Consider the following 48,379-nt stretch of genomic DNA (forward strand, 5'->3'; position numbering starts at 1 on the left):
TCATCCTCGGCTCCCGCCGCGCTCGTCCAGCCCGGACGGCGCGGCGTCGTGGGGCGCGGGCGGGTCGCGTCTCTCGAATCGCCCCACGTAAAAGAACACCGCCGCGCTGACCAGCAGGATCAGATGCGTGACCCCAAGGATCAGAAGCTGCGCGGGATCGGTCTGCTCTCCCGAAAGCACCTCGTGGACGAGGTGGATCCCGGTGATGATCACCAGCGTCGCGGCGATGCGCGATTTCACGGGCTGGAATTCGTCACTGTAGGAAAACAGCCGGTCGCGGCGCAGCCCTCGGGTGATCGCCGAGAAATAGGCGTTGTATCCCGACACCATCACCATGACGACGAGGTTGGCGATGAACACCATGTCCAGAAGGTCGAGCACCAGCAGGATCGCGCGATCACGGTGGAGAAAATCGAGGCTGATCACCGCCTCGGCCAGCGCGTAGAAGAAACTGGCGGTCAGCACCAAAAGGGCCAGCATCAGCCCGAACAGAAGCGGTATCTGCAGGACGTGGATGCTGACCACGCCGCGGCGCAACAGCCGTCCGGCGCGGTGGCGGGCATCGCGGCGGCCGGTGGCCGTTGTGTCGGTTTCACCGGTCCCGTCGGTCATGCGGATCCTCCGGCGATGGCGCGTTCGATCCGGGCGCGGGTGGCGGCGCCGTCGGCCTGGTACTTGACCAGGTGCTTGTCGCCCGCGGCGGTCACCACCTGCACGGCGCTGCCCAGGCGCCGTACGGTCGCGATCTCGGACAGGCGCACGGCGCGGGTCTGCGGACCCAGAAGCCGCCGGTCGGTCAGATCCCAGCGGGCGTGCAACTCGTCCGACGCCACGTAGAGGGCCCGCACGACGATCGCCGCAAGCCCCCCCACGGCGCCGGTCCAGACATGCGGGTTGCCCATGGCCCACAGGATCGCCATCCCGAGCCCCATCGCACCGGCGGCCAGCCACGCGTGATCGCGCCAGTAGGTGGCGCGGTCGGGGTGAAAGCACGCGATCACGCGCTCGCCCTCCTGCAGCGCGGTGCCGGGCGTCATCGCATGTGACGGCGCATCGGTCATGATCCCCCCACGAGGACCAGAACCAGACCCGCCACCGCAACGAGCAGCGCAAGCAGCACGAGCGCGGCGCGGCGCATGCCCGGCTGGGATCCTCCGGCGGGCGACGTGCCGGACCCGCGCGCGCCCTCGGACGGAAGCGTGTCGAACTGCGCGGGTGGCACGTCCTCCTCGAAGCGGCCGACAACGCGCAGCGGTGCGCCCACCCGCAGGGTCATCGCCTCGCCGCCAAAGGCGCGCGACGGCAGGATCAGCACCCGCCCCGTCAGCCCGTCAAGCCGGCCGCGCATCGGCGAAAGCTCGGCCTCGGCGATGCCGTGGCCCTCGGCGAGGTAGGTCGACATCGGCATGTCGCCGAGATCCGCGATGTCGAATAGTTCGATCTCGTCGCTGCGCAGATCGCCCTCGGCACCAAGTGCCGCCAGAACGTCCGCGTGGGCGATCGGGGCATCCGGGTCGTCCGCCACGTCGAGGACGCGCACGACATGCACCTCGCGCGCCGGGATATCGATCCGTTCCGTCATGCCGCGCGCCGCGCCCGCAGGCCCTGCGCCAGAAGATCCATCGCCGCCATGCGCACCGCCACGCCCATCTCGACCTGATCCTGGATGACCGACCGGTTGATGTCGTCGGCGATCTCGCCGTCGATCTCGACGCCGCGATTCATCGGCCCGGGATGCATCACGATGGCGTCGTCGCGCGCATAGGCGAGCTTTTCGGCATCGAGCCCGAAGCGGTGGTAATATTCCCGCTCGCTGGGGATAAATCCGCCATCCATCCGCTCGCGCTGCAAGCGCAGCATCATTACCACGTCGACCCCGTCGAGACCGGCGCGCATGTCGTCATAGACCTCGACCCCGAACTGCTCGATCCCCGCGGGCATCAGGGTGGGCGGGCCGATCAGCCGCAACCGGTTCTCCATCTTGCCCAGCAGATGGATGTTCGAGCGCGCCACGCGGCTATGCGCGATATCCCCGCAGATCGCGATATTGAGACGGTGCAGCCGCCCCTTGGCGCGCCGGATCGTCAGCGCGTCCAGCAGCGCCTGGGTGGGGTGCTCGTGCCGCCCGTCGCCAGCATTGAGCACCGCGCAGCGCACCTTCTGGGCCAGCAGATCCACCGCGCCGGACTGCGGGTGCCGCACGACCAGAAGATCGGGATGCATTGCGTTGAGGGTCATCGCCGTGTCGATCAGCGTCTCGCCCTTCTTGATCGAACTGGCCTCCATCGCCATGCTCATCACATCCGCCCCCAGCCGCTTGCCCGCCAGTTCGAAACTGGCCTGCGTCCGGGTGGAGGTCTCGAAGAACATGTTGACCTGCGTGAGCCCCGCCAGCACGTCGCCATGTTTGGCATCGCTGCGGTTGAGCGCGACGTAGTCATCGGCCAGATCGAGGATCGCGGTGATATCCGGCGCCGAAAGCGGCTCGATCCCCAAAAGATGCGCGTGCGAAAAACTCATGCCGCCCCCTGCCGGTTTTCCTGTCTTGTAAGCCCCTGACCGCACATGGGCAAGCCGGGCGCGCACCCTGCTCTTTCATCTTGCCAAAAATACTCGAAATCCGCGGCCGGCCCAAGGACCCTTGCATCGGCCCTTTCACGAACCCCGGCCGGGGGCTATCGTCAAGACGATGGAATCGAAACTCACCCCCGAGGCCGCGCTGGCCAGCCTGGGCTGGCAGATCGAGCTTGGCGCGACAGAGGCTGTGGGCGACGCGCCCGTGGACCGCTACACCCTGCCCGAGAAGGCCCCGAAACCGGCAGCAAAGCCGGCCCACGCACCGCCCCTGGCGGCCCCGGCGAAGGCACCGCCCGCCGACCCGGTCGCGGCGGCCGAGGCGGCCGCAGGCGCCGCGCCAACGCTGGAGGCGCTGCGATCGGCGCTCGACGTCTACCCGCATTGCGACCTCAGGCGCGGCGCGCGCAACCTCGTGTTCTGCGACGGCGATCCCGGCGCGAGGTTGATGATCATCGGCGAGGCGCCGGGCCGCGACGAGGATCTGCAGGGCAAGCCCTTCGTCGGCCGTGCCGGGCAGCTTCTCGACCGGATGTTTGACGCGATCGGGCTGGCGCGGACCGGCCAAACGCCCGAAGCGGCGCTCTACATCACCAATATCCTGCCTTGGCGCCCGCCGCAGAACCGCGACCCCGAGCCTGCGGAAATCGCCATGATGCGCCCCTTCATGGCCCGCCATGTGCAATTGGCCGACCCCGAGCTGATCGTGCTGATGGGCAATATCAGCTGCGAGGCGGGGCTGGGGCGGCGCGGCGTGACCCGCCTGCGCGGCCAGTGGACCGAGGCTTACGGCCGGCCCGCCCTGCCGATGCTTCACCCCGCCTACCTGCTGCGCAACCCCGCCGCCAAGCGCGACAGCTGGGCCGATCTGCTGGCGCTCAAGGCGCGGCTGTCCACATCGTCGCGAAGGTAATCCCGCCCATGTCCCGCATCGACACGACCCGCGATTTCATCCCCGTCCGCATCGCCGTTCTCACGGTCTCCGACAGCCGCGAGGCCGGCGACGACCGATCGGGCGATACCATCGTGGAGCGGCTCGTGGCCGCCGGCCATATCCTCGCCGACCGGATGATCCTGCGCGACGAGCGCGCCGAGATCGCAAGCCGGCTGCGCGCGTGGGTGGCCTCGCCCGAGATCGACGTGGTGATTTCCACCGGCGGTACGGGGCTGACCGGGCGCGACGTGACGGTCGAAGCGCATCGCGATGTCTACGAGAAGGAAATCGACGCCTTCGGCACGGTCTTCACCATGGTCTCGATGCAGAAGATCGGCACCTCGGCCGTCCAGAGCCGCGCGACGGGCGGCGTCGCCGGGGGGACCTACCTGTTTGCCCTGCCCGGCAGCCCCGGCGCCTGCCGCGACGCCTGGGACGAGATCCTGAGTCTCCAGCTCGATTATCGCCACCTGCCCTGCAACTTCGTCGAGATCATGCCACGCCTCGACGAGCATCGGCGACGGAAATGAGACGCCCCGGCGTTTGACTGCTAGCGCTTGGTTTTCGGCCAAGCGCCGTTACATGTAGCACATCCGCCAGCCAGCCAGGCCGGTCAGTCAAAAGTGGCACGCCATGCGGTTTCTTCGTCAGGGGCTTTTCGGCCTCTTCCTCGTCTCCTTGACCATCGGTCTGCTGGCCTATGCCGGGCACACCGTCGTGGGCGCGGTGCAGGAGCGCATGGCCGACGAGCCGCGCGCGCCTGAGCGGCAGGAACGCGTCTTTGCCGTGCGCACCGTCACGGCAGCGGCAAAAACGATAACCCCCACCATCGCCGCCTATGGCCAGATCGAAAGCCGCCGCACGCTGGAAATCCGCACGCAGGCGGGCGGCATCCTGATCGACCTCGCGCCCGGCTTCGTCGAGGGCGGCGAGGTGCGCGCGGGGCAGTTCCTGGCGCGGATCGATCCCGCCGATGCCGAGGCTACCCTCAGCCGCGCGCGCACCGATCTCGAGGATGCGCGCGCCGAAAAGCGCGAGGCGCAGCGCGCGCTGGATCTCGCCCGCGACGAACTGGCCGCACGCCGCGACCAAGCAGAGCTCCAGCAGCGCGCACTGGACCGGCAGCGCGACCTCGCCGACCGCGGCGCCGGCACCACCGCCGCCGTGGAAACCGCGGAACTGAGCGCGGTGCAGGCACGCCAGGCGGTGCTTGCCAGCCGGCAGGCCGTCGCCGCCGCCGAGGCGCGCGTCGATCAGGCCGCGACCGCCATCGCGCGCGCCGAACTTGCCGTCTCGGATGCCGAGCGGCGGCTGGCCGAGACCCGCATCACCGCCGGGTTTTCAGGCACGCTGCGCGATGTCACGGTGATCGCGGGGCGGCTGGTGACCGCCAACGAACGGCTGGCGACGCTGATCGACGGCGCAGCACTCGAGGTGGCGTTCCGCGTCTCGACCGCGCAATTCGCCCGACTGCTGGACGAGGCCGGCGCGCTGCTGGAGGCGCCGGTCACCGTCACGCTCGCCAGCGGCGACCGGGAGATCACCGCGACGGGGCGGATCACCAGGCAATCGGCCTCGGTGGCCGAGGGCGAAAGCGGGCGCATGGTCTACGCCGTGCTCGACGATGCGCCGGCGATGAAGCCCGGCGATTTCGTCTCGGTCTCGGTCCAAGAGCCGCCGCTCGACGCCGTCACGCGGCTGCCCGCCACCGCGCTCGGGCCCAAGGGCGCGGTGCTGGTGCTGGATGCCGAAGCCCGGCTGGAACGTCAGCCGGTCACGCTGCTGCGGCGTCAGGGCAACGACATCCTCGTGCGCGCCCCCGGTCTGCCGGGTCGCGACGTCGTGGTAGAGCGCAGCCCGGTCCTCGGCCCCGGCGTCAAGGTACGCCGCCTCGCGCCCGAGGCCGTGGCGGGCGAGGCCCGCACCCTGACGCTCAGCCCCGACCGGCGCGCGCGCCTCAAGGCCTACGTGACCCGCGACGACGCGCTGCCCGAGGCCGAACGCAACCGGCTGCTGTCGGATCTCGACCGCGCGCAGGTGCCGGCGCGCACCGTGGAACGCCTCGAACGCCGGATGGGGGGCTGAGCGCCGTGGCCGGCGTCATCTCGTGGTTCACGCGGCACCGTACCGCGGCCAACCTGCTGCTGGTGTTTTTGATCGCGCTTGGCCTGATGGCCATGCCGCGCATGCGGGCGCAGTTCTTCCCCGATATCGTCATCGACAACGTCACCGTCTCGGTCGTCTGGGAAGGCGCCAGCGCCGAGGACATGGACAACGCCGTCGTGCAGGTCCTCGAACCGGTGCTGCTGGGCGTCGAGGGCGTCGATACCGCGACCGCGTCGAGCCGTGAAACCCGCGCCAGCATCGTGCTGGAATTCGAGCCGGGCTGGGACATGGGCCGCGCCACCAACGAGGTGCAGGCGGCGCTCGACCAGGTGACCGAGTTGCCCGACGAGGCCGAGGAACCCGTGGTCCGGCGCGGCGCGTGGCGCGACAGAGTGACCGACGTGGTGATCACCGGCCCGGTGGGGACAGAGCAACTGGGCGGCATCGCCGACGAATTCGTCGCGCGGCTGTTCGAGGCGGGCGTGACGCGGACCACGATCGAAGGCGTCGCAGCGCCCGAGACCGTCATCGAGGTGCCGGGCGTCAATCTCATGGCGCACCGCGTCACCATGCGCGAAATCGCCACCGCCATCGCCGCCGAGATTGACACCGATCCCGCCGGTGACGTTGAGGGCGCCAATACCCGCGTTCGAACGGGGCGCGAAAAGCGCAGCGCGGACGAGATCGCCGGCATCCGCCTGCGGATGCAGCCCGACGGCACGGCGTTGACCATCGGCGACGTGGCCCGCATCCGGGTGTCGGGCGCGGCCCGCGACACCGCCTATTTCGTCGGCGACAGCCCCGCGATCTCGGTGCGCGTCGACCGCTCGTCGCAGGGCGACGCGCTGGATGTCGAGGCGCAGGTGCGCGAGGTGGCGCAAAGTCTTGAACGCACCGCGCCCGAGGGCGTGACGCTCGACCTCATCCGCACCCGGTCCGAAGCGATCTCGGGGCGGATCAGCATGCTGCTGGACAATGCGCTGACCGGGTTGGCGCTGGTGGTGGGGCTTTTGTTCCTGTTTCTCAACGCGCGCACGGCGTTCTGGGTGGCGGCGGGAATTCCCGTGGCGATGCTGGGGGCCATCGCGATCATGCATGCCGCCGGGCTGACGCTGAACATGATTTCGCTTTTCGCGATCATCATCACGCTCGGTATCGTCGTGGACGACGCCATCGTTGTGGGCGAACATGCCGACGCCCGCCACCGCCGCTACGGCGAGCCGCCCCCCGTCGCCGCCGAGCGCGCCGCGACGCGCATGGCGTTGCCGGTGTTTTCCGCTACGCTGACCACGCTGATCGCGTTCTTCGGGCTGGCCTATATCGGCGGCCGGTTCGGTGACCTGATCTACGACATCCCCTTCACGGTGATCGCGGTGCTGACCGCGAGCCTTGTCGAATGCTTCCTGATCCTGCCGCATCACATGAACCACGCGCTGGCCCATTCGGGGCGCGCGCACTGGTACGATCTGCCCAGCCGGGTGGTGAATACCGGCTTCACCGCGTTCCGCGAGCGGGCGTTCCGCCCCCTGCTGGGGCTGCTCATCCGCGCGCGCTACGTGGTGCTGGCCTGCGTCGTGCTGCTGCTGGCCACGCAGGTCGCCAGTTTCATGCGCGGCGATGTGACATGGCGGTTCTTCAACGCACCCGAACAGGGCACCGTGTCTGGCAATTTCGCCATGGCGCCGGGGGCCGAGCGCGCCGATACGCTGGCGCAGATGCGCGAGATGCAGCGCGCCACGGAAGAGCTGGGGCAGGAATACGAAGAGCGTCACGGCACCAACCCGCTGGCGTACGTGATTGCGCAGGTCGGCGGCACGGCCGGGCGCGGGCTGGCGGGGTCCGACACCAAGGACGTCGACCTGCTGGGCGGCATCACCATCGAGCTGATCGATGCCGATCTGCGTCCCTATTCCAGCTTCGCCTTCGTCGCCGACCTGCAGGAGCGGGTGACGCAACTGCCATTGACCGAGACGCTCAGCTTTCGCGGCGGGCGGTCCGGGCCCGGCGGCGACGCGCTCGACATCCAGCTTTACGGGGCCAGCGCCGACGGGCTGAAAGAGGCCGCCGAGGCGCTGAAGACGGCCCTCGGGCGCTACCCCGAAGTGTCGGCGCTGGAAGACAACCTTGCCTATGACAAGACCGAACTGATCCTCGACCTGACCCCGCAGGGCGCCGCGATGGGGTTCACCGTCGACGCGCTCGGGCAGGCCCTGCGCGACAGGATCAACGGGATCGAGGCCGCGACCTATCCCGAAGGGCCGCGCTCTGCCGAGGTGCGGGTCGAACTGCCCGAGGACGAGCTGACCGCCGATTTCCTGCAGACCATGCAATTGCGCGCGCCCTCTGGGCAATACGTGCCGGTGGCGGACGTGGTCAGCGTGACGCAGCGCACCGGCTTTGCCACCGTGCGGCGCGAGAACGGGCTGCGCCTGATCAGCGTGACCGGCGACATCTCCGAGGACGATCCCGCCCGCGCCGCCGAGATCACCGCGGCGCTCGAGACCCAGATCCTGCCCGAGATCGCCGCGACGCATCAGGTCGAATACCGCCTGTCGGGCCTCAGCGAACAGGAGGACGAATTCATGGCCGATGCCCGGACCGGGCTGATCGGCACGCTGCTGGGGATCTACCTCGTGCTGGCGCTGGTCTTTGCCAGCTGGACCCGGCCCGCGGTGGTGATGGCGATCATCCCCTTCGGCCTTGTCGGCACGATCTGGGGGCATGCGCAATGGGACGTGCCGCTGTCGATGTTCACCGTCGTGGGGCTGTTGGGGATGACCGGCATCATCATCAACGACTCCATCGTGCTGGTCACCTCGATCGACGAGCATGCCGAAAAACGCGGCCTGATCCCGGCGATCATCGACGGCACCTGCGACCGCCTGCGCGCGGTGCTGCTGACCACGCTGACCACCGTTCTGGGGCTGACGCCGCTGCTGTTCGAGCAATCCACGCAGGCGCAGTTCCTCAAGCCCACGGTGATCACGCTGGTCTACGGGCTGGGCTTCGGGATGGTGCTGGTACTGCTCGTCGTGCCAGCGCTGCTGGCCATCGGGCGCGACCTCGCGCAGCCGATCACCGCCCTGCGCCGCGGCCTGCGGGTGCGCGCCCTGCGCCCGAGCCTCGGGGCGGGGGGCGCGCTGGTGCTGGGCTGGTTCGCCGCGACGATGGGCTGGGTGATGGTCGCGGGCCGCCTGCCCGCGCCGCTGGCCGCTCTCGCGCCCGCGCAGTCCCTCGCGGCAGCGCTCGGGCTGTTTGTCGCGGGCGCGGCGGTGTTGCTCGGGCTGGTCTGGCTGGTGGCCGTGCTGACGCGCCGGCGGCCCGCCTGATCGCCCTTGCGCCGTTTACAATCCAAGGCTAACCCACGCGCATGCGTATCATACGGGATCACACCTATGTCGATGACGCCGATCGCGGGGCCTCTGCCGCGATCGGGAATTTCGACGGGGTGCATCTGGGCCACCTGTCGGTGATCGAGCAGGCCCGGACAGCCGGCGAGGCCATCGGCGCCCCCTTGGGCATCCTGACATTCGAGCCGCATCCGCGCGAATATTTCGCCCCCGAGGCGCCGCCTTTCCGGCTAATGAACCGCGAGGCCCGCGCCCACCGGCTGGAAAAGCTGGGGGTGGAGAGGCTTTACGAGATCAACTTCAACGCTGCCCTCGCCGCGCTCAGCCCGCGAGACTTCGCCAAGACCGTGATTCGCGACGGGCTGGGCCTCGCGCATGTCGTCGTCGGGGCGGATTTCTGCTTTGGCAAGGGCCGCGCGGGCACTGCCGAGATGCTGCAGGAGTTCGCCACCGAAATGGGGTTCGGCGTGACCATCGCGCGGATCCTCGAGGGCGAGAGCGGTCAGGTCTCGTCCACCGCGATCCGCCGCGCGCTGACCGACGGCGACCCGCGTGGCGCCGCCGCCATGCTGGGCCACTGGCACCGCATCGACGGGCCGGTGATCGGCGGCGAGCAGCGCGGGCGCACCTTGGGCTACCCCACCGCCAACATGTCGATCGCGGGGCTGCATCCGCCGAAATTCGGCGTCTACGCGGTGCTGGTCGACGTGCTCGACGGGCCGCATGCGGGCCACTACCACGGCGCGGCCTCGGTCGGCGTGCGGCCGATGTTCCAGGGCGAGTTGCCCAATATCGAGACCTTCCTCTTCGACTTCTCCGGCGATCTCTACGACGCGCATCTGTCGGTGGCGCTGGTCGAATACCTGCGCCCCGAGGAAAGCTTCGACAGCCTCGAGGCGTTCATCGCGCAGATGGATGCCGATTGCGTCCGGGCGCGGGACGTATTGGGGGCATTATGACCGACGCTGCGGACCCCATCGACCGCACCGGCCTGCGCCCGCGCTTCTGGGAGACCACGCCGCTCAACCGGATGACGGTGCGCGAATGGGAGGCGCTGTGCGACGGCTGCGGCAAATGCTGCCTCAACAAGCTGGAGGACGAGGACACCGGCGAGGTCGCGCTGACCCGCGTCGCCTGCCGGCTTTTCGACGACACCACCTGCCGCTGCGGGCAGTACGAGACCCGCCACCGCTTCGTGCCGGAATGCATCAGCCTGAAACCGCACACGATCGAGCGTCACGCCTACTGGCTGCCCTCGACCTGCGCCTACAAGCTGCTGCACGAGGGCAAACCGCTATACGACTGGCACCCGCTGATCTCGGGCACGGCCGACAGCGTGCACGAGGCCGGCGTGTCGATGCAGCACCGCACCCTGCCGGAATTCGAGATCGCCGAAGAGGACTGGGAAGGCCACATCATAGAGGAGCCCACCTGATGCAGTTCGCCTCCGACAATTCCGGCCCCGCCCTGCCGGCGGTGATGCAGGCGATGAGCGAGGCCAACGAGGGGCACGCGCCCTCCTACGGGGCCGACGCCCTGATGGACGAGGTGCGCGACCGGCTGCGCGACCTGTTCGAGGCGCCGCAGGCCAGCGTCTACCTGGTGGCGACTGGCACCGCGGCCAACGCGCTGGCGCTCGCGACGCTGTCGCAGCCGTGGCAGACGGTGTTCTGCACACCGCTGGCGCATATCCATACCGACGAATGCAACGCGCCCGAGTTCTTCACCGGCGGCGCCAAGCTGAGCCTCGTCGGCGAGCACGACAAGATGACGCCCGATCAGTTGCGGGACGCGCTGGCGGCATGGCCCGCCGGCGACGTGCACAATCCGCAACACGGGCCGTTGGCGCTGACCCAGGCGACAGAGCGCGGACGCGTGCATGATTGCGACGAGATCGCCGCACTGTGCGAGGTGGCCCGCGCGCACCGGATCCCCGCCTACATGGACGGCGCACGCTTTGCCAACGCGGTGGCAAGCCTTGGCTGCAGCCCCGCCGAGATGACGTGGAAGGCGGGCATCGACGCGGTCAGCATGGGCGGCACCAAGAATGGCTGCCTCGGGGTCGAGGCGGTGATCTTCTTCTCCCCCGAAAACGCGTGGGAGTTCGAGCTGCGACGCAAGCGGGCAGCGCATCTGGTGTCCAAGCATCGGTATCTCTCGGCGCAGATGCTGGGCTATCTGAGGGACGATCTGTGGCTGACCTCGGCGCAGACCGCCAACGCGCAGGCGGCAAGGCTGGCCGACGGGCTGCGCGCCCTGCCCGGCGCCGAGATGATGTTCGAGCGCGACGTGAACATGATCTTCGCCCGACTGCCGCGCGCCACACATCAGCGCCTGCGCGCCGCCGGGGCGCGCTACGCCATGTATGAAGGACCAGTAGATGATGGTCCGGACCACGAGCCGCTGATGATGCGGCTGGTCTGCGACTGGTCGATCACCGATGCCGAGATCGCCCGATTTCTCGAGATCGCGAGCGGCTGACGGGTTCAGTCGCCCGCGTACTCGGCGTCGCTCACCTGCTCCAGCCAGTCGGCCGTGCGCCCGTCCTGCCCCTCCTGAATGGCCAGGTGGCACATCATCTGGTCGGGGGCCGCGCCGTGCCAGTGCTCCTCGCCCGGTGGAATCCACACCGTCTCGCCGGCGCGGATCGCCTGCACCTTGCCGCCGCGGGTGGCGATGCGCCCGACCCCCGAAAGCACGTGCAGCGTCTGGCCCAGCGGATGCGTGTGCCACGCGGTGCGCGCGCCCGGCTCGAACGTTACCCGCAGGGCGCGGACGCGCGCGGGCTCCGGCGCCTCGATCACCGGCTCCTGCCAGACGGTGCCGGTGAAATAGGCGGCATCGGCGCGCCGATGCGGGCGGGTCTCCGGTCTGATGATTTCCATGCCGTCTCTCCTTGTCGTTGCGAGGGGCCGCGCAACGGCGGCCCGCATCCCGATTTCCGGGGCGACACCCTTGACGCGCCTCGGGTTTATGCCTATCCGCCTTACATCGAATTCCGGGGGCTGCCTAGGGCGGCACCCGCCCATGTGTCAGACGGGGTATCCACACGCCCCCAACCCGAAACGAGGATGATCCCATGTCGCGCCGCTGCGAACTGACCGGAACAGGCCCGATGGTCGGCTGGAACTCCAGCCACGCCAACAACAAGACCAAGCGCCGGTATCTGCCGAACCTTCACGACGTGACCCTGCAATCCGAGGCCCTCGGGCGCGGGATCAAGCTGCGAATCACCACCCATGCGCTGCGCAGCGTCGATCACCGCGGCGGTCTGGACGTGTTCCTCGCCAAGGCCAAGGACGAGAAGCTCTCACCGACGGCCCTTAAGATCAAGAAAGAGATCGCCAAGGTGCAGGCCGCAAGCGCCTGACGCCCCGATTCGATCGTGTAATTCGCAGCCTTGCCAGTCCGGCGGGGCTGTTTGCATTTGCGGAGGCGTGCAGCACTTTGTCGCTTGTCAGCCGCGCGCCGCGGCGCCTATCCTTCCCGTCCATGGAGCCTCTGCGCGCGATCACGGCCTGCGGGCTTTGCCTTTTCCTGGCGCTGACCAGCGTCACGCTGGCGGTGGCCCGCGCGGCTCCGCTGCCGGCAGGCGAGATTGTGATTTGCGGCGGCGACGGCTCGCGCAGCGTGCCCGTGGATGCAAGCGGGGCCCCGATTGACCCGCCGCATGCCTGCCCCGACTGCCTGCTGGCCTTCTACGCCACCGAGCCGCGCGATCCCCTCCCCGTGCCGCGCATGGCCGTTGCGACGGCACGGCACCCCTTCGCCGACGCGACCCATCCCATCCCGCTTTCGCGGCCCGCGATGCTGGCCCGCGCGCCGCCCGCCCCGGTCTGATCCCGTCATTGATACATTCAGACCGAAAGGAGAGACGCGATGTCCCTCAAATCCAGCCTGCTCGGCGTCTGCGCCAGCCTCGCCCTCGCGACCCCCGCCCTCGCGCAGCAGATCGAGATCCACCATCCCTATGCCCGCAGCGCCAGCCCGATGGCGAAAACCGGCGCCGCCTTCATGGTGATCTACAACCATGGCGACGCGGCCGACCGCCTGATCGGTGTCACCTCGCCCGCCGCTGAGAAGGTGCAACTGCACACGCACCGCGAAGACGACGGCGTGATGCGCATGATCCATGTCGAGGAGGGGTTCGAGTTACCCGCCGGTGATGGCCGGCTCGTGATGAAACGGGGCGGCGATCACGTCATGTTCATGGGCCTGACCGCACCCTTCGAGCAGGGCGACACGATACCGCTGACCCTGACCTTCGAGACGTCGGGCGAGATGACGCTCGACGTCCCCGTCGATCTCGAGCGTGACCCGGATCAGGGGCACGGGCACCAGGACGGCCACCAGCACGGGCAGGATCACGGGCACGAGAACACCAAAGATCACTAGCCGCCCAGCACCTCCGCGACCCAGGCAGGCACCATCTCCGAGGCGCGGCCCTGCCGCGCTTCGTCGAAATCGCGCGATACCGCGCTTGCCTCGAGGTTGATCTCGACGCAATGGGCCCCGTGACCGGCGGCCTCTTGGGCGAAACCGGCGGCGGGATAGACCTCTCCCGACGTGCCGATGGCGGCGAAGATCTCCGCGCCCTGCAGATGGTTCAGGATCTCGTCCATCCGGTAGGGGATTTCGCCGAACCAGACGACGTCGGGGCGACAGGCCCGCGCCGCGCAGGCGGGGCAAGCCTCGGCGGGCGATATGTCGCCGGTGACCGGCCATCTTTCGCCGCAAGCGGCACACAGCGCGCGCGCCAGTTCGCCGTGCATGTGAATGACGTCACGGGCGCCTGCCGCCTCGTGCAGCGCATCCACGTTCTGCGTCACGATCACCACCTCGCCGGAATGCTCGGCCTGAAGGCGCGCCAGCGCCTGGTGCGCGGCATTGGGCTGCACCTCGTCGGCCTGCGCGCGCCTTGCATTGTAGAACGCGTGCACCCGCTCGGGATCGCGCGCGAAGGCGTCGGGGGTCGCGACATCCTCGATCCGGTGCTGCGCCCAGAGCCCGCCCGCGTCGCGGAACGTGGCCAGCCCGCTTTCCGCCGAAATCCCGGCGCCGGTGAGTATGACGATCTTTTGCATCGCGCCCTCCTGATCTATAACGTTGCGGCAAAGGAGCCCGCATGACCCACCGCATCCTCTTCGTCTGCCTCGGTAATATCTGCCGCTCGCCCAGTGCCGAGGGGGTGTTTCGCACACTGGTCCCTGCGGCAACCACCGACAGCGCCGGCACAGGCGACTGGCACGTGGGCGATCCGCCCTATGGCCCGATGCAGGACGCCGCCAGCGCCCGCGGCTACGACCTGTCGGATCTGCGCGCCCGCCGGATCACCGCGCGCGATTTCGACCGCTTCGACCTGATCGTCGCGATGGATGCCGCCAACCTGCGGGCCATCGAGGCAGTGCGCCCGGCGGGTGCCGCGACGCCCGTGCGGCTTTTCACCGATTACGCGCCCGATCGCGGCATGGACCACGTGCCAGATCCCTATATGACGCGCGATTTCGACGGCACGCTCGACCTCATCGAGGACTGCGCGCGCGGTCTCGCCGCGAGGCTCTGACGTCTCCGCACGGTCACTCGCGTGCGTCGCGCATCTGCTCGGCGATCTGCGCGGCCCAGTCGCCGATGATCGGCAGGAACTCGATCTGGCTGAGCGCCCAGACGAGCAGCGACAGCAGCACCGTCGCTCCCAGAAGCGTGCCCAATCCGACCGCGAGCCCGCGCGCGAAATTGAACGCCAGCAGGCGCGGCATGTTGTTGTGGATCCGCACGAAGCGGTGGCTGTTGAGCAGCTCCAGTTCGGCCCGAAGCGCGCGGATCTCTCGTGTCAGCGCGTCGGTCTGCTGGGGGTCGTCCTGCATCAGAAACACCCCGCGACGTCGTACATCACCGGCTCGAAATTGCGGCAGAGCGCGTTGATCTCGCGATTGCGCGCGCGCATCTCGTCGCTGCGCAGCATCGCCTGGAAATCCTCGCGGGTCCGCCATTGCGAATAGATCGCGATCCGGGTCTGCGCGTCGTTGACATGCAGTGCCGCGGCGATGAAGCCGTCGCGATCCGCGATCACGTCGCGATAGGCCGCGTTCAGAAGATCGATCAGGTCCTGGCAGGTGCCCGGCGTCACCTCGAAGGTGGTGATCACGGCCTGCTGGCCTGCAGTCTCGGTGATATGCGGCATGGCACGCTCCTCGTTTTGGACGCGTTCCTAGCATGCGCGGACGCCGCGGTAAATTCCGCGGCCGCGTTAACCATCCCTTTACCCTTTGTTAAGCAATGTTGTCCGAGGGGTAACCATGGTGCGATGCCTGACGCTTGCGGTCGTTCTTCTGCTCTGGCTCGCACCGGTGGCGGAGGCCGGCGCATGGCTGCGCGAGAAGGGCACGGCGTTCGTCGAACTCTCTGGCCGGGTGACCGAGCCAGACGAATACGGCTTTTACGGGCTGGATGCCGGGCTTTACGCCGAATACGGTCTGGCCGAGCGGCTGACCCTCGGCTTAGATGCGGGCCATGACACGCTGCGCGTCTCGAAAGCCGTCGTGTTCATGCGCCTGCCGCTGGGACGCGAGACGCGCCAGACCAAACTGGCCGTGGAACTGGGCGCGGGCGAGGTCGGGGAAGAGACCGCCCTGCGCCCCGGCCTGTCCGTCGGGCGGGGCATAACCCTGTGGGATAGGGGCGGCTGGCTGAATGCCGACGGGCGCATGGTGCTGGCCGGCAGCGGCGCCATGACGCTGGAAACCGATCTGACCTTCGGCCTGTCGATCACGAAGCGGGCCAAGATCATCCTGCAGCTTCAGGCCGGTCAACCCGATACCGGGGACGGCTATGCCAAGTTCGCACCGTCGTTCGTCTACGAGACGAAGCCCGGCACGCATCTGGAGATCGGCCTGACGCAGCCGCTGACGGGCAGCGACAGGCGGGGGCTTTCGCTGGATCTCTGGCGCATGTTCTGAAGGCGCCAGAGATCGCGACCGGGAAACAGGACCGCGTCAGTCGGCGGCGTCTATGCCAACCCGCAGGATGACCTTGCCGGACACAGGGACCGGCCAGCGCAGGTGGATGCGGTCCTTTTCGGGGCCTTGCGCGGCCTCGAAATAGGGCGCGTGATGGACGATCCCGTTCACGCCGTCGCGCAATGGCCCCTCGGGCAGCACCGACACCACGGTTTGCGCCCAGGCCCCGAAGGGCAGTCGCGGCGCCGGCTCGACGATCCAGGTGGCGCTTGCGCTGGCCTCGACATGCGCCATCACCAGCGGGCTTGCCGCCTGTACGGTCACGTTGTGAAAGCTGTTCTCGGCGAAAGTGATGTTGCGTATCCGGTCGTAATCGAGATCGGCAAAGCTGGTATCGACGGTCTCGACCCGGTCGATCGTGCCGATGCCGCGGAAGGTGTTGCCGGTGACGATCATCCCGTCGAGGAAATGCCCCGGACCATAAGGCTTGACGGTGATGTAGGTGAACCAAGGCGCCATGTCGCTGGCCAGAAACACGTTGCCGGTGATGCTGAGCGCACTGAACGAGAACTCGGCGGCAAAATCCGGGGCCGCGTCGTGTTCGTTGCCCCATTCGATGAAGCAGTTGTCGATGTAGTTGCCGCTCAGCGTGCCGCGATTGTTGGTGCGGGTCAGCACGAAGCCGGCGCTGCGGATGCCGTTCGACGCCGCGTCGCCCTGGAACACGTGATTGCCCGAGATCAGCGAGCTCGACCCGGCCATCACCGCGAAATGCCGGAAGAACGGCGCACGGTTGTCGCGGATCTTGAGATCGTTGGCATTGGCGTTGAAGCCGATCGTCTTGCGGTCGCCCACCAGAAGCGGGCCCTCGTCGGACAGGAACTGGCAGCGGTCGATCATCATGCCCTGGTCGCCCTCGCCATGGCTGGTGATGCCGCGATCCTTGGGGCGGGTGAAGAAACAGTCGCGGAAATGGTTGGCCGAACCCTGCGGCGGCAACAGGACGCCGCTGCAACTGGCGCCGCACTGGAAATCCACCTCGGAGAACACCATCCGCGACACGTCCTGAAAGCCGCTGAAGTCGAGGATGTACTTGAACCGCCGGAAGGTGAAGACCTGGGTTCCGGACGCGTCGTAAAGCTGCTGGCTGAGGGTGATCCGCCCGGTCGCGACGTTGCGCGCGCTGACATAGACCTCGCGTCCCACGCCATTGCCCTCGACCAGCGCGCCGACCGGCACGTTGGCCACGTTCACGACGCCGGTCAGCTCCTTGGCGTTGCTTTCAGGAGTGTAGGTCGCCTGCGAGGTGACGACCTCGGTGTCAAAATCAGGCGTCGGAAAGACCGAGAACTGGCCGTTCCGGATCACGTGGCGCTGGTTGTAGGTGGTACGGTTGCCGACCGCCGCGGCCATGTCGACGGGTGCCCGCAGGGCGATCTTGCGCCCGGCCAGATCCAGCGTGACATGCCCGGCATTGTTCAAAAGCGCCTGATACGCCTTGATGAAGGCCAACTCGCTGTCGCCGAAGGCGTCGATATAGGCCGGCAGGTGGTAATTCGCGGTCAATGCGAGGATCGCGTCATCGGGCATCACAAGCGTGCCCTCGAAGCGGATGCGGCTCTGGATCGTGGTGCTTTGCCCAAGGTAATAGGTGCCCGCCGGCACGATGATCTCACGCCCGCCCGCGGCGGTGTCGGCGGCCTCGAACGCGGCGTGATCGTCGGTCACCCCGTCACCGATGGCCCCATAGTCGCGCACGTCCACGGTGGCGATCACGTCGCGCAGGAAGAACCGGCTGACATCCTCGATCTCGATATCGTCGATGCGCACCACGCCGCCCGAGGGCCCGGTGAGGTCGATCCCGAAATGGCCGAACACGGCCTCGGGTCCCCAGACCATGTCGACGCCCTGCCGCTGCCCGGTGCCGACGATGGCGCTGACCTCGACCACCTCGCCATAAGTGGTCAGAGGGACCGCGGGCCCGCTCAGCGTCACCCCCGGCAGCGCAGCGCCGGCACCGTCCCCGGCGAAGGCGGCGATGCGCACGTCCGGCAGGTTGCCCGCCAGCGCCTTGATGCGCACACGCACCCGCAGGTAGCAGCCGGGCAGGATCGGGGTCTCGTCCATGTAGCGCAGGCGCTGCACGCTGTCGGTCTTCTGGATCTCCAGCGCGCCACCGAAATCCTGATCGGCCGGAACGAAGGCCGCGTTGGCGGCCATGTCGTAGGTGTCAGTGCCGGGCCTGCCATCGCCGCTCGACCATGTGTCGAGGCCGGCCGAAAATGGCCGGGGCATGAAGACGATGCCTTGGGTGATTGCCTTGTTCATGTCAGTCCCTTTCCTTGTCCCGCGCCGCGCGTGATCGGGGAAAGGGGATAGACTGATCCTGTTAACCGTGTGTCAGACCACCGTGACGGTGCCCCGGCGGCCCGTCACGTGCTTAGACCCGGCGCCTCGCGGACACGCACGCCGTTGATGCGCCATTCGCCGTCCACCTCGATCATCTCGTAGTCGACGATCCACGAGGTGCCGCCCGGCCCGCGCATGCGCACGCTTTGAAAAGGCGTGCCGTCGATCACCTCGAGATCGAGGAAGGTCACGTCCGAAGGCTGCCAGACCATCGGGTAGCCGTTGCGCACCATGTCGCCGAAGGTTTCCGGCGTGCCGAACTTGCGCTGGATGAACGGGCTGGCATGCTTGAAGGCGCGCTCGGTGTCCTCGGCGAGGAACGCCTCGATCTGGTCGGAGATCACCGACCGCATCGCCGTCTCGTCGGCGCGCGCCCCGCCGGTCAGGCCGGCCATCAGGATCAGGGATAGGATGACATGTCGCATGAAAGTACCTCCATACGTGAGCGACCTAGGCTGACACCGGGGCCCTGCAAGCCGCGCGCTCAGCCCGCGACGACCCGCCCCTGATCCAGCTTGAGGGTCCGGTCCATGCGCGCGGCGAGGCCAAGATTGTGCGTCGCGATCAGCGCCGACAGGCCGGTGTCGCGCACCAGCCCGGTCAGCGTCTCGAAGACCTGGTCGGCTGTCTCGGGGTCGAGGTTGCCGGTCGGCTCGTCGGCCAGCAGCACGCGCGGGCTGTTGGCCAGCGCACGGCAGAACGCCACGCGCTGCTGCTCACCCCCCGACAGCGCCGACGGGCGGTGCCCGGCGCGCGGGCCCACGCCCACCTGCTCCAGCAGATGCATCGCGCGATCCTCCGCCGCGAGGCGCGCCACGCCGTTCGCGCGCTGCGGCAGTGCGACGTTTTCCAGCGCGGTAAACTCGGGCAGCAGATGGTGAAACTGGTAGATGAAACCGACCTCGGCGCGCCGCACCCGCGTGCGGCGCCGGTCGCCAAGACCGCTCATGTCCGCACCGCCGATCTCGACCCGGCCGGCATCCGCCACGTCGAGAAGCCCCGCGATGTGCAGAAGCGTGGACTTGCCCGCGCCCGAGGGCGCGACAAGCGCCACCATCTCGCCCTTTTCCAGCGCCAGGTCGACGCCGGCCAGCACTTGCACCTCGCCGGGGCGGCCCTTGTTGTAGGTCTTGTCGATCCCCGAAAGACCCAGCACCGGATCACTCATAGCGCAACGCCTCCACCGGGTTCATCCGCGCGGCGCGCCGCGCCGGAAAGATCGTGACCACGAAGCTCAGCCCCAGCGACAGCGCCACCGCCGTCAGCACGTCACCCAGCTGCAATTGCGCCGGCAACTGGTAGATGCCGCGAATCGACGGGTCCCAGACCTGCCCGCCCATCATCACGTTCACCGCCGAGAAGATCGGATCGATATAGATCGCGAAAAGACATCCCAGCACCACCCCCGCGGCGGTGCCGATGAGCCCGGTGAACGCCCCGCAGATGAAGAAGATGCGCAGCACCGATCCCTCGCTCAGCCCCATGGTGCGCAGGATGCCGATATCCCGCCCCTTGTTCTTGACCAGCATGATCAGCCCGCTGGTGATGTTCATCGCCGCGATCAGCACGAGGATCGACAGGATCACGAACATCACGTTGTCCTCGACCTCGAGCGCGCGCAGGAAGGATCCGCTGGCATCCCGCCACGTCCAGACCTGTGCGCGCTCGCCCGCGGCCCGCAGCAGGTCCGGCACCATGGCCTCGATGTTCTCGGGCTCGGCGACCGTCACCTCCAGTTCGTCCGCGCGCCCGTCGCGGTTGAAGAAGGTCTGAGCCTCGGAAAACGGCAGATACACGCGCACCCGGTCGATGTCGTAGCGCCCGACGCTGAAGATATAGGTCACCTCGTAGGCGTTGATCCGCGGCGTGGTGCCGAACGGTGTCTTGACCCCGTCTGGCGAGATCAGCTTGATCCGGTCGCCCAGCGTCACGCCAAGCTCCTGCGCGACGCCGGAACCGATCGCGATGCCCGCCTCGAAGCCGCCCAGATCGCCGCGCCCGGTCTCGGGATCGACGACGCGCGGGATCGCCCTCAGATCACCCGGCGAAATGCCAAAGACCTGCACGCCGGCATTGCGGCCTTCGGCACTGGCCATCACCTGCCCCTTGACCAGCGGCGCGACCCTCGTGACGCCCGGCACCTCGCGCACGCGCTCGGCCATCGCCTGGTAGTCGGCGATGGTGCGGTCGACGCGGCCGGTCGCGGGGTCGATCGACCCGGCGCTGTAGACCGTCGCATGGGCATTGGCGCCAAGGATCGTGTCGACGAATTCAGCGCGAAAGCCAGAACGCACGGCGAGCGTGGCGATCAGCGCGAAGACCGCCAGCGTGATACCGATCAGGCTGATCCAGGTCATGACGCTGACACCGCCCTCGGCGCGTTTGGCGCGCAGGTAGCGCCAGGCGATCAGCCACTCGAACGCGGCGAAGGGGGCGGGGGATCTGGCCATCGCGGCCTCCTGAGACTTGCGCGGGTTCAGTGCGGTGTTCGGCGGACGGCGTCAAGATGGCGTGCGGGGGGCGGGACCTTAAAAGGAAGATCATTTCAAGCAGCGCCATCGCATGTCCGCGGGCAGGCGACCTGAGGGCCGTTCGAGGCGTTTTATCCCGTACCCCTGCAGAAGAGCCGATCAACGCACCAGCTTTGAAAGATCGCCTGTCCGGGAGGCGGACATTCGATGGCGCTGCGGCGCGTCGCGCAGCATACCGCGAAGGGGACGTCGCTCGAATGATCACGCGAGCGTCCTTGCGCCCTCTCAGAACGCCGGCTGCAACACATGCGCCGCGTAGATATCCGCAAGACGCTCCACCACCGCCTCGGGGGACAATTCCTCGCTTTCGCCGGTGCGGCGGCTGGTCAATTCCAGCATGCCGGTCTTCAGGCCGCGCGGCCCCACCGTGACCCGCCAGGGCAGACCGATCAGGTCCATCGTGGCGAACTTGCCGCCCGCACGCTCGTCGCGATCGTCATATAGCGGCTCCAGCCCCAGCAGGGTCAGCGACTGGTAAAGCGCCTCGCAGGCCGCGTCGCACTCCGCATCGCCCTGCTTGAGATTGACGATCCCGACATGGAAGGGCGTGACCCCCTCGGGCCAGATGATGCCGCTCTCGTCATGGCTCGCCTCGATGATCGCGCCCACAAGACGGCTGACACCAATGCCGTGGCTGCCCATGTGCACCGGCACAGCCTTGCCATCGGGGCCCTGCACGGTGGCGCCCATCGGCTCGGAATACTTGGTGCCGAAATAGAAGATCTGGCCCACCTCGATGCCGCGCCAGGTGCGGCGGCGATCCTCTGGGACGGCGTTGAATTTCGCCTCGTCATGGGTCTCGTCGGTGCGGGCATAGGGCGCGGTCCACTCGTCCACGATGGCGGCGCAATCCTCAGGGCTGTCGTAATCGACAATCCGGTCGCCGAGCTTCAGGTCGGTGATCGCGCTGTCGTAGAACACTTCCGATTCGCCGGTATCGGCGAGCACGAGGAATTCGTGCGTGTCGTCGCCGCCGATCGGGCCGCTATCGGCGCGCATCGGGATCGCCTGCAGGCCCATCCGTTCGTAGGTGCGCAGATAGCTGACCATGTGGCGGTTATAGGCGTGCAGCGCGTCTTCCTTGGTCAGGTCGAAATTGTAGCCGTCCTTCATGAAGAATTCCCGGCCCCGCATCACCCCGAAGCGCGGACGCACCTCGTCGCGGAACTTCCACTGGATGTGATAGAGGGTCAGCGGCAGATCCTTGTAGCTGCCGACATGGCTGCGGAAGATGTCGGTGATCAGCTCCTCGTTGGTGGGACCGTAGAGCATGTCGCGGCCGTGGCGGTCGGTGATGCGCAGCATCTCGGCGCCGTAATCGTCGTAGCGCCCAGATTCTCGCCACAGGTCGGCCGATTGCAGCGTCGGCATCAGCATCGGGACGTGACCCGCGCGCACCTGCTCCTCGTGGACGATGTTCTCGATCTTGCGCAGCACCTTGAACCCCAGCGGCAGCCACGAGTAGATCCCGGCGCTCGCCTGCTTGATCATCCCCGCCCGCAGCATCAGCCGGTGGCTGGCGATCTGCGCCTCGGCGGGGGTTTCCTTCAGGACGGGCAGAAAATAACGGCTGAGACGCATGACGAACCTCTGTCGATGGGGTACCGTCTCTCGTCTATGGCCTTGCACCGCGCCAGACAAGGGAGGATCGGCGGCTTTCGGCGGCATCGGCCCCTTGATTCCGGTCCCCGCACGGGTGAGATGGTCTGCAAAGCTTAGGAGCGCGCGAATGGCATTACCGGTCAAGCAACAGGCGACATATTGGGGCATCGCATCGGCCGTCTTCCTTGTGCTGATGTGGTTCCTTGGCGACGTGATGCTGCCCTTCATCATCGGCGCCGCGATCGCCTATTTCCTCGACCCGGTCGCCGACCGGTTGCAGCGGCTGGGGCTGAGTCGCATCGCCGCGGTCGTGGTCATCACGCTCGCTCTCATTTTGCTCTTCGCGCTTGTTGTGCTTCTGGTGGTGCCGACGCTGGTAGCCCAGGCGATCGCGCTCTTCGAGATCGTGCCACAGCTGACCGGCGATTTTCGTGCCTTCCTCTTCTTGCATTTCCCATCGCTTTTCGACCCCGATTCGACCGCGCATGAGACCCTCACCCAGTTGGGCAACACCATTCGCGAGCGGGGCGTGGCAATGATCGAGGCGCTGGTCACCTCGGCGGCTTCGCTGTTGAACATCGTGGTGATCCTCGTGGTGGCGCCAGTGGTGGCGATCTATCTGCTTTATGACTGGGACCACATGATGACCGAAATCGACCACATGCTGCCGCGCGATCACGCGCCGGTCGTGCGCCGTCTTGCACGCGACATCGACGCGACGCTGGCCAGCTTCATTCGCGGCATGGGCACGGTCTGCCTGATCCTCGGCACCTACTACGCGGTGACGCTGATGCTGGTCGGGCTGCAATTCGGGCTGGTGGTCGGAGCGGTCGCGGGAATCCTGACCTTCATTCCGTATGTCGGCGCGATCATCGGCGGCGCATTGGCGATCGGGCTGGCGCTGTTCCAGTTCTGGGGCGAGTGGGTCAGCATCCTTCTGGTGGCCGCCATCTTCGTCTCGGGCCAGGTGATCGAGGGCAATTTCCTGACCCCCAAGCTGGTGGGCTCGTCGGTCGGATTGCATCCGGTCTGGCTGATCTTCGCGCTGTCGGCCTTCGGCACGCTATTCGGCTTTGTCGGCATGCTGGTCGCGGTGCCCGTGGCGGCGGCCCTTGGGGTGATCGCGCGCTTCGTGATCGCGCAATACAAGGCCAGCCGTCTCTATCGCGGGCTCGACAGCGCGGGCGACGGCTGATGGCCGAGCAGCTCAGCTTCGATCTGCCGGTGCGCGCCGCGCTCGGGCGCGAGGATTTCTTCGTGTCGCCGGCCAATGCCGAGGCCGTGGCGATGATCGAAGGCTGGGCGGACTGGCCCGACTGCAAGCTGCTGCTGACCGGGCCGGCAGGCGCCGGCAAGACGCACCTGGCGCATGTCTGGGCGGGCCTCGCCGAGGCGCGGATCGTCGCGGCGCGCGATTTGGCACGGGCCGATGTCGCCGCACTCGCCGAGGCCCGCCTCGTGATCGAGAACGCGCAGGACGTCGCCGGTGACGCAGCCGCCGAGGCCGCGCTCTTTCACCTGCACAACCTGATGCGGGCCGAGGCGCGCGCGCTTCTGATGACCGCGCGCACACCGCCGCATCTGTGGGGGCTGACGCTGCCGGATCTGGCCAGCCGGCTTCAGGGGACGTTGCACACCGCTCTCGGCCCGCCCGACGACGCGCTGCTCTCGGCGGTCCTGATGAAGCTCTTCTCGGATCGCCAGCTGATGCCCAGCCCCGACACGATCCCCTTTCTGGTGCGGCGCATGGAACGCTCGTTCGGGGCCGCCGAGGGGGTCGTCGCCGATCTCGACGCCACGGCGCTGGCAGAGCGCCGCCCGATCACCCGCGGCCTGGCCGCGCATGTTCTGGACAAACAGGGCGAATAGGATCACGCTTCGTTACCGGATCGTCACACGCCACGGGCACAAGGCCAACATGACAAACGCAGACTTCCTCAAATCCCAGCTACCCGATCCGGTAGAGCGCGCCGATCTCGACGTCACCGGCCCCGGTCGCTTCTACAACCGCGAGCTCAGCTGGCTTGGCTTCAACTGGCGCGTGCTGGAAGAGGCGCAGAACCCGCGTGTGCCGCTTCTCGAACGGTTGCGCTTCCTGTCGATCTCGGCGACGAACCTCGACGAATTCTACAATGTCCGGGTCGCGGGCCTGCGCGAACTGGCCAAGGCGGGCAACACCACGCCGGCCGCCGACGGCCTCACCCCGAGCGAGCAGCTGGTGCTGATCAACGAGAACGCCCGCCACCTTCTCGAACAGCAGCGCGTCACCTTCGAGGGCCTGCGCCGCGAGATGGAGGCCGAGAACATCACGATCCTTGATCACCGCTCGATCGACGCCGCGGATCGCGAGATGCTGGGCGATTTCTTCCTGCACGAGGTTTTCCCGATCCTGTCGCCGCTGGCCATCGACCCCGCGCATCCCTTCCCCTTCATCCCCAATCTCGGCTACAGCCTCGCCCTGCAGATGGAGCGCAAGTCCGACAAGCGCCCGCTTCAGGCGCTGTTGCCGATCCCGCACCAGATCGACCGCTTCATCGCCCTGCCCGCGGCCGAGGGCAGCTTTCGCTTCCTGCCGCTGGAAGAACTGCTGCTGCTGCACCTCGACAGCCTCTTTCCCGGCTACCGGTATGTCGGGCATTGCGGTTTCCGCGTGCTGCGCGACAGCGATCTCGAGGTCGAGGACGAGGCCGAGGACCTGGTGCGCGAATTCGAGGTGGCGCTGAAACGCCGGCGCCGCGGCGAGGTGGTGCGCATGAACATCTCGACCGGCGCGCCCGAGGCGCTGCGCCGCGTCATCATGGAGGAACTGCACGTCATCCCCGACGAGGTGGTCGAGGTCAACGGCATGATCGGGCTGGCCGACCTCAAGGAACTGGTGCTCGACCAGCGGCCCGACCTGCTGTGGTCGTCCTTCACGCCGCGTGTGCCGGAACGCGTACAGGATCATGACGGCGACATGTTCGCGGCGATCCGCCAGAAGGACATGCTGCTGCACCACCCCTACGAGACCTTCGACATGGTCGTGCGCTTCCTGCAACAGGCGGCGCGCGACCCGCATGTGCTGGCGATCAAGCAGACGCTCTATCGCACCTCGCGCAACTCGCCCATCGTCGAGGCGCTGTGCGAGGCCGCCGAAGAGGGGAAATCCGTCACCGCGCTGGTCGAGCTGAAGGCGCGCTTCGACGAGGCCGCCAATATCCGGCAGTCGCGGCGGCTGGAGCGCGCCGGTGCGCACGTGGTCTACGGCTTCCTCGATCTCAAGACCCATGCCAAGATCTCGACCGTGGTCCGGCGCGAGGGCCGCTCGCTGGTCACCTACACCCATTACGGCACCGGCAACTACCACCCGATTACCGCACGCATCTATACCGATCTCAGCTTCTTCACCTGCGATGCCAAGCTCGGGCGCGATGCCACCAAGGTGTTCAACTATCTCTCGGGCTACGCCCAGCCCGACAGCCTGGAAAATCTCGCGATCTCGCCGCTGACGCTGAAATCCCGGCTGATCGAGCTGATCGAGCGCGAGGCCGGACATGCCCGCGCCGGCAAACCGGCGGCGATCTGGGCCAAGATGAACTCGCTGATCGAACCGGACGTGATCGACGCGCTCTACGCGGCCTCCGAGGCCGGCGTGCGGATCGATCTGGTGGTGCGCGGCATCTGCGGGCTGCGGCCCGGCATCAAGGGGATGTCGGGCAACATCCGCGTGAAATCCATCGTCGGCCGGTTCCTGGAACACTCGCGCATCGTGTGTTTCGGCAATGGCGCGGGGCTGCCCTCGAAAAAGGCGCGGGTGTTCATCTCGTCGGCCGACTGGATGGGGCGCAACCTCGCCCGCCGGGTCGAAACGCTGGTCGAGATCGAGAACCCCACCGTCAAGGCGCAGATCGTGTCACAGGTGATGGCGGCCAACATGGCCGATGTCGCGCAAAGCTGGGTGATGGCGCCCGATGGCACCTTCTCGCGGGCGGCCCGGCCGGAGGGCGAGTTCGCCTTCAACTGCCACCGCTTCTTCATGGAGAACCCGTCGCTGTCGGGCCGCGGCTCGGCCGGCGCGTCGGACGTGCCCAAGCTGACCCATACTGACGATTGACAGCGCCGGGGCGCGGCCCGATCCTGCGCGCGGCAACGGCCGTCGCCGATGCGACGCGCAGCGCGGAAACAACAGCCGGGCGATTGACCCGCACGTGACCTTGACGCATAGACGCACCACCAGCGACGGGGGGCACATGGACGGCACGCACGATCCCGCGGAACCCGATGGCGGCCCGTTCGGCCGTCCGCTCTTCGACAGCCCCACGGCGCGGGCGCTCAGCCGCGTGGGCGTCGTCGATGTCGGTTCGAACTCGGTGCGTCTCGTGGTCTTCGACGGCGCGGCCCGCAGCCCCGCCTATTTCTACAACGAGAAGATCATGTGCGCGCTCGGCGCGGGCATGTCAGAAACCGGGCGGCTCAACCCGCGCGGGCGCGAACGCGCGCTCGCCGCGCTGGAACGCTTCGAGATGCTGTCGCGCGGCATGGATACCGGCCCGCTCGTCACCGTGGCCACCGCGGCGGTGCGCGACGCCGAGGACGGGCCGGATTTCTGCGACGAGGTCGAACGCCGCACCGGGCTGCGCCTGTGGGTGATCGACGGCCCGCAAGAGGCCCGACTGTCGGCGCAGGGTGTGCTGCTGGGCTGGCCGGGCTCTTACGGGCTGGTCTGCGACATCGGCGGCTCGTCGATGGAGCTGGCGGCGGTCGAGGGCGGCAAGGTGGGCACCTGCCTCTCGTCCTCGCTGGGTCCGTTCAAGCTTGCCGATATCAAGGGCGGCAAGAAGGGACGAAAGGCGCATATCCGCCGCACCCTGGACGCGATGCGCGCGGAACTCGGCGAACAGAAGAACCGGCTGTTCCTGGTCGGCGGCTCATGGCGCGCCATCGCGCGCATCGACATGGCCCGGCGCAAGTACCCGCTTTCGGTGCTGCACGAATACCGCATGACCCAGGCCGACCTGCGCGCCACGATCAAGCTGATCGAGACCACCGACCCCGACACCCTCCGGTCGCGCTCGGGCGTGTCGTCAAGCCGGATCGCGCTGGTGCCGCTCGCCGCCGAGGTGTTGCGCGAGGTGCTCAAGACCTTCCATCCCCGCGACATCGCGGTGTCGAGCTACGGCATTCGCGAGGGGCTGCTCTACGGCCAGATGCCGCAGCTTCTGCGCGACCGCGACCCGCTGATCGAGGCCTGCCGCTTTGCCGAATACAAGGATGCCCGCCTGCCCGGCTTCGGCAAGGTGATCTATCACTTCCTGCAACCGATCTTCAAATCCTTCGGGCCCGAACGCCGGCGCATCATCCGCGCGGCGTGCCTGTTGCACGATGTCAGCTGGCGCGCCCATCCCGATTACCGTGCCGAGGTCTGTTTCGACAACGCCACGCGCGCCAATCTCGGCGGGTTGAAACATTCCGAACGGGTGTTCCTGGGGCTGTGCCTGCTGCACCGCTACGCCAACAAGCGCGACAACAGCCGGTTTTCGGACATGAGCAGCCTGCTGACCGAGCGCGACTGCCACGACGCCGAGGTCGTGGGCAAGGCGATGCGCTTCGCGGCGATGCTGTGGCTGAAAAAGGACGCCCAACTGGGCGAATTGCGCTGGTTTCCCAAGAAGAAGGTGCTGGAACTTCGCCTGTCGAAAGAGGCCGCGCCGCTCTTCGGCGAGGTGGCAGAGGCGCGGTTTCGCGCACTTGCCAGCGCGCTCGGCGCCGAGGCTACGGTGCGCTGACGCGCGCACCGGCTCATCGCGTCAGATCTCGATCTCGCCCTCCGGCAAGGGCGCGTCGGGGCTTGTCTCGGGCGCATCCTCCGGGGTCTTGCGCCGCAGGATGATGTCGCCGTTGGGCAGCACTTCGGGCGCATGATAGGCGCTCAGATCGCCGGCCTTCTCCATCAGGTCGCGCAAGGCCGGCCCCATTTCCTCGACGAAGTCGCGCAGCGCCGGCTCCATCTCCTCGGCCTGATCGCGCAGGGTCTCCAGCGCCGGGCCCATCTCGCGCTGAAAGCCCTCCCAGAACAGCCGCGCGCCTTCCTGCATCAGCGACTGTCCGTTCTCCTCGGGGGTTTCCTGCGTCACCGCCGGGCTGGCCCCCAGCATCAGCGAGGTGGCCGCGGCAAGGATCATGTGCGTGTGTCTCATAAGCGATATCTAGGTCCGCCCCACGGGCATTTTAAGCCCCCGCGCGCTCAATTCGCGTGTTTGCCGGTGCGGCGATCCTCGTTGATCTCCTCCCAGGCGCGATTGATGTCGGTCAGGCGCTTCTCGGCCAGCTTGACGGCCTCTTGCGGCACGCCGCGCGCCTGCATCCGGTCGGGGTGGCACTCGCGCACCATGTTGCGCCAGACCTTGCGGATCTCGTCCATCGGCATGTCGGACCGCACCCCGAGGACCGCGTAGGGATCGGGCGGCGCATCCGCCACGAACCGCGCGCGCACCGCCCGGAACGAGGCCTCGTCCAGCCCGAAGATCTCGGCCACGCGCGACAGGAACGCATCCTCGTCGGGATGATAATCACCGTCGGCCACGGCGATATGGAACAGCCCTTCGAGAAGATTGCACAGCGTCTCGCTCTGCTCGTCGAACATCCGCCCGATTCGCTGCGCGTATTCCTCGAACCCCGCCACGTCCTGCCGCGCGAGGTTGAAGACCCGCGCCGCGTTGTCCTCCTCGCCGGGATCGATGCGGAAGACCTCGCGAAACGCCGTCACCTCGTCGCGGGTCACGAGGCCGTCGGCCTTGGCCATCTTCGCCGCCAGCGCGATCACCGCGATGGTGAACGCGACACTGCGCTCGGGCGGGGTGCGCAGACGGTCGAAAACGGTGCTCAGGCTTTCGCCCTTGGCAAGCGCCTGCAAGGCCTCCGAGATGCGGGTCCAGATCGTCATTGCGAAATCCTATCGTGGATCGGTGTCTCTGTCAGCGCAAACCGTCACAGCCGCTTGTGCATTAACACGAGGTCCATCCAGCGGCCGAATTTCCGTCCCGCCTCAGGCAGGCGGCCACCCTCCTCGAAACCTATGGCGCGGTGAAAGGCCAGCGCGGACGCGTTCTCGCCGCTCACCGCCGCGACAAGCAGATGCACACCCCGGGCGCGCGCCTCGTCCTCCAGCCGCCGCATCAGCGCGCGGCCCACGCCGCGCCCCTGCGCCCCCGGCGACAGGATCACCGAATGCTCGGCGGTATGCAGGTAACCGGGCCCGTCGCGAAACGACCCGTAACTCGCGAATCCCAGGACCGCGCCCGCATCCTCGGCGACCAGGAACGCGTCGCCGCGCTCGGCGATCACGGCGGCAAGACCGTCAGCCGTCTTTTCAACGCTTGTAAAGGTGGCGCCCGTGTCGCGGATCAGCGGGTTCCAGATCTCCAGGATCGCCGGCACATCCGCCGCGCACCCCGGGCGGATCCTCATTCCAGCACCCTCGGGCCGTGCGGCGTGGCGATCTCGGCCCGCAGCCCCGGCGCGCCCGGCTCGAAGACCATGCGCGGATCCGCCAGATCGCGCAATTCCACCATCAGGGCCGCAGCCTCGGGATGCGCCACGACCAGCCGCTCCAGCCGCGCGCCGGATGCGGGCAGGCGTTCGGACGGATGGCCGCCCGCCTGCCACTCGATCAGCGCCGGAAAGCAGTTATCGAGGGGCAGGACCCCGTCGCCGGGCACCGCCATCCGCCAGCGCAGATCGCCGCGCGCCAGATCCACCGGCGCGCCCGCTGCCGGGTGCCGCGCCAGTGCAGCGTCGAGATCGTCCACCGCGCAGATCCAGTTCGCCAATCGCGGCCCTCCCGTAAACCGATCCAGATCGAACCAGCGCGGATATGGCGGCGCGGGCGCGCCCGCATCAACCGCGATCACCTCGAGGTAAAGCCCGCCTTCCAGTCCCAGAAGCAGGTTATGCGTGCCGAAATGCGCGTGCCGCCCCCCGTGCTGCAGGCGCAGTCCCAGCCGTTCCTCGACGACCGCGCGCCCTGCCTCGAGGCTTTCGGCAGCCACCGCCAGATGATCGAGCCGCATGGCCCCTCCTTCGTCTTTACCGACATACCCCGGCCGTGTCAGCCGCGCGCAGCCCGGATCAGATTCAGGATGTCCTGCGCCGCGTCGGGAATGTTGGTGCCCGGCCCGAAGATCGCCTTGACCCCGGCCTTCTTCAGGAACTCGTAATCCTGCTGCGGGATCACCCCGCCGCAGATCACGATGATGTCGCCCGCGCCCGCCTCCTCCAGCGCCTTGATCAGCCGCGGGGCAAGGGTCTTGTGGCCCGCGGCCTGGCTGCTGATGCCCACCACGTGCACATCGTTGTCGAGGGCGTCCTGCGCGGCCTCCTCGGGTGTCTGGAACAGCGGCCCGACATCGACGTCGAAGCCGATATCGGCAAAGGCGGTGGCAATCACCTTGGCGCCGCGATCGTGCCCGTCCTGCCCCATCTTGACGACCAGCATGCGCGGCCGCCGGCCTTCTTCCTCGGCGAAATCCTCGACCGATTTCTGGATCGCGGCAAAGCCGTCATCACCCTCGTAGGCCGCGCCGTAGACACCCGCCAGCGTGCGCACCTCGGCGCGGTGGCGGCCGAATTCCTTCTCCAGCGCGGTGCTGATCTCGCCCACCGTGGCGCGGGTGCGCGCGGCCTCGACCGCCGCGTCCAGGATATTGCCGCCCTCAGCAGCGCGGCGCGTCAGCTCGTCGAGCGCGGCGTCGCAGGCGGCCTGGTCGCGATCCGCCCGAATGCGTTCCAGCTTGACGATCTGCGCCTTGCGGACCTTCTCGGTGTCGACGTCGAGGATGTCGATCGGGTCCTCGTGATCCTTGCGATACTTGTTGACGCCGACGATCACCTCCTGGCCGCGATCGATCATCGCCTGCCTTGTCGCCGCGGTCTCCTCGATGCGCAGCTTGGGCATGCCGCTCTCGACGGCGCGGGTCATGCCGCCCATCTCCTCGACCTCGTCCATCAGTTCCCACGCCTTTTCGGCAAGGTCATGGGTCAGCTTCTCGACGTAATACGAGCCCGCCAGCGGATCGACGACATTGGTCACGCCGGTCTCCTCCTGCAGGATCAGCTGGGTGTTGCGCGCGATCCGGGCCGAGAAATCGGTGGGTAGCGCCATCGCCTCGTCGAGCGCGTTGGTGTGCAAGGACTGCGTGCCGCCCAGCACCGCGCTCATCGCCTCGTAGGCGGTGCGCACGACGTTGTTGTAGGGGTCCTGTTCCTGCAGGCTGACGCCGCTGGTTTGGCAATGGGTGCGCAGCATCTTCGACTTCTCGGACTTCGCGTCGAACTCGGTCATGATGCGGTGCCACAGCAGGCGCGCGGCGCGAAGCTTGGCAGCCTCCATGAAGAAATTCATGCCGATCGCGAAGAAGAAGGACAGGCGCGGCGCGAAGCTGTCGACATCCATGCCGGCCTCGATCGCGGCCTTCACGTATTCGCGCCCGTCGGCCAGCGTGTAGGCCAGTTCCTGCACCAGGTTCGCGCCCGCCTCCTGCATGTGGTAGCCCGAGATCGAGATCGAGTTGAAGCGCGGCATGTGCTCGGCCGTATAGGCGATGATGTCGCTGATGATCTGCATCGAGGGCGCGGGCGGGTAGATATAGGTGTTGCGCACCATGAATTCCTTCAGGATGTCGTTCTGGATGGTACCTGCCAGCACCGACTTGTCGTGGCCCTGCTCCTCGCCGGCGACGATGAAGCTTGCCAGCACCGGGACAACCGCGCCGTTCATGGTCATCGACACCGACACCTTGTCGAGGGGGATGCCGTCGAACAGGATCTTCATGTCCTCGACCGAATCGATGGCGACCCCGGCCTTGCCGACATCGCTTTCGACGCGCGGGTGGTCGCTGTCATAGCCGCGATGCGTGGCCAGATCGAAGGCCACCGAGACCCCCTGCTGCCCCGCGGCCAGGTTGCGGCGGTAGAAGGCGTTGGATTCCTCGGCGGTCGAGAACCCGGCATATTGCCGGATGGTCCAGGGCCGGCCGGCATACATCGTCGCCTTGACGCCGCGGGTGAAGGGCGCGGCACCGGGGAGGGTGCCCATATGCGGCAGGTCCGCCACATCTTCTTCGGTATAGAGCGGCTGCACCTCGATCCCTTCGAGGGTGCGCCATGTCAGATCCTCCAGCGGCCGCCCGCGCAGCTCGGTCTCGGCGATCTTGCGCCAGTCATCCTTCTTCGATGCCATGTCCTTGTCCTTTCGTCATGCGGCCGGTCGGGCGGGTCCCTGCCCAGCCTCGTCCGGTGCGGGTTCCCATGTCAAATGCGCGGGTCGAATGGACGCGCCCGGGCTGCGGCCCACATGCGTCGTCATCGGATCGACATTTTTTCACATCCGGCGGTATTCTTTCTTTCGCAATCCCACGAGCAGAGCCTATATCCCGGGCAACAGGAGAGATCATGAAATACGCCTTGTCACTTGTTTTCGCGGCATTCGCCGCGGTCGCGCAGGACGCGGACGAGAAACCGGTGGACGACATGATCGTCAGCGCCGAAGACGTGGAACTGGACTCGTTCCGCTGGGTCAAGCGGCCGCTCGTCGTGTTCGCCGACACCCCCAACGATCCGCGCTTCAACGAGCAGATGGAATACCTGCGGGACGGGATCTCGGCGCTGCGGGCGCGCGACGTGATCGTGATCACCGATACCGATCCGTCGGCACAGACGGATGTGCGCCGCGAGTTGCGTCCGCGCGGGTTCGGCCTCGTGCTGGTCGGCAAGGATGGCACGATCCAGTTGCGCAAGCCCACGCCCTGGGCGATTCGCGAGCTCACCCGCTCGATCGACAAGCTTCCGGCGCGACAGCAGGAACTGCGCGAGCGCGGCACCGGAAGCTGAACGCGCGCCCGCATCACCTCGCCCCCTGAACGGCGATCAGCAGGCGCGCATCGCCTGGCATCAGGATCAGAGTGCCGCTCTCGGCATGCCACGCCATGACGGCACCCGGCCGGCTCAGCGCGCGGATGAAAACGTCCTCGCTGCGCGCATCCATGCAGTCGCGCGCCTCGAGCCCGGCGCGCCGCATCGCCATGCCGGTGCCGCGGTCATGCCCGGCCATGGCGAGCATTGCCGTATCCGCGCCGCGCCCCGCCACGATCAGCGCCGCGGCCCCGCGCCGCGCGATCTCGCGGTGCATCTGCACGACATCACCCATCAGCGGCAGCGCCGACTTGACGTCCCGCGCGACCACCTCGTAAAGGCCCACGGCACAGCCGCGCCGCGCCTCGAAGGCAAGCGTTTCGCCCAGTGAGAACCACGGCTCCAGCCGCGCGCGCTGCACCTCAGCCTCCTCGCGCGCGCACCCCGCCAGAAGAAGGAGCGCGGCCAGACAGGCCAACGGCCAGACCACCGGCACGTGGCTATGTTGGGCGGCAGGCCTCATCCCTCACTCGAACTCCATGATGACGTCGTCCACCGCCAGGCTGTCGCCCGGGCCGGCATTGACCCGCGCGACGACGGCGCGGCGTTCGGCGCGCAGGATGTTCTCCATCTTCATCGCCTCCACGGTGCATAACGGCTGGCCTTCCTGCACTTCCTCGCCGGGCTCGACATTGACCTTGACGATCAGCCCCGGCATCGGACAGAGAAGCATCTTCGAGGTGTCAGGCGGCAGCTTGTCGGGCATCAGTGCCGCCAGTTCGGCCTGCCGCGGCGTGCGCACATGCACCTTCAGGTCGGCGCCGCGCGACCGGATGCGGAAGCCCTGCGTGATCTTGCCGACCTTCAGCACCAGCGGCCGACCATCGACATCGATCCGCGCCAGCTGATCGCCGGGGGTCCAGTCGCTCGTCACCCGCAGGTTGGTGCCGTCGCGGAAGCGCACATCGGCGCCCGCGCGGTCGGCGTCGACGGTCACTTCGTGGCTCTCGCCCTGCAGGCTGACCACCCAGTCGGCGCCCACGTGGCGCTCGTGATTGTCCATCCGCCCGGAGATCCGCGTGCGCCGGATCTCGGCGATCCGGTGCATCGCGGCGCAACTCGCGGCGATCCGGCGCAGCACGTCGCCGGGCAGCTCCACGCCGTGAAAGCCCTCGGGATATTCCTCGGCGATGAAGGCGGTGGTCATCTCGCCGGCGGCGAATTTCGGATGGTCCATCACCGCGCTCAGGAAGGGCAGGTTGTGCCCGATCCCCTCGACCTCGAAGGCATCCAGCGCGTTGCGCATCCCCTCGATCGCCGCGGCGCGCGTCGGCCCCCAGGTGCACAGCTTGGCGATCATCGGGTCGTAATACATGCTGATCTCGCCGCCCTCGAAGACGCCGGTATCGTTGCGCACGACCGCGCCCTCGACATCCAGCTCCTGCGGCGGGCGGTAGCGCGTCAGCCGCCCGATCGAGGGCAGAAAGCCGCGATACGGATCCTCGGCATAAAGCCGGCTTTCCATCGCCCAGCCGTTCAGCGTCACATCCGCCTGGCTGAAGGGCAGCGCCTCGCCGGCCGCCACGCGGATCATCTGCTCGACCAGATCGACCCCGGTGATCAGCTCGGTCACCGGGTGCTCGACCTGAAGCCGGGTGTTCATTTCGAGGAAATAGAAGTTCCGGTCGCCATCGACGATGAATTCCACGGTGCCGGCGCTGGTGTAATCCACGGCCTGCGCCAGCGCCACCGCCTGCTCGCCCATCGCGCGGCGGGTCTCCTCGTCGAGGAACGGGCTCGGCGCCTCCTCGATGACCTTCTGGTTGCGGCGCTGGATCGAGCATTCGCGCTCGCCCAGGTAGATGCCGTTGCCGTGGCCGTCGCAGATCACCTGGATCTCGATATGGCGCGGCTGCGTGACGAACTTCTCGATGAAGATGCGGTCGTCGCCGAAACTGCTCGCCGCCTCGTTCTTCGAGCTCTGAAAGCCCTCGCGCGCCTCGTCGTCGGTCCAGGCGATGCGCATGCCCTTGCCGCCGCCCCCCGCAGAGGCCTTCAGCATCACCGGGTAGCCGATCTCGTTCGAGATCTTCACCGCCTCCTCGGCATCCTCGATCAGGCCCATGACGCCCGGCACGGTGTTCACCCCGGCCTCCTTGGCGATCTTCTTCGAGGTGATCTTGTCGCCCATCGCCTCGATCGCCTTCACGGGCGGCCCGATGAACGCCACGCCCTCGGCCTCGAGCGCCTTGGCGAATTTCGGGTTCTCGCTGAGAAACCCGTAGCCCGGATGCACCGCCTCGGCACCGGTCTGGCGGATCGCGTCCATCACCTTGTCGATGACGATGTAGCTTTCATTGGCCGCCGGCGGGCCGATCCGCACCGCCTCGTCGGCGATCCGCACATGCAGCGCATCGCGATCCGCGTCGGAATAGATCGCCACCGTCGCGATGCCCATCTTGCGCGCGGTCTTGATCACACGGCAGGCGATCTCGCCGCGGTTGGCGATCAGGATCTTCTTGAACATGCTTTCGGTCCCTCTTGAAACATGGCGAAAGGTGCGCGGGCGCGGCGGCGCGGGGCTGCGGCCGGGGCAAGTGCGATGGGCGGGTTGGCGAACGTCATTCGCCCTCGCCCTCGAAAATCTCGGGGAAACTGGCGCGCGCGGCGGCCACATCCAGCACCAGCCGCGCCTCGTAGCTTTCGGGATCGAACGGGTCGTCGGCGGGCTTGATCTCGCGCCCGAACAGCCAGCTCAGCCGGCCGGCATCGAGATTGCCGCGCTCGAACGGGGCCTCGCCGAAACAGTCCCAGATGGCGCGCAGGAACGCGGCATCGGCGCGCTTGTCGGCGGGCCGGCGATCGCGGTAGCGCGGTCGGGCGACAAGCGGCGTGGCCCCCTTGGCGTTCGCGCGGCGAATGGTGAACTGGAAATCGGTGCCCGGCAGACGGCCGGGAAACCCGCGATGCTTCAACATGAGACCCCCCGCAAAGGCATGTGGGGCAGGAAGCGGCGCGGCATGCAGCACTCTGTCAGGCTGCACGGGTGCGGGCTGTGAATGGCCGGGGCAGGCAAGCACGCCCGCCCCGGCGCAACCCCGAAGGGCTTAGTTGTACTTGCCGGTCGGCTCCGGCTCGGTCGTGATCGGCTCGGGCTCGACCACCACGAACTCTTCTTCGGCCTGTTGTGCACATGCTGCGACAAAGGCCACGAGGCCGATGGCGATAACGCTCTTGAGTGTGTTCGACATGTAGTACTCCTGTCTCTCGTTCTTTCGACGTAAAACGCGCGAAGGCTTGGCGCCAGCGCGCACCATTTGGGCGAGTCTAAGATCACCTGTTTGTGACCGTCGCGCACGCTAGCCGAATTTACAAGGCTTGAACACGGGGTTTGCGCAATCGCCCGGCGCTGTGTCCGCAAAGCCGCAGTTCCGGTATCCCCCGGCCCCCGCACGGCAAGCTGCTGTGGTCTCATCAAAACATTTCCCATCTGCATGTACCGGCCTCGGGGCGGAACGACTCGAAGACCTGCACCACATCCGCGTCCCGCACCCCGAAGGTCGACGGCCGGTCGGCCAGCGAGATCACCACCCGGGCGGGTTGCGGGCCCATATCCGCGATCCGCGGCAGCGCGTATTCCGTACACAGCCATTCGAGATCCGTGGAGACCTGATCGAACGCCGCCTCGTCCGCGTCGAAGCCGCGCGCGACGAAGCGGAAGCGGTAAATCAGCCCGGTGCCCGCGCCGCGGTCGCGCAGCACCTCTTGCGGCCGCGCCTCCAGCCCCGAGGGCAGGCGCAGCGCGTCGTCTTGCGCCAAGGCGGCGTTCGGCAGCAGGACGGCCGCCGCCGCCGCCTTGATTATGCCGCTCATCGCGCGGACCCGGTCCAGCGCGCCACCCGCGCCGGATCCTGCAACAACGCGGCGATCCGAGCCTCCGCGGCCCCGCGGGCAAACCGCGCCGCCACCGCGCCACCGGCCTTGACGCGCAATCCGCCCGCCACGCGCCACACCTGCACCGCCGGCGCAAAGCCGCGCAGGTCCTGCAACTCGCGCCACATGTCCTGGCGCAGCCGGTGCGCGACCCGGGTCCGCGACGCCTCGGGCAGATCCTGCTCGACGGCCAGGTCGAACCGCACCGGCAATCGCCGCGCCACCGTCAGCGCGCCGTCCTCGTCGATCACATGCCAGCGGTCGCGGCCCATCCATGCCTCCATCTGCGGTTTCTTCTGGCCCGGCATAGTCCGGGAAAGTCGCCCGTCACCGGTAACGGGGCAGTGCCCCCTCTCCCACGCCCCGAAAGCGCTCACAGCGGAATGTTGTCGTGTTTCTTCCAGGGCGTGGTCTTCTTCTTGCCGCGCAAGGACGCGAAGGCGCGGCTGACCCTGACCCTTGTGCTGCGCGGCTGGATCACCTCGTCGATGAAGCCGCGCTCTGCAGCCACAAAAGGATTGGCGAAGCGGTCCTCGTAGCTCTTGGTATGGGCAGCGATCTTCTCGGGGTCGCCCAGATCGCCGCGATAGATGATCTCGGTCGCGCCCTTGGCCCCCATCACCGCGATCTCCGCGGTGGGCCAGGCATAGTTGAAATCGCCGCGCAGGTGCTTCGAGGACATCACCACGTAGGCCCCGCCATAGGCCTTGCGGGTGATCACCGTGACCTTCGGCACCGTCGCCTCGCCATAGGCGAACAGCAGCTTCGCGCCGTGCTTGATGACCCCGCCATATTCCTGCCCGGTGCCGGGCAGGAAGCCGGGCACGTCCACCAGCGTCAGGATCGGGATCTCGAACGCGTCGCAAAACCGCACGAAGCGCGCCGCCTTGCGCCCGCTGTCGATATCGAGACAGCCGGCCAGCACCATCGGCTGGTTGGCCACCACGCCCACCGTCTGGCCCTCCAGCCGTATGAAGCCGGTGATCATGTTCTTGGCGAATTCGGCCTGGATCTCGTAGAAGTCGCCCTCGTCGGCCACCTTGTGGATCAGTTCCTTCATGTCGTAGGGCATGTTGGGATTGTCGGGGATCAGCGTGTCGAGGCTGTCCTCGACGCGGCCGGGCCGGTCGAAGAACGGCCGCTTGGGGGGCTTCTCGCGATTGTTCAGCGGCAGGAAATCGACCAGCCGGCGCACCTCGGCCAGCGCTTCGACATCGTTGTCGAAGGCCGCGTCGGCGACCGAGGACTTGCGCGTATGGGTCAGCGCGCCGCCCAGCTCCTCGGCGGTCACCTGTTCGTTGGTCACGGTGCGCACCACGTCAGGCCCGGTCACGAACATGTAGCTGCTGTCCTTCACCATGAAGATGAAATCGGTCATCGCCGGCGAATAGACCGCGCCGCCCGCACAGGGCCCCATGATCACGCTGATCTGCGGCACCACGCCCGAGGCCTCGATGTTGCGCTGGAACACCTCGCCATATCCCGCGAGGCTGTCGACGCCCTCCTGGATGCGCGCCCCGCCCGAATCGTTGATGCCGACCACCGGCGCACCGTTTTCCACGGCCATGTCCATGATCTTGCAGATCTTCTGGGCATGGGTGGCGCTGACCGACCCGCCCAGCACGGTGAAATCCTGGCTGAAGACATAGACCTGCCGGCCGTTGATGGTGCCCCAGCCGGTCACCACCCCGTCGCCGTAGGGGCGGTTCTTCTCCATCCCGAAATCGTTGCAGCGATGGGCCACGAACATGTCGAATTCCTCGAAGCTGCCCTCGTCGAGCAGAAGCTCGATGCGCTCGCGCGCGGTCAGCTTGCCGCGCCCGTGCTGCGCCTCGATCCGCGCGGCGCCGCCACCCAGCCGCGCATCGGTCCGGCGGCTCTCAAGCTCTTCCAGGATATCCTTCATGGTGCTCCCCCTGTCTGTGATTGACGAAGCATAGAGGTTGCACCCGCAGAGGCCAAACAGAATTCGGCAAATTTGCAAACTGCTGCGAAGCAGTGATTGAATACCCGCAAATCCGCTAATTGCGCGACGTCATGCCGATCGCGCGATCGCGGCTGATGGACAGTCCCCGACGCCCGGCATATCGTTGCTGTGATGACATCAGACCCGCATGTCCGCTACCTGGACCAGGCCACGCCGCCGCATATCTCGACGCTGATCCTGCTGGCCGGGATGGCGGCGCTGGCGATGAACATCTTTCTGCCCTCGCTGCCGGGCATGGTCGCGCATTTCGAGACGGAATACCGCCTGATCCAGCTTTCGGTGGCCCTCTACCTTGGCGTGAACGCGGCGCTGCAGGTGGTGATCGGGCCAATCTCGGACCGCTGGGGGCGCCGGCCGGTGATCCTGTGGGGGGTGGGCATCTTCATCGCGGCGACGCTTGGCTGTCTCGTGGCGCCGAACGTCTACGTCTTCCTGACCTTCCGCATGATACAGGCCAGCGTGGTGGTGGCGATGGTGCTGTCGCGCGCCATCGTGCGGGACATGGTGCCGCAGGACCGCGCGGCGTCGATGATCGGTTACGTGACCATGGGCATGGCGGTGGTGCCGATGATCGGCCCGGCGATCGGCGGCGTCCTCGACGAGGCGTTTGGCTGGCAGGCCAATTTCTGGGCGCTGCTGCTGCTCGGCGTGGCGCTTTTCGCGCTGTGCTGGCGCGACCTGGGCGAAACCGCGCCGCTGTCGGGGCGCACCATGGTGCAGCAATTCCGCGACTATCCCGCGCTGCTGACCTCGCGCCGCTTCTGGGGCTACGCGCTGGCGGCGGGGCTGTCCTCGGGGTCGTTCTTCGCCTATCTCGGCGGCGCGCCCTTCGTGGGCGACCAGGTGTTCGGCCTCGCCCCGGCGCTGCTGGGGGTGCTGTTCGGTGCGCCGGCGATCGGGTATTTCCTTGGTAATTTCGCCTCGGGGCGGTTCTCGGTGCGGTTCGGCGTCAACCGCATGGTGCTGTGGGGCACGCTGTTCAACGCCGGCGGCATCGGCGCGAACGTGGCGCTCTTTCACTGCGGGTTCGGCTCGCCGCTGGTGTTCTTCGGGCTGATGACCTTCATGGGGCTCGGCAACGGCATGGTGATCCCCAACGCCACCGCCGGCGCACTGTCGATCCGGCCCGATCTGGCGGGCACGGCGAGCGGGCTGTCGGGCGCGATGATGATCGGCCTCGGCGCGGCGCTGTCGGCGGTGGCCGGTGCGTGGCTGACACCGGGAACCGGGGCGCTGATGCTCTTGTGGATCATGTTCCTGACCGGGCTGGCGGCGGTGATCACCATCGCGCTGGTCATCCGCCGCGAGCGGCGGCTGGCGCTGCTGGCCTGACGAAAACGATGATCTGACGGCGAAAGGAGGTCCGATGACCGCGACACCGGAGCGGCGAAACCTGATCACCGACGTGGCGGGGCTGCGCGTCGGCAACGCCACCGATGACACGCTGCGCAGCGGGGTCACGGTGCTGACCGCCGACGCGCCCTTCACCGCCGGCGTGCATGTCATGGGCGGCGCGCCCGGCACCCGCGAGACCGACTTGCTGGCCCCCGACCACGTGGTGCAGGAGGTCGACGCGCTGGTACTGTCGGGCGGCTCGGCCTTCGGGCTCGACGCGGCCTCGGGCGTGGCCGAAGGGCTGCGCGCGGCCGGGCGCGGCTTTGCCGTGGGGGCGGCAAAGGTGCCCATCGTGCCGGCGGCGATCCTGTTCGATCTGCTGAACGGCGGCCGCCACGACTGGTCCGAGAATCCCTACAAGGCGTTGGGGCGCGAAGCCTTTGACGCCGCCGCGCCCCAATTCGAGATCGGCAGCACCGGCGCCGGCAGCGGGGCGACCACCGCGAGTTTTCGCGGCGGGCTCGGCTCTGCCTCGGCGGTACTGCCGGACGGCGCGACCGTCGGCGCGCTGGTGGCGGTCAACGCGCTCGGCTCGGCGACGGTGGGTGACGGCCCGCATTTCTGGGCCGCGCCGTTCGAGGTCGGGGCCGAGTTCGGCGGCCTCGGCCCCGACCCGCGCGGCGGCGACCCGATCGCGGCGCCCACGAAACTGGCGCGTCACGCCAATACCACGCTCGGCATCGTCGCCACCGACGCGGCGCTCTCGAAGACGCAATGCACGCGGCTGGCCACCGCGGCGCATGACGGCTTTGCGCGCGCGCTGGTGCCGTCGCACACGCTGATGGACGGCGACCTGGTCTTCGCCGCGTCCACCGGCGCGCGGCCCGCCCCCGACATCGCCGGCCAGGTCCTGCTGGGACACGCCGCGGCCTGCGTGGTGGCGCGTGCCATCGCCCGCGCGATCTTCGCGGCGCAGCCTGCCCCGGATGGCATGCCCCCTGCCTGGCAATCGCGCTTCGGCTGAGCGGCAAATCCCGCCAGAATCCCCTTGCGGAGGCCCGCCTCGGCGCGTATATCTCCCACATCAGCGGCGCTTTCGGGTCCACTCCGAAAGTCCCACCGGAGAGTGTGACGGGCCGCGTGCCCGTTTTTTTATGTCTGGAACCATGACCAACGATCTGATCGCCAAGGCCGCCCTCGACCGCCGCATCGCCGAAATCATCACCCCGGTGATCGAGGATATGGGGTTCGAACTGGTGCGCGTGCGGCTGATGGGCGGCAAGACGCCGCTGCTGCAGATCATGGCCGACAAGCCTATGGGCGGCATCGAGGTGGACGATTGCGGCGATATCAGCACCGCAATCAGCGCGGTGCTCGATGTCGAGGAGCCGATCACCGACCAGTACACGCTCGAGGTCTCGAGCCCCGGCATCGACCGCCCGCTGACGCGGATCAAGGATTTCGAGGCCTTCGAGGGCTACGAGGCCAAGCTGGAAACGGCCGAACAGGTCGGCGGGCGCAAGCGCTTCAAGGGCGTGCTCGCCGGGATCGACGACACCGAGGTGCTGATCAATGTCGACGAGGGCACGATCGGGCTGCAATTCGACTGGCTGAGCGACGCCAAGCTGATCCTGACCGACGATCTGATCCGCGAGATGCTGCGGCAGCGCAAGGCGGCGGGCGTCATCGACGACGCCACGCCCAACGACACAGAAACCGAACGCGGTTCCGAGGAGGACTGACACCATGGCTATCACATCGGCCAACCAGCTCGAGCTGCTGCAGACCGCGGAAGCGGTGGCGCGCGAGAAGATGATCGACCCGTCCCTCGTGGTCGAGGCGATGGAGGAAAGCCTCGCCCGTGCCGCCAAGTCGCGCTACGGCGCCGAAATGGACATCCGCGTCAAGATCGACCGCAAGACCGGGCGCGCCACCTTCACCCGCGTCCGCACCGTGGTCGAGGACGACGAGGTCGAGAACTACCAGGCCGAACTGACCGTCGAGCAGGCCAGGCAATATCTCGAGAACCCATCGGTCGGCGACACGATCACCGAAGAGGTGCCGCCCGTCGAAATGGGCCGGATCGCCGCGCAAAGCGCCAAGCAGGTGATCCTGCAACGCGTCCGCGAGGCCGAGCGCGACCGCCAATACGAGGAATTCAAGGATCGCGCGGGCACCATCATCAACGGCATCGTGCGCCGCGAGGAATACGGCAACGTGATCGTCGATGTCGGCGCCGGCGAAGGCATCCTGCGCCGCAACGAGAAAATCGGCCGCGAGGCCTACCGCCCCAACGACCGCATCCGCTGCTACGTCAAGGACGTGCGCCGCGAACAGCGCGGGCCGCAGATTTTCCTGTCGCGCACCGAACCGCAATTCATGGCGGAACTGTTCCGCATGGAAGTCCCCGAGATCTATGACGGCATCATCGACATCAAGGCCGTGGCCCGCGATCCCGGCAGCCGCGCCAAGATCGCGGTGATCAGCCATGACAGCAGCATTGACCCGGTCGGCGCCTGCGTCGGCATGCGCGGCAGCCGCGTGCAGGCCGTGGTCAACGAGCTTCAGGGCGAGAAGGTCGACATCATCCCGTGGAACGAGGATCAGGCGACCTTCCTCGTCAACGCGCTGCAGCCTGCAGAGGTCTCCAAGGTGGTGATCGACGAGGACGCGCAGAGCATCGAGGTGGTGGTCCCCGAGGACCAGCTGTCGCTGGCCATCGGCCGGCGCGGCCAGAACGTGCGGCTGGCCAGCCAGTTGACCGGTCTCGACATCGACATCATGACAGAGGCCGAGGACAGCGAACGCCGCCAGAAGGAATTCGAAGAGCGCACGCAGCTCTTCATGGACACGCTCGACCTCGACGAATTTTTTGCGCAGCTTCTGGTCGCCGAGGGTTTCACGACGCTTGAAGAGGTCGCATATGTCGACCAGGGCGAGCTTCTGGTGATCGACGGCGTCGATGACGAGACGGCGGCGGAATTGCAGGCCCGGGCCCGCGACGTGCTCGACGCCAAGACCGCCGAGGCTCTCGCAAAGGCCCGCGAACTGGGCGCTGAGGACAGCCTGATCGAATTCGAGGGGCTGACCCCGCAGATGGTGCAGGCGCTGGCCGAGGACGACGTCAAGTCGCTCGAGGATTTCGCGACCTGCGCGGATTGGGAACTCGCCGGCGGCTGGACCACGGTCAATGGCGAGCGCGTGAAGGACGATGGCCTGCTGGAGAAATTCGACGTCTCGCTCGAAGAGGCGCAAACCATGGTGATGACCGCGCGGGTGATGCTCGGCTGGGTGGATCCCGACGATCTGCACACCGATACCGAGTCGTCCGACGACGACGAAGCGGAGGTCGAGGCCTGATTTATCAGGTCTCGGAAGGCACATGATGGGGCGCGGCGGGCAACCCAAGGATCGCACTGACGGTCCGGAGCGCAAATGCATCGCCACGGGCGAGGTGCAGCCGAAGCACGGCCTCATACGCTTCGTGATCGGCCCCGAGGGCCAGGTCGCGCCGGATCTGGCCGAGAAACTGCCGGGGCGCGGCATCTGGGTGTCGGCGGACCGCGCGGCGCTGGACAAGGCGGCAGGCAAACGCCTCTTCTCGCGCGCCGCGAAACAGGCGGTCACCGTCCCCGAGGGGCTGACCGATCAGGTCGAGACGCTGCTTGCGGCGCGCGTGATCAACCTCATCAGCCTCGCGCGCAAGGGCGGCGGCGCGGTCTGTGGGTATGAAAAGGTCAAGGCGAAGCTGGCCGGCGAAGAGGCCCGTGTCCTGATCCAGGCCAGTGACGGCTCGGAGCGCGGAAAATCCAAGCTGAGCACGCCCTACCAGGGCGATTTCATCGGCTGGCTGACCGCCGCCGAACTGGGCCGCGCCTTTGGCCGACAAACCGTGATCCACGCCGCACTGGACGCTGGAGGTTTGTCGAAACGTGTTGTAGAGGACGCTGCAAGACTGAAGGGTCTGCGCGTCTCGGACGGCGAGACTGCGCGCCGGAAAGGAAAGTAGAAGCATGAGCGACAACGACGGAAAGAAACCTTTGGGCGTACGTGGCAGCGGATCCCGGCCGGGGAACGTGAAGCAGAGCTTCAGCCATGGCCGGACGAAGAACGTCGTGGTGGAAACCAAACGCAAGCGCGTCGTCGTGCCCAAACCCGCCTCCGGCGCGTCCGGGGGGACCGGCGCGGGCAGCGGCGGCACCGGCAAGTCCGGCGGTCAGTCCAGTTCCGCCAAGCGGCCCGCCGGCATTTCCGATGCCGAGATGGATCGCCGGATGAAGGCGCTTCAGGCGGCCAAGGCGCGCGAGGTCGACGAGGCCGCGCAGCGCGAGGCCGACGAGAAGGCCCGCGAGGAAGAACGCCAGCGCCGCCGCGAAGAGGCCGAGGCGAAAGAGCGCGAACAGCGCGAGGCCGAGGAGCGCGCCAAGCAAAAGGCCGAAGAGGACGCCCGCCAGAAGGCAGAGTCCGAAAAGGCCGACGCAGCCCCGGCCGAGCCCGAGCAGGCGCGCGCCTCCGAACCCGTCGAGGACCGCCAGGCGCCGCCGAAACAGGCACCTGCGTCGCGCAAGCGCGAGGACGACGCCAAGACCAAGGGCAAGGGCAAGGGCCGTGGCGGCGAGGATGCCCGCCGCGGCGGCAAGCTGACGCTCAACCAGGCGCTGTCGGGCGGCGAAGGCGGCCGGCACAAGTCCATGGCCGCGATGAAGCGCAAGCAGGAACGCGCCCGGCAAAAGGCCATGGGCGGTGCGCAGGACCGCGAGAAGGTCGTGCGCGACGTGCAGCTGCCGGAAACCATCGTGGTCTCGGAACTAGCCGGCCGCATGGCCGAGCGCGTCGGCGACGTCGTCAAGGCACTGATGCAGAACGGCATGATGGTCACCCAGAACCAGTCGATCGATGCCGACACCGCCGAACTGATCATCGAGGAATTCGGCCACCGCGTCGTGCGCGTCAGTGACGCCGATGTCGAGCAGGTGATCGAGGCGGACGAGGACTCGCCCGAATCGCTGAAACCGCGCCCGCCGGTGGTCACCATCATGGGCCACGTGGATCACGGCAAGACCTCGCTTCTGGATGCCATCCGGAACGCCAAGGTGCAATCCGGCGAGGCCGGCGGCATCACCCAGCATATCGGGGCCTACCAGGTCACCACCGATAGCGGGTCGGTGCTCAGCTTCCTCGACACGCCGGGCCACGCCGCCTTCACCTCGATGCGCTCGCGCGGGGCGCATGTGACGGATATCGTGGTGCTGGTGGTCGCCGCCGATGACGCGGTGATGCCGCAGACCATCGAGGCGATCAACCACGCCAAGGCCGCCAAGGTGCCGATGATCGTGGCGATCAACAAGGTCGATCTGCCCGCCGCCGATCCCGACCACGTGCGTGCCGACCTGCTTCGCCAGGAAGTCGTCGTCGAGGCGATGTCGGGCGACGTGCAGGATGTCGAGGTTTCGGCGGTCACCGGCCAGGGCCTCGAGGAACTGCTCGAGGCGATCGCGCTGCAGGCCGAGATCCTGGAACTGAAAGCCAACCCCGACCGCGCCGCCGAAGGCGCCGTGATCGAGGCGCAGCTCGACGTGGGCCGCGGCCCCGTGGCCACCGTGCTCGTCCAGAAGGGTACCTTGCGCCGCGGCGACATCTTCGTCGTGGGCGAGCAGTACGGCAAGGTCCGCGCGCTCATCAACGACCGCGGCGAACGCGTCGAAGAGGCCGGGCCCTCGGTCCCGGTCGAGGTCCTGGGTCTCAACGGCACGCCAGAGGCCGGCGACGTCCTCAACGTGGTCGAGGCCGAGGCGCAGGCGCGCGAGATCGCCGAATACCGCGCCAACGCCGCCAAGGAGAAGCGCGCGGCCGCCGGTGCCGGCACCTCGCTGGAACAGCTTCTGGCCAACGCCAAGGCGACCGAGAACCTCAAGGAACTGCCGATCGTCGTCAAGGCCGACGTGCAGGGCTCTGCCGAGGCGATCGTGCAGGCGGTCGAGAAGATCGGCAATGACGAGGTGCGCGTGCGCGTGCTGCATTCCGGCGTTGGCGCGATCACCGAATCCGACATCAACCTCGCAGAGGCGTCGGGCGCCCCGGTGATCGGCTTCAACGTTCGCGCCAACGCTCCGGCGCGCAACAGCGCCAATCAGAAAGGCGTCGAGATCCGCTACTATTCGGTGATCTACGACCTCGTGGACGACGTGAAGGCGGCCGCAAGCGGCCTGCTCGGCTCTGAAATCCGCGAGAAGTTCATCGGCTACGCGAAGATCATGGAGGTCTTCAAGGTCACACGCGTCGGCAAGGTCGCCGGCTGCCTCGTCACCGAAGGCGTCGCGCGCCGCTCGGCCGGCGTGCGCCTGCTGCGCGACGACGTGGTGATCCACGAAGGCACGCTGAAGACGCTCAAGCGCTTCAAGGACGAAGTGTCCGAGGTCATCTCGGGTCAGGAATGCGGCATGGCGTTCGAGAATTACGAGGACATCCGCGAAGGCGACGTCATCGAGATCTTCGAGCGCGAGGAGTTCACCCGCAGCCTCGCGTGACACCGGCCGCGACGGACGAAACCGCAAAAAGGGCAGCCCGGACGGGCTGCCCTTTGTCATGTGCAGGTCGCGAGTGCGTGCCTCCCGGCCGGAGCGCCGACAGGGCGCCCCGGGACGATCGTTCAGGCGGCGGGGATCGAGATCGCCCGCGCCGCTGCGCCGTCACGGGCACCGTAATGGCCCAGAACGCGCGCCGCGCATTCGGCGCCCATGCGCCCGGCCTCGCTCACCGGACGGCCCAGGGCTAGCCCGCCGAGAAACCCGCTGGCAAAAGCATCGCCCGCGCCGGTTGTGTCCAGCACGCGCGGCACCTTGACCGCCTCGACGCGGTAGCGCCCGGTCGCATCGGCCACCAGCGCGCCCTTGTCATGCTCGGTGACGGCGGCGATGCCGACATGGCACAGCGCCCAGTCCATCGCGGCCTCGGAAGCGTCCTGACCTGCCAGCGCGCCGATTTCGACATGATTGCCGATCAGGATATCGGCATGCTGCGCGATGAAGTTCAGCATCACGTCGCGATTGCGCTCGACGCAGCCGGCATCCGACGGCGTCATCGCCACCTTGGCGCCCGCCGCCTTGGCGGCCTGCGCGGCGGTCTCGATCACCGCCGCGCCCTGCGGCGCGTCCCAGAGATACCCCTCGACGAACAGCGTGTCGAACTGCGCCGGCATCACATCCGCCAGGTCCGAGGGTTTCAGCGTGACGGCAGCCCCCAGATAGGTGCTCATCGTGCGCTCGCCATCCGGCGTGACCAGCACGACGCAGCGCCCGGTGCCGGTCTCGCCCGCCGGGCCGGGCGCGATCGGCGCGTCGATGCCCATGGCGCGCATCTCCTCGGCGAAGGTGGTGCCAAGGTCGTCCTGGGCCGTCTTGCCCAGGTAGGTGCCCGACAGCCCTAGATCGGTCAGATGCGCCATGGAGTTGGCGACCGAGCCGCCCGACTGGCGCACGCCGGGGCCGACCTCCTCGAAAAGCGTCTGGGCGGCGGCGGCATCGACCAGATGCATGCCGCTGGCGGTCAGGCCGTGACGCGCGATCACGTCCGGCGCGACCGCGGCGACCACATCGACCAGCGCGTTGCCGACGCCCACGATATGCGGTGTCTTGGTGTTCATCACATGCCTCTCAATATCTGTACTGATCGGGTTTGAAGGGGCCTTCGGGTTTGACGCCGATATAGGCGGCCTGTTCGGGGTCGAGTTCGGTCAGGCGGACGCCGATGCGCTCGAGATGCAGGCGGGCGACCTT

General features: G+C 67.6%; 50 protein-coding genes. 23 read left to right on the forward strand and 27 right to left on the reverse strand.

Features of this window, described 5'->3' with window-relative positions; translation table 11 throughout:
• The 4 genes from V8324_RS03430 to V8324_RS03445 are packed head-to-tail and all read right to left on the reverse strand — an operon-like array spanning position 1 to position 2,520.
• Positions 1-612: a YqhA family protein gene (locus V8324_RS03430; RefSeq protein WP_336418516.1), complete on the reverse strand. Its 612-nt coding sequence runs from the start codon at positions 610-612 to the stop codon at positions 1-3.
• Positions 609-1,061, reverse strand: coding sequence for a hypothetical protein (locus tag V8324_RS03435; protein WP_336418517.1), 453 nt, complete (start codon positions 1,059-1,061; stop codon positions 609-611). Before V8324_RS03435 ends, V8324_RS03430 begins: the two co-directional genes overlap by 4 nt.
• A complete protein-coding gene (locus tag V8324_RS03440) occupies positions 1,058-1,582 on the reverse strand; it encodes a hypothetical protein (protein WP_336418518.1) in 525 nt (174 codons plus the stop codon). The genes V8324_RS03435 and V8324_RS03440 overlap by 4 nt, the downstream gene beginning before the upstream one ends.
• Entirely contained in the window at positions 1,579-2,520 is a 942-nt protein-coding gene (locus tag V8324_RS03445) for an aspartate carbamoyltransferase catalytic subunit (protein ID WP_336418519.1), read from the reverse strand. Before V8324_RS03445 ends, V8324_RS03440 begins: the two co-directional genes overlap by 4 nt.
• A 169-nt stretch (positions 2,521-2,689) precedes the next feature.
• Here V8324_RS03445 and V8324_RS03450 point away from each other — a divergent pair, with 169 nt between their 5' ends.
• The 7 genes from V8324_RS03450 to V8324_RS03480 all read left to right on the forward strand — a co-directional run bounded on the left by V8324_RS03450 (position 2,690) and on the right by V8324_RS03480 (position 11,445).
• Positions 2,690-3,487, forward strand: coding sequence for a uracil-DNA glycosylase (locus tag V8324_RS03450; RefSeq protein WP_336418520.1), 798 nt, complete (start codon positions 2,690-2,692; stop codon positions 3,485-3,487).
• An 8-nt stretch (positions 3,488-3,495) separates the two neighbouring features.
• Positions 3,496-4,038 (forward strand): molybdenum cofactor biosynthesis protein B, encoded by a 543-nt coding sequence (gene moaB / locus V8324_RS03455; protein ID WP_336418521.1) that lies wholly within the window; start codon positions 3,496-3,498, stop codon positions 4,036-4,038.
• Positions 4,039-4,141: 103 nt separating this feature from the next.
• Complete coding sequence (locus V8324_RS03460) at positions 4,142-5,593, forward strand: efflux RND transporter periplasmic adaptor subunit (RefSeq protein ID WP_336418522.1); 1,452 nt, start codon at positions 4,142-4,144, stop codon at positions 5,591-5,593.
• 5 nt (positions 5,594-5,598) lie between these two features.
• Positions 5,599-8,943 (forward strand): efflux RND transporter permease subunit, encoded by a 3,345-nt coding sequence (locus V8324_RS03465; RefSeq protein WP_336418523.1) that lies wholly within the window; start codon positions 5,599-5,601, stop codon positions 8,941-8,943.
• A gap of 41 nt (positions 8,944-8,984) precedes the next feature.
• The gene (locus tag V8324_RS03470) at positions 8,985-9,923 is read left to right on the forward strand and encodes a bifunctional riboflavin kinase/FAD synthetase (RefSeq protein WP_336418524.1); all 939 of its coding nucleotides are present in this window, start codon (positions 8,985-8,987) and stop codon (positions 9,921-9,923) included.
• Positions 9,920-10,399, forward strand: coding sequence for a YcgN family cysteine cluster protein (locus V8324_RS03475; RefSeq protein WP_336418525.1), 480 nt, complete (start codon positions 9,920-9,922; stop codon positions 10,397-10,399). The genes V8324_RS03470 and V8324_RS03475 overlap by 4 nt, the downstream gene beginning before the upstream one ends.
• A complete protein-coding gene (locus tag V8324_RS03480) occupies positions 10,399-11,445 on the forward strand; it encodes a threonine aldolase family protein (RefSeq protein ID WP_336418526.1) in 1,047 nt (348 codons plus the stop codon). The genes V8324_RS03475 and V8324_RS03480 overlap by 1 nt, the downstream gene beginning before the upstream one ends.
• A gap of 5 nt (positions 11,446-11,450) precedes the next feature.
• On the opposite strand, the gene V8324_RS03485 is transcribed toward V8324_RS03480, so the two are convergent.
• On the reverse strand, positions 11,451-11,849 hold the full coding sequence (locus V8324_RS03485; RefSeq protein ID WP_336418527.1) for a (R)-mandelonitrile lyase: 399 nt from the start codon (positions 11,847-11,849) through the stop codon (positions 11,451-11,453).
• Positions 11,850-12,043: 194 nt separating this feature from the next.
• On the opposite strand from V8324_RS03485, the gene rpmB reads away from it, so the two are divergent.
• From rpmB to V8324_RS03500, 3 genes are all read left to right on the forward strand, one after another.
• Positions 12,044-12,334 (forward strand): 50S ribosomal protein L28, encoded by a 291-nt coding sequence (gene rpmB, locus V8324_RS03490; RefSeq protein WP_336418528.1) that lies wholly within the window; start codon positions 12,044-12,046, stop codon positions 12,332-12,334.
• Between the two features lie 77 nt (positions 12,335-12,411).
• Positions 12,412-12,804, forward strand: coding sequence for a hypothetical protein (locus V8324_RS03495; protein ID WP_336418529.1), 393 nt, complete (start codon positions 12,412-12,414; stop codon positions 12,802-12,804).
• A gap of 39 nt (positions 12,805-12,843) precedes the next feature.
• The gene (locus V8324_RS03500) at positions 12,844-13,359 is read left to right on the forward strand and encodes a copper chaperone PCu(A)C (RefSeq protein WP_336418530.1); all 516 of its coding nucleotides are present in this window, start codon (positions 12,844-12,846) and stop codon (positions 13,357-13,359) included.
• Here V8324_RS03500 and V8324_RS03505 read toward each other — a convergent pair.
• Positions 13,356-14,048 (reverse strand): NAD-dependent deacylase, encoded by a 693-nt coding sequence (locus tag V8324_RS03505; protein ID WP_336418531.1) that lies wholly within the window; start codon positions 14,046-14,048, stop codon positions 13,356-13,358. The genes V8324_RS03500 and V8324_RS03505 overlap by 4 nt on opposite strands.
• A gap of 41 nt (positions 14,049-14,089) precedes the next feature.
• On the opposite strand from V8324_RS03505, the gene V8324_RS03510 reads away from it, so the two are divergent.
• A complete protein-coding gene (locus V8324_RS03510) occupies positions 14,090-14,527 on the forward strand; it encodes a low molecular weight protein-tyrosine-phosphatase (protein ID WP_336418532.1) in 438 nt (145 codons plus the stop codon).
• Between the two features lie 13 nt (positions 14,528-14,540).
• On the opposite strand, the gene V8324_RS03515 is transcribed toward V8324_RS03510, so the two are convergent.
• Both V8324_RS03515 and V8324_RS03520 read right to left on the reverse strand, forming a co-directional pair.
• Complete coding sequence (locus V8324_RS03515) at positions 14,541-14,828, reverse strand: DUF5665 domain-containing protein (protein WP_336418533.1); 288 nt, start codon at positions 14,826-14,828, stop codon at positions 14,541-14,543.
• Positions 14,828-15,145: an antibiotic biosynthesis monooxygenase family protein gene (locus tag V8324_RS03520; RefSeq protein WP_336418534.1), complete on the reverse strand. Its 318-nt coding sequence runs from the start codon at positions 15,143-15,145 to the stop codon at positions 14,828-14,830. Before V8324_RS03520 ends, V8324_RS03515 begins: the two co-directional genes overlap by 1 nt.
• Before the next feature lie 115 nt (positions 15,146-15,260).
• On the opposite strand from V8324_RS03520, the gene V8324_RS03525 reads away from it, so the two are divergent.
• Complete coding sequence (locus V8324_RS03525) at positions 15,261-15,920, forward strand: hypothetical protein (RefSeq protein ID WP_336418535.1); 660 nt, start codon at positions 15,261-15,263, stop codon at positions 15,918-15,920.
• 36 nt (positions 15,921-15,956) lie between these two features.
• Here V8324_RS03525 and V8324_RS03530 read toward each other — a convergent pair whose 3' ends face one another.
• The 5 genes from V8324_RS03530 to proS form a co-directional block, all read right to left on the reverse strand.
• Positions 15,957-18,248: a glycosyl hydrolase family 28-related protein gene (locus tag V8324_RS03530; protein ID WP_336418536.1), complete on the reverse strand. Its 2,292-nt coding sequence runs from the start codon at positions 18,246-18,248 to the stop codon at positions 15,957-15,959.
• Between the two features lie 104 nt (positions 18,249-18,352).
• On the reverse strand, positions 18,353-18,754 hold the full coding sequence (locus V8324_RS03535) for a DUF4864 domain-containing protein (RefSeq protein ID WP_336418537.1): 402 nt from the start codon (positions 18,752-18,754) through the stop codon (positions 18,353-18,355).
• Between the two features lie 59 nt (positions 18,755-18,813).
• Positions 18,814-19,497 carry an ABC transporter ATP-binding protein gene (locus V8324_RS03540; protein ID WP_336418538.1) on the reverse strand — a complete coding sequence of 228 codons (684 nt, stop codon included), beginning with the start codon at positions 19,495-19,497 and terminating at the stop codon, positions 18,814-18,816.
• Entirely contained in the window at positions 19,490-20,779 is a 1,290-nt protein-coding gene (locus tag V8324_RS03545) for a lipoprotein-releasing ABC transporter permease subunit (protein WP_336418539.1), read from the reverse strand. The genes V8324_RS03540 and V8324_RS03545 overlap by 8 nt, the downstream gene beginning before the upstream one ends.
• A gap of 306 nt (positions 20,780-21,085) precedes the next feature.
• Positions 21,086-22,441 (reverse strand): proline--tRNA ligase, encoded by a 1,356-nt coding sequence (gene proS / locus V8324_RS03550; protein ID WP_336418540.1) that lies wholly within the window; start codon positions 22,439-22,441, stop codon positions 21,086-21,088.
• A gap of 148 nt (positions 22,442-22,589) precedes the next feature.
• On the opposite strand from proS, the gene V8324_RS03555 reads away from it, so the two are divergent.
• The 4 genes from V8324_RS03555 to V8324_RS03570 all read left to right on the forward strand — a co-directional run bounded on the left by V8324_RS03555 (position 22,590) and on the right by V8324_RS03570 (position 28,227).
• A complete protein-coding gene (locus V8324_RS03555) occupies positions 22,590-23,657 on the forward strand; it encodes an AI-2E family transporter (protein WP_336418541.1) in 1,068 nt (355 codons plus the stop codon).
• Positions 23,657-24,331 carry a DnaA ATPase domain-containing protein gene (locus V8324_RS03560; protein ID WP_336418542.1) on the forward strand — a complete coding sequence of 225 codons (675 nt, stop codon included), beginning with the start codon at positions 23,657-23,659 and terminating at the stop codon, positions 24,329-24,331. Before V8324_RS03555 ends, V8324_RS03560 begins: the two co-directional genes overlap by 1 nt.
• Before the next feature lie 49 nt (positions 24,332-24,380).
• Positions 24,381-26,555, forward strand: coding sequence for an RNA degradosome polyphosphate kinase (locus V8324_RS03565; RefSeq protein ID WP_336418543.1), 2,175 nt, complete (start codon positions 24,381-24,383; stop codon positions 26,553-26,555).
• Between the two features lie 136 nt (positions 26,556-26,691).
• Entirely contained in the window at positions 26,692-28,227 is a 1,536-nt protein-coding gene (locus V8324_RS03570) for a Ppx/GppA family phosphatase (RefSeq protein ID WP_336418544.1), read from the forward strand.
• Positions 28,228-28,248: 21 nt separating this feature from the next.
• On the opposite strand, the gene V8324_RS03575 is transcribed toward V8324_RS03570, so the two are convergent.
• The 5 genes from V8324_RS03575 to scpA are packed head-to-tail and all read right to left on the reverse strand — an operon-like array spanning position 28,249 to position 32,678.
• Complete coding sequence (locus V8324_RS03575) at positions 28,249-28,638, reverse strand: hypothetical protein (RefSeq protein WP_336418545.1); 390 nt, start codon at positions 28,636-28,638, stop codon at positions 28,249-28,251.
• Between the two features lie 47 nt (positions 28,639-28,685).
• On the reverse strand, positions 28,686-29,384 hold the full coding sequence (locus V8324_RS03580; protein ID WP_336418546.1) for a molecular chaperone DjiA: 699 nt from the start codon (positions 29,382-29,384) through the stop codon (positions 28,686-28,688).
• A 44-nt stretch (positions 29,385-29,428) separates the two neighbouring features.
• A complete protein-coding gene (locus tag V8324_RS03585) occupies positions 29,429-29,908 on the reverse strand; it encodes a GNAT family N-acetyltransferase (protein ID WP_336418547.1) in 480 nt (159 codons plus the stop codon).
• Positions 29,905-30,510 carry a VOC family protein gene (locus tag V8324_RS03590; protein WP_336418548.1) on the reverse strand — a complete coding sequence of 202 codons (606 nt, stop codon included), beginning with the start codon at positions 30,508-30,510 and terminating at the stop codon, positions 29,905-29,907. The genes V8324_RS03585 and V8324_RS03590 overlap by 4 nt, the downstream gene beginning before the upstream one ends.
• 38 nt (positions 30,511-30,548) lie before the next feature.
• Positions 30,549-32,678, reverse strand: coding sequence for a methylmalonyl-CoA mutase (scpA, locus tag V8324_RS03595; protein WP_336418549.1), 2,130 nt, complete (start codon positions 32,676-32,678; stop codon positions 30,549-30,551).
• 212 nt (positions 32,679-32,890) lie between these two features.
• On the opposite strand from scpA, the gene V8324_RS03600 reads away from it, so the two are divergent.
• Positions 32,891-33,328, forward strand: a complete 438-nt coding sequence (locus V8324_RS03600) for a DUF4174 domain-containing protein (protein ID WP_336418550.1) — start codon at positions 32,891-32,893, stop codon at positions 33,326-33,328.
• Between the two features lie 13 nt (positions 33,329-33,341).
• On the opposite strand, the gene V8324_RS03605 is transcribed toward V8324_RS03600, so the two are convergent.
• The 7 genes from V8324_RS03605 to V8324_RS03635 form a co-directional block, all read right to left on the reverse strand.
• Positions 33,342-33,872 (reverse strand): hypothetical protein, encoded by a 531-nt coding sequence (locus tag V8324_RS03605; RefSeq protein WP_336418551.1) that lies wholly within the window; start codon positions 33,870-33,872, stop codon positions 33,342-33,344.
• Between the two features lie 3 nt (positions 33,873-33,875).
• Positions 33,876-35,876: an acetyl/propionyl/methylcrotonyl-CoA carboxylase subunit alpha gene (locus V8324_RS03610; protein WP_336418552.1), complete on the reverse strand. Its 2,001-nt coding sequence runs from the start codon at positions 35,874-35,876 to the stop codon at positions 33,876-33,878.
• Between the two features lie 94 nt (positions 35,877-35,970).
• Entirely contained in the window at positions 35,971-36,327 is a 357-nt protein-coding gene (locus V8324_RS03615) for a hypothetical protein (protein WP_336418553.1), read from the reverse strand.
• 129 nt (positions 36,328-36,456) lie between these two features.
• Positions 36,457-36,600, reverse strand: coding sequence for a hypothetical protein (locus V8324_RS03620; protein ID WP_336418554.1), 144 nt, complete (start codon positions 36,598-36,600; stop codon positions 36,457-36,459).
• Positions 36,601-36,823: 223 nt separating this feature from the next.
• Complete coding sequence (locus V8324_RS03625) at positions 36,824-37,222, reverse strand: DUF6497 family protein (protein ID WP_336418555.1); 399 nt, start codon at positions 37,220-37,222, stop codon at positions 36,824-36,826.
• Entirely contained in the window at positions 37,219-37,566 is a 348-nt protein-coding gene (locus V8324_RS03630; protein ID WP_336418556.1) for a hypothetical protein, read from the reverse strand. Before V8324_RS03630 ends, V8324_RS03625 begins: the two co-directional genes overlap by 4 nt.
• Before the next feature lie 89 nt (positions 37,567-37,655).
• Positions 37,656-39,188 carry an acyl-CoA carboxylase subunit beta gene (locus V8324_RS03635; RefSeq protein ID WP_336418557.1) on the reverse strand — a complete coding sequence of 511 codons (1,533 nt, stop codon included), beginning with the start codon at positions 39,186-39,188 and terminating at the stop codon, positions 37,656-37,658.
• A gap of 192 nt (positions 39,189-39,380) precedes the next feature.
• On the opposite strand from V8324_RS03635, the gene V8324_RS03640 reads away from it, so the two are divergent.
• From V8324_RS03640 to infB, 6 genes are all read left to right on the forward strand, one after another.
• Positions 39,381-40,601: a multidrug effflux MFS transporter gene (locus tag V8324_RS03640; RefSeq protein WP_336418558.1), complete on the forward strand. Its 1,221-nt coding sequence runs from the start codon at positions 39,381-39,383 to the stop codon at positions 40,599-40,601.
• Between the two features lie 34 nt (positions 40,602-40,635).
• Positions 40,636-41,628, forward strand: a complete 993-nt coding sequence (locus V8324_RS03645) for a P1 family peptidase (protein WP_336418559.1) — start codon at positions 40,636-40,638, stop codon at positions 41,626-41,628.
• A gap of 142 nt (positions 41,629-41,770) precedes the next feature.
• On the forward strand, positions 41,771-42,346 hold the full coding sequence (gene rimP, locus V8324_RS03650) for a ribosome maturation factor RimP (RefSeq protein ID WP_336418560.1): 576 nt from the start codon (positions 41,771-41,773) through the stop codon (positions 42,344-42,346).
• A gap of 4 nt (positions 42,347-42,350) precedes the next feature.
• A complete protein-coding gene (nusA, locus tag V8324_RS03655) occupies positions 42,351-43,964 on the forward strand; it encodes a transcription termination factor NusA (RefSeq protein WP_336418561.1) in 1,614 nt (537 codons plus the stop codon).
• A gap of 25 nt (positions 43,965-43,989) precedes the next feature.
• Positions 43,990-44,613 carry an RNA-binding protein gene (locus V8324_RS03660; RefSeq protein ID WP_336418569.1) on the forward strand — a complete coding sequence of 208 codons (624 nt, stop codon included), beginning with the start codon at positions 43,990-43,992 and terminating at the stop codon, positions 44,611-44,613.
• A 4-nt stretch (positions 44,614-44,617) separates the two neighbouring features.
• Positions 44,618-47,131: a translation initiation factor IF-2 gene (gene infB, locus V8324_RS03665; protein ID WP_336418562.1), complete on the forward strand. Its 2,514-nt coding sequence runs from the start codon at positions 44,618-44,620 to the stop codon at positions 47,129-47,131.
• A gap of 122 nt (positions 47,132-47,253) precedes the next feature.
• Here the strand turns inward: infB and V8324_RS03670 are convergent, their stop codons facing one another.
• Together V8324_RS03670 and V8324_RS03675 are read right to left on the reverse strand one after the other, a co-directional pair.
• On the reverse strand, positions 47,254-48,246 hold the full coding sequence (locus tag V8324_RS03670) for an adenosine kinase (protein ID WP_336418563.1): 993 nt from the start codon (positions 48,244-48,246) through the stop codon (positions 47,254-47,256).
• 10 nt (positions 48,247-48,256) lie between these two features.
• Positions 48,257-48,379 (reverse strand): adenosylhomocysteinase (locus V8324_RS03675; protein ID WP_336418570.1); only part of this gene is annotated, 123 nt, incomplete at its 5' end.

Origin of the sequence: Roseovarius sp. D22-M7, from assembly GCF_037083785.1 — a bacterium.
GTDB lineage: Bacteria > Pseudomonadota > Alphaproteobacteria > Rhodobacterales > Rhodobacteraceae > Roseovarius.

What these genes read in the sequence shown, in the direction of transcription:
- V8324_RS03620 (WP_336418554.1), bottom strand. Translation starts at nt 36,600, where the DNA reads ATGTCGAACACACTCAAGAGCGTTATCGCCATCGGCCTCGTGGCCTTT.
- V8324_RS03445 (WP_336418519.1), bottom strand. Translation starts at nt 2,520, where the DNA reads ATGAGTTTTTCGCACGCGCATCTTTTGGGGATCGAGCCGCTTTCGGCG.
- V8324_RS03440 (WP_336418518.1), bottom strand. Translation starts at nt 1,582, where the DNA reads ATGACGGAACGGATCGATATCCCGGCGCGCGAGGTGCATGTCGTGCGC.
- scpA (WP_336418549.1), bottom strand. Translation starts at nt 32,678, where the DNA reads ATGGCATCGAAGAAGGATGACTGGCGCAAGATCGCCGAGACCGAGCTG.
- V8324_RS03470 (WP_336418524.1), top strand. Translation starts at nt 8,985, where the DNA reads ATGCGTATCATACGGGATCACACCTATGTCGATGACGCCGATCGCGGG.
- V8324_RS03565 (WP_336418543.1), top strand. Translation starts at nt 24,381, where the DNA reads ATGACAAACGCAGACTTCCTCAAATCCCAGCTACCCGATCCGGTAGAG.
- V8324_RS03625 (WP_336418555.1), bottom strand. Translation starts at nt 37,222, where the DNA reads ATGAGCGGCATAATCAAGGCGGCGGCGGCGGCCGTCCTGCTGCCGAAC.
- V8324_RS03610 (WP_336418552.1), bottom strand. Translation starts at nt 35,876, where the DNA reads ATGTTCAAGAAGATCCTGATCGCCAACCGCGGCGAGATCGCCTGCCGT.
- V8324_RS03580 (WP_336418546.1), bottom strand. Translation starts at nt 29,384, where the DNA reads ATGACGATCTGGACCCGCATCTCGGAGGCCTTGCAGGCGCTTGCCAAG.
- V8324_RS03540 (WP_336418538.1), bottom strand. Translation starts at nt 19,497, where the DNA reads ATGAGTGATCCGGTGCTGGGTCTTTCGGGGATCGACAAGACCTACAAC.
- V8324_RS03460 (WP_336418522.1), top strand. Translation starts at nt 4,142, where the DNA reads ATGCGGTTTCTTCGTCAGGGGCTTTTCGGCCTCTTCCTCGTCTCCTTG.
- proS (WP_336418540.1), bottom strand. Translation starts at nt 22,441, where the DNA reads ATGCGTCTCAGCCGTTATTTTCTGCCCGTCCTGAAGGAAACCCCCGCC.
- V8324_RS03430 (WP_336418516.1), bottom strand. Translation starts at nt 612, where the DNA reads ATGACCGACGGGACCGGTGAAACCGACACAACGGCCACCGGCCGCCGC.
- infB (WP_336418562.1), top strand. Translation starts at nt 44,618, where the DNA reads ATGAGCGACAACGACGGAAAGAAACCTTTGGGCGTACGTGGCAGCGGA.
- V8324_RS03435 (WP_336418517.1), bottom strand. Translation starts at nt 1,061, where the DNA reads ATGACCGATGCGCCGTCACATGCGATGACGCCCGGCACCGCGCTGCAG.
- V8324_RS03515 (WP_336418533.1), bottom strand. Translation starts at nt 14,828, where the DNA reads ATGCAGGACGACCCCCAGCAGACCGACGCGCTGACACGAGAGATCCGC.
- rpmB (WP_336418528.1), top strand. Translation starts at nt 12,044, where the DNA reads ATGTCGCGCCGCTGCGAACTGACCGGAACAGGCCCGATGGTCGGCTGG.
- V8324_RS03640 (WP_336418558.1), top strand. Translation starts at nt 39,381, where the DNA reads ATGACATCAGACCCGCATGTCCGCTACCTGGACCAGGCCACGCCGCCG.
- V8324_RS03555 (WP_336418541.1), top strand. Translation starts at nt 22,590, where the DNA reads ATGGCATTACCGGTCAAGCAACAGGCGACATATTGGGGCATCGCATCG.
- V8324_RS03500 (WP_336418530.1), top strand. Translation starts at nt 12,844, where the DNA reads ATGTCCCTCAAATCCAGCCTGCTCGGCGTCTGCGCCAGCCTCGCCCTC.
- V8324_RS03505 (WP_336418531.1), bottom strand. Translation starts at nt 14,048, where the DNA reads ATGCAAAAGATCGTCATACTCACCGGCGCCGGGATTTCGGCGGAAAGC.
- V8324_RS03590 (WP_336418548.1), bottom strand. Translation starts at nt 30,510, where the DNA reads ATGCGGCTCGATCATCTGGCGGTGGCTGCCGAAAGCCTCGAGGCAGGG.
- V8324_RS03600 (WP_336418550.1), top strand. Translation starts at nt 32,891, where the DNA reads ATGAAATACGCCTTGTCACTTGTTTTCGCGGCATTCGCCGCGGTCGCG.
- V8324_RS03475 (WP_336418525.1), top strand. Translation starts at nt 9,920, where the DNA reads ATGACCGACGCTGCGGACCCCATCGACCGCACCGGCCTGCGCCCGCGC.
- V8324_RS03575 (WP_336418545.1), bottom strand. Translation starts at nt 28,638, where the DNA reads ATGAGACACACGCACATGATCCTTGCCGCGGCCACCTCGCTGATGCTG.
- V8324_RS03660 (WP_336418569.1), top strand. Translation starts at nt 43,990, where the DNA reads ATGGGGCGCGGCGGGCAACCCAAGGATCGCACTGACGGTCCGGAGCGC.
- V8324_RS03450 (WP_336418520.1), top strand. Translation starts at nt 2,690, where the DNA reads ATGGAATCGAAACTCACCCCCGAGGCCGCGCTGGCCAGCCTGGGCTGG.
- V8324_RS03670 (WP_336418563.1), bottom strand. Translation starts at nt 48,246, where the DNA reads ATGAACACCAAGACACCGCATATCGTGGGCGTCGGCAACGCGCTGGTC.
- V8324_RS03535 (WP_336418537.1), bottom strand. Translation starts at nt 18,754, where the DNA reads ATGCGACATGTCATCCTATCCCTGATCCTGATGGCCGGCCTGACCGGC.
- V8324_RS03635 (WP_336418557.1), bottom strand. Translation starts at nt 39,188, where the DNA reads ATGAAGGATATCCTGGAAGAGCTTGAGAGCCGCCGGACCGATGCGCGG.
- V8324_RS03585 (WP_336418547.1), bottom strand. Translation starts at nt 29,908, where the DNA reads ATGAGGATCCGCCCGGGGTGCGCGGCGGATGTGCCGGCGATCCTGGAG.
- V8324_RS03630 (WP_336418556.1), bottom strand. Translation starts at nt 37,566, where the DNA reads ATGGAGGCATGGATGGGCCGCGACCGCTGGCATGTGATCGACGAGGAC.
- V8324_RS03605 (WP_336418551.1), bottom strand. Translation starts at nt 33,872, where the DNA reads ATGAGGCCTGCCGCCCAACATAGCCACGTGCCGGTGGTCTGGCCGTTG.
- V8324_RS03510 (WP_336418532.1), top strand. Translation starts at nt 14,090, where the DNA reads ATGACCCACCGCATCCTCTTCGTCTGCCTCGGTAATATCTGCCGCTCG.
- V8324_RS03615 (WP_336418553.1), bottom strand. Translation starts at nt 36,327, where the DNA reads ATGTTGAAGCATCGCGGGTTTCCCGGCCGTCTGCCGGGCACCGATTTC.
- V8324_RS03530 (WP_336418536.1), bottom strand. Translation starts at nt 18,248, where the DNA reads ATGAACAAGGCAATCACCCAAGGCATCGTCTTCATGCCCCGGCCATTT.
- rimP (WP_336418560.1), top strand. Translation starts at nt 41,771, where the DNA reads ATGACCAACGATCTGATCGCCAAGGCCGCCCTCGACCGCCGCATCGCC.
- V8324_RS03560 (WP_336418542.1), top strand. Translation starts at nt 23,657, where the DNA reads ATGGCCGAGCAGCTCAGCTTCGATCTGCCGGTGCGCGCCGCGCTCGGG.
- V8324_RS03480 (WP_336418526.1), top strand. Translation starts at nt 10,399, where the DNA reads ATGCAGTTCGCCTCCGACAATTCCGGCCCCGCCCTGCCGGCGGTGATG.
- V8324_RS03485 (WP_336418527.1), bottom strand. Translation starts at nt 11,849, where the DNA reads ATGGAAATCATCAGACCGGAGACCCGCCCGCATCGGCGCGCCGATGCC.
- V8324_RS03525 (WP_336418535.1), top strand. Translation starts at nt 15,261, where the DNA reads ATGGTGCGATGCCTGACGCTTGCGGTCGTTCTTCTGCTCTGGCTCGCA.
- V8324_RS03545 (WP_336418539.1), bottom strand. Translation starts at nt 20,779, where the DNA reads ATGGCCAGATCCCCCGCCCCCTTCGCCGCGTTCGAGTGGCTGATCGCC.
- moaB (WP_336418521.1), top strand. Translation starts at nt 3,496, where the DNA reads ATGTCCCGCATCGACACGACCCGCGATTTCATCCCCGTCCGCATCGCC.
- V8324_RS03520 (WP_336418534.1), bottom strand. Translation starts at nt 15,145, where the DNA reads ATGCCGCATATCACCGAGACTGCAGGCCAGCAGGCCGTGATCACCACC.
- V8324_RS03570 (WP_336418544.1), top strand. Translation starts at nt 26,692, where the DNA reads ATGGACGGCACGCACGATCCCGCGGAACCCGATGGCGGCCCGTTCGGC.
- nusA (WP_336418561.1), top strand. Translation starts at nt 42,351, where the DNA reads ATGGCTATCACATCGGCCAACCAGCTCGAGCTGCTGCAGACCGCGGAA.
- V8324_RS03645 (WP_336418559.1), top strand. Translation starts at nt 40,636, where the DNA reads ATGACCGCGACACCGGAGCGGCGAAACCTGATCACCGACGTGGCGGGG.